This is a genomic window from Actinomadura sp. NPDC000600, assembly GCF_040492135.1.
Taxonomy (GTDB): Bacteria; Actinomycetota; Actinomycetes; order Streptosporangiales; family Streptosporangiaceae; genus Spirillospora.
Genome location: NZ_JBEUPD010000019.1, coordinates 1 through 55,210, shown reverse-complemented (window position 1 = coordinate 55,210; position 55,210 = coordinate 1). Strand labels below are relative to the sequence as shown.

General features: G+C 71.6%; 51 protein-coding genes and 1 rRNA gene (1 of these 52 cut by a window edge). 20 read left to right on the top strand and 32 right to left on the bottom strand.

Annotation, left to right across the window (positions count from 1 at the left end):
* The 3 genes from ABWI07_RS26005 to ABWI07_RS25995 all read right to left on the bottom strand — a co-directional run.
* Window positions 1-824: the 5' portion of a hypothetical protein gene (locus tag ABWI07_RS26005; RefSeq protein WP_353820090.1), read on the bottom strand. 145 nt of this gene lie to the left of the window's left edge; the window shows 824 of its 969 coding nt (coding positions 1-824); it begins with the start codon at window positions 822-824; its stop codon lies beyond the left edge, outside the window.
* Window positions 825-904: 80 nt separating this feature from the next.
* The gene (locus tag ABWI07_RS26000; RefSeq protein ID WP_353820089.1) at window positions 905-2,068 is read right to left on the bottom strand and encodes an alpha/beta hydrolase; all 1,164 of its coding nucleotides are present in this window, start codon (window positions 2,066-2,068) and stop codon (window positions 905-907) included.
* A 118-nt stretch (window positions 2,069-2,186) separates the two neighbouring features.
* Window positions 2,187-3,089 carry a LysR family transcriptional regulator gene (locus ABWI07_RS25995; protein ID WP_353820088.1) on the bottom strand — a complete coding sequence of 301 codons (903 nt, stop codon included), beginning with the start codon at window positions 3,087-3,089 and terminating at the stop codon, window positions 2,187-2,189.
* Window positions 3,090-3,239: 150 nt separating this feature from the next.
* Between ABWI07_RS25995 and ABWI07_RS25990 the strand changes: the two genes are divergently transcribed.
* Both ABWI07_RS25990 and ABWI07_RS25985 read left to right on the top strand, forming a co-directional pair.
* On the top strand, window positions 3,240-4,127 hold the full coding sequence (locus ABWI07_RS25990) for a serine hydrolase (protein WP_353820087.1): 888 nt from the start codon (window positions 3,240-3,242) through the stop codon (window positions 4,125-4,127).
* A 97-nt stretch (window positions 4,128-4,224) separates the two neighbouring features.
* Window positions 4,225-4,917 (top strand): DoxX family protein, encoded by a 693-nt coding sequence (locus ABWI07_RS25985; protein WP_353820086.1) that lies wholly within the window; start codon window positions 4,225-4,227, stop codon window positions 4,915-4,917.
* An 86-nt stretch (window positions 4,918-5,003) separates the two neighbouring features.
* Here ABWI07_RS25985 and ABWI07_RS25980 read toward each other — a convergent pair whose 3' ends face one another.
* The 6 genes from ABWI07_RS25980 to ABWI07_RS25955 form a co-directional block, all read right to left on the bottom strand.
* Window positions 5,004-5,555: a hypothetical protein gene (locus ABWI07_RS25980; protein WP_353820085.1), complete on the bottom strand. Its 552-nt coding sequence runs from the start codon at window positions 5,553-5,555 to the stop codon at window positions 5,004-5,006.
* Between the two features lie 268 nt (window positions 5,556-5,823).
* Window positions 5,824-6,759 (bottom strand): NAD-dependent epimerase/dehydratase family protein, encoded by a 936-nt coding sequence (locus ABWI07_RS25975; protein ID WP_149262110.1) that lies wholly within the window; start codon window positions 6,757-6,759, stop codon window positions 5,824-5,826.
* Window positions 6,760-6,845: 86 nt separating this feature from the next.
* Complete coding sequence (sigJ, locus tag ABWI07_RS25970) at window positions 6,846-7,787, bottom strand: RNA polymerase sigma factor SigJ (protein WP_149262109.1); 942 nt, start codon at window positions 7,785-7,787, stop codon at window positions 6,846-6,848.
* Between the two features lie 173 nt (window positions 7,788-7,960).
* Window positions 7,961-10,777: a vitamin B12-dependent ribonucleotide reductase gene (locus ABWI07_RS25965; RefSeq protein ID WP_149262104.1), complete on the bottom strand. Its 2,817-nt coding sequence runs from the start codon at window positions 10,775-10,777 to the stop codon at window positions 7,961-7,963.
* Between the two features lie 118 nt (window positions 10,778-10,895).
* Complete coding sequence (nrdR, locus tag ABWI07_RS25960; RefSeq protein ID WP_141583086.1) at window positions 10,896-11,369, bottom strand: transcriptional regulator NrdR; 474 nt, start codon at window positions 11,367-11,369, stop codon at window positions 10,896-10,898.
* 469 nt (window positions 11,370-11,838) lie between these two features.
* The gene (locus tag ABWI07_RS25955; protein WP_353820084.1) at window positions 11,839-12,174 is read right to left on the bottom strand and encodes a LysM peptidoglycan-binding domain-containing protein; all 336 of its coding nucleotides are present in this window, start codon (window positions 12,172-12,174) and stop codon (window positions 11,839-11,841) included.
* A gap of 175 nt (window positions 12,175-12,349) precedes the next feature.
* On the opposite strand from ABWI07_RS25955, the gene lexA reads away from it, so the two are divergent.
* Window positions 12,350-13,036 (top strand): transcriptional repressor LexA, encoded by a 687-nt coding sequence (gene lexA, locus ABWI07_RS25950; RefSeq protein WP_149262102.1) that lies wholly within the window; start codon window positions 12,350-12,352, stop codon window positions 13,034-13,036.
* Window positions 13,037-13,337: 301 nt separating this feature from the next.
* Here lexA and leuS read toward each other — a convergent pair whose 3' ends face one another.
* Both leuS and ABWI07_RS25940 read right to left on the bottom strand, forming a co-directional pair.
* Entirely contained in the window at window positions 13,338-15,800 is a 2,463-nt protein-coding gene (leuS, locus tag ABWI07_RS25945; RefSeq protein WP_235037162.1) for a leucine--tRNA ligase, read from the bottom strand.
* A gap of 228 nt (window positions 15,801-16,028) precedes the next feature.
* Complete coding sequence (locus tag ABWI07_RS25940; protein WP_149262100.1) at window positions 16,029-16,643, bottom strand: TerB family tellurite resistance protein; 615 nt, start codon at window positions 16,641-16,643, stop codon at window positions 16,029-16,031.
* A 254-nt stretch (window positions 16,644-16,897) separates the two neighbouring features.
* Here ABWI07_RS25940 and ABWI07_RS25935 point away from each other — a divergent pair, with 254 nt between their 5' ends.
* The gene (locus ABWI07_RS25935) at window positions 16,898-18,442 is read left to right on the top strand and encodes a long-chain-fatty-acid--CoA ligase (protein WP_149262099.1); all 1,545 of its coding nucleotides are present in this window, start codon (window positions 16,898-16,900) and stop codon (window positions 18,440-18,442) included.
* Between the two features lie 21 nt (window positions 18,443-18,463).
* Here the strand turns inward: ABWI07_RS25935 and ABWI07_RS25930 are convergent, their stop codons facing one another.
* Entirely contained in the window at window positions 18,464-19,306 is an 843-nt protein-coding gene (locus tag ABWI07_RS25930) for a helix-turn-helix transcriptional regulator (RefSeq protein ID WP_149262098.1), read from the bottom strand.
* 114 nt (window positions 19,307-19,420) lie between these two features.
* On the opposite strand from ABWI07_RS25930, the gene ABWI07_RS25925 reads away from it, so the two are divergent.
* Window positions 19,421-20,152, top strand: a complete 732-nt coding sequence (locus ABWI07_RS25925) for an SDR family oxidoreductase (protein ID WP_353820083.1) — start codon at window positions 19,421-19,423, stop codon at window positions 20,150-20,152.
* Window positions 20,153-20,159: 7 nt separating this feature from the next.
* Here ABWI07_RS25925 and ABWI07_RS25920 read toward each other — a convergent pair whose 3' ends face one another.
* Both ABWI07_RS25920 and ABWI07_RS25915 read right to left on the bottom strand, forming a co-directional pair.
* Window positions 20,160-21,407 (bottom strand): cytochrome P450, encoded by a 1,248-nt coding sequence (locus tag ABWI07_RS25920; protein WP_353820082.1) that lies wholly within the window; start codon window positions 21,405-21,407, stop codon window positions 20,160-20,162.
* A gap of 146 nt (window positions 21,408-21,553) precedes the next feature.
* Entirely contained in the window at window positions 21,554-22,945 is a 1,392-nt protein-coding gene (locus tag ABWI07_RS25915; protein WP_353820080.1) for an aspartate aminotransferase family protein, read from the bottom strand.
* Between the two features lie 162 nt (window positions 22,946-23,107).
* Between ABWI07_RS25915 and ABWI07_RS25910 the strand changes: the two genes are divergently transcribed.
* Window positions 23,108-23,989 (top strand): alpha/beta fold hydrolase, encoded by an 882-nt coding sequence (locus tag ABWI07_RS25910; RefSeq protein WP_149262094.1) that lies wholly within the window; start codon window positions 23,108-23,110, stop codon window positions 23,987-23,989.
* Here ABWI07_RS25910 and ABWI07_RS25905 read toward each other — a convergent pair.
* Window positions 23,970-25,526, bottom strand: a complete 1,557-nt coding sequence (locus ABWI07_RS25905; RefSeq protein WP_353820079.1) for a GMC family oxidoreductase — start codon at window positions 25,524-25,526, stop codon at window positions 23,970-23,972. The genes ABWI07_RS25910 and ABWI07_RS25905 overlap by 20 nt on opposite strands.
* 181 nt (window positions 25,527-25,707) lie before the next feature.
* On the opposite strand from ABWI07_RS25905, the gene ABWI07_RS25900 reads away from it, so the two are divergent.
* Window positions 25,708-27,195 (top strand): tetratricopeptide repeat protein, encoded by a 1,488-nt coding sequence (locus ABWI07_RS25900; protein WP_353820078.1) that lies wholly within the window; start codon window positions 25,708-25,710, stop codon window positions 27,193-27,195.
* Between the two features lie 31 nt (window positions 27,196-27,226).
* Here ABWI07_RS25900 and ABWI07_RS25895 read toward each other — a convergent pair whose 3' ends face one another.
* Window positions 27,227-27,799: a TetR/AcrR family transcriptional regulator gene (locus ABWI07_RS25895; RefSeq protein WP_353820077.1), complete on the bottom strand. Its 573-nt coding sequence runs from the start codon at window positions 27,797-27,799 to the stop codon at window positions 27,227-27,229.
* A gap of 89 nt (window positions 27,800-27,888) precedes the next feature.
* Here ABWI07_RS25895 and ABWI07_RS25890 point away from each other — a divergent pair, with 89 nt between their 5' ends.
* Both ABWI07_RS25890 and ABWI07_RS25885 read left to right on the top strand, forming a co-directional pair.
* The gene (locus ABWI07_RS25890) at window positions 27,889-28,260 is read left to right on the top strand and encodes a DUF4267 domain-containing protein (protein WP_149262090.1); all 372 of its coding nucleotides are present in this window, start codon (window positions 27,889-27,891) and stop codon (window positions 28,258-28,260) included.
* Between the two features lie 30 nt (window positions 28,261-28,290).
* Window positions 28,291-28,785 carry a cupin domain-containing protein gene (locus tag ABWI07_RS25885; protein WP_149262089.1) on the top strand — a complete coding sequence of 165 codons (495 nt, stop codon included), beginning with the start codon at window positions 28,291-28,293 and terminating at the stop codon, window positions 28,783-28,785.
* A gap of 75 nt (window positions 28,786-28,860) precedes the next feature.
* Here ABWI07_RS25885 and ABWI07_RS25880 read toward each other — a convergent pair whose 3' ends face one another.
* The 4 genes from ABWI07_RS25880 to ABWI07_RS25865 all read right to left on the bottom strand — a co-directional run bounded on the left by ABWI07_RS25880 (window position 28,861) and on the right by ABWI07_RS25865 (window position 33,168).
* Window positions 28,861-30,126, bottom strand: coding sequence for an SAM-dependent methyltransferase (locus tag ABWI07_RS25880; protein ID WP_149262088.1), 1,266 nt, complete (start codon window positions 30,124-30,126; stop codon window positions 28,861-28,863).
* Window positions 30,127-30,210: 84 nt separating this feature from the next.
* Window positions 30,211-31,578: an FAD-binding oxidoreductase gene (locus tag ABWI07_RS25875; protein ID WP_149262087.1), complete on the bottom strand. Its 1,368-nt coding sequence runs from the start codon at window positions 31,576-31,578 to the stop codon at window positions 30,211-30,213.
* Window positions 31,579-31,806: 228 nt separating this feature from the next.
* Window positions 31,807-32,325 (bottom strand): DUF1707 and DUF4870 domain-containing protein, encoded by a 519-nt coding sequence (locus ABWI07_RS25870; RefSeq protein ID WP_149262086.1) that lies wholly within the window; start codon window positions 32,323-32,325, stop codon window positions 31,807-31,809.
* Window positions 32,326-32,361: 36 nt separating this feature from the next.
* The gene (locus ABWI07_RS25865) at window positions 32,362-33,168 is read right to left on the bottom strand and encodes a polysaccharide deacetylase family protein (RefSeq protein ID WP_353820076.1); all 807 of its coding nucleotides are present in this window, start codon (window positions 33,166-33,168) and stop codon (window positions 32,362-32,364) included.
* Between the two features lie 172 nt (window positions 33,169-33,340).
* Between ABWI07_RS25865 and ABWI07_RS25860 the strand changes: the two genes are divergently transcribed.
* The gene (locus tag ABWI07_RS25860; protein ID WP_149262084.1) at window positions 33,341-33,712 is read left to right on the top strand and encodes a hypothetical protein; all 372 of its coding nucleotides are present in this window, start codon (window positions 33,341-33,343) and stop codon (window positions 33,710-33,712) included.
* A 27-nt stretch (window positions 33,713-33,739) separates the two neighbouring features.
* On the opposite strand, the gene ABWI07_RS25855 is transcribed toward ABWI07_RS25860, so the two are convergent.
* From ABWI07_RS25855 to ABWI07_RS25835, 5 genes are all read right to left on the bottom strand, one after another.
* Entirely contained in the window at window positions 33,740-34,141 is a 402-nt protein-coding gene (locus ABWI07_RS25855) for an arsenate reductase ArsC (protein WP_353820075.1), read from the bottom strand.
* On the bottom strand, window positions 34,141-35,286 hold the full coding sequence (gene arsB / locus ABWI07_RS25850) for an ACR3 family arsenite efflux transporter (RefSeq protein WP_502912853.1): 1,146 nt from the start codon (window positions 35,284-35,286) through the stop codon (window positions 34,141-34,143). The genes ABWI07_RS25855 and arsB overlap by 1 nt, the downstream gene beginning before the upstream one ends.
* Entirely contained in the window at window positions 35,283-35,594 is a 312-nt protein-coding gene (locus ABWI07_RS25845) for an ArsR/SmtB family transcription factor (RefSeq protein ID WP_353820074.1), read from the bottom strand. Before ABWI07_RS25845 ends, arsB begins: the two co-directional genes overlap by 4 nt.
* Complete coding sequence (locus tag ABWI07_RS25840; RefSeq protein ID WP_353820073.1) at window positions 35,581-36,921, bottom strand: MFS transporter; 1,341 nt, start codon at window positions 36,919-36,921, stop codon at window positions 35,581-35,583. Before ABWI07_RS25840 ends, ABWI07_RS25845 begins: the two co-directional genes overlap by 14 nt.
* A gap of 134 nt (window positions 36,922-37,055) precedes the next feature.
* On the bottom strand, window positions 37,056-38,711 hold the full coding sequence (locus ABWI07_RS25835; protein WP_353820072.1) for an FAD-dependent oxidoreductase: 1,656 nt from the start codon (window positions 38,709-38,711) through the stop codon (window positions 37,056-37,058).
* 78 nt (window positions 38,712-38,789) lie between these two features.
* Between ABWI07_RS25835 and ABWI07_RS25830 the strand changes: the two genes are divergently transcribed.
* Window positions 38,790-39,146, top strand: a complete 357-nt coding sequence (locus ABWI07_RS25830; protein WP_149262080.1) for an ArsR/SmtB family transcription factor — start codon at window positions 38,790-38,792, stop codon at window positions 39,144-39,146.
* Between the two features lie 82 nt (window positions 39,147-39,228).
* On the opposite strand, the gene ABWI07_RS25825 is transcribed toward ABWI07_RS25830, so the two are convergent.
* The gene (locus tag ABWI07_RS25825) at window positions 39,229-40,260 is read right to left on the bottom strand and encodes a DUF4192 domain-containing protein (RefSeq protein WP_149262079.1); all 1,032 of its coding nucleotides are present in this window, start codon (window positions 40,258-40,260) and stop codon (window positions 39,229-39,231) included.
* Window positions 40,261-40,452: 192 nt separating this feature from the next.
* On the opposite strand from ABWI07_RS25825, the gene ABWI07_RS25820 reads away from it, so the two are divergent.
* Window positions 40,453-42,504, top strand: coding sequence for an ATP-dependent DNA helicase (locus tag ABWI07_RS25820; RefSeq protein WP_353820130.1), 2,052 nt, complete (start codon window positions 40,453-40,455; stop codon window positions 42,502-42,504).
* 296 nt (window positions 42,505-42,800) lie between these two features.
* Here the strand turns inward: ABWI07_RS25820 and ABWI07_RS25815 are convergent, their stop codons facing one another.
* From ABWI07_RS25815 to ABWI07_RS25805, 3 genes are all read right to left on the bottom strand, one after another.
* On the bottom strand, window positions 42,801-44,012 hold the full coding sequence (locus tag ABWI07_RS25815; RefSeq protein WP_149262078.1) for a pyridoxal phosphate-dependent aminotransferase: 1,212 nt from the start codon (window positions 44,010-44,012) through the stop codon (window positions 42,801-42,803).
* Window positions 44,013-44,136: 124 nt separating this feature from the next.
* The gene (locus ABWI07_RS25810; RefSeq protein WP_353820071.1) at window positions 44,137-46,647 is read right to left on the bottom strand and encodes an ABC transporter permease; all 2,511 of its coding nucleotides are present in this window, start codon (window positions 46,645-46,647) and stop codon (window positions 44,137-44,139) included.
* The gene (locus tag ABWI07_RS25805; RefSeq protein WP_353820070.1) at window positions 46,644-47,387 is read right to left on the bottom strand and encodes an ABC transporter ATP-binding protein; all 744 of its coding nucleotides are present in this window, start codon (window positions 47,385-47,387) and stop codon (window positions 46,644-46,646) included. Before ABWI07_RS25805 ends, ABWI07_RS25810 begins: the two co-directional genes overlap by 4 nt.
* 232 nt (window positions 47,388-47,619) lie before the next feature.
* On the opposite strand from ABWI07_RS25805, the gene ABWI07_RS25800 reads away from it, so the two are divergent.
* The 4 genes from ABWI07_RS25800 (at window position 47,620) to ABWI07_RS25785 (ending at window position 50,944) form a co-directional block, all read left to right on the top strand.
* On the top strand, window positions 47,620-48,294 hold the full coding sequence (locus tag ABWI07_RS25800; RefSeq protein ID WP_235037120.1) for a TetR/AcrR family transcriptional regulator: 675 nt from the start codon (window positions 47,620-47,622) through the stop codon (window positions 48,292-48,294).
* 57 nt (window positions 48,295-48,351) lie between these two features.
* Complete coding sequence (locus ABWI07_RS25795) at window positions 48,352-49,353, top strand: AurF N-oxygenase family protein (protein WP_149262075.1); 1,002 nt, start codon at window positions 48,352-48,354, stop codon at window positions 49,351-49,353.
* A gap of 243 nt (window positions 49,354-49,596) precedes the next feature.
* A complete protein-coding gene (locus tag ABWI07_RS25790) occupies window positions 49,597-50,415 on the top strand; it encodes an SDR family NAD(P)-dependent oxidoreductase (RefSeq protein WP_149262074.1) in 819 nt (272 codons plus the stop codon).
* Window positions 50,416-50,452: 37 nt separating this feature from the next.
* The gene (locus tag ABWI07_RS25785) at window positions 50,453-50,944 is read left to right on the top strand and encodes a 2-thiouracil desulfurase family protein (RefSeq protein WP_353820069.1); all 492 of its coding nucleotides are present in this window, start codon (window positions 50,453-50,455) and stop codon (window positions 50,942-50,944) included.
* A gap of 102 nt (window positions 50,945-51,046) precedes the next feature.
* On the opposite strand, the gene ABWI07_RS25780 is transcribed toward ABWI07_RS25785, so the two are convergent.
* Complete coding sequence (locus ABWI07_RS25780; protein ID WP_353820068.1) at window positions 51,047-51,562, bottom strand: Lrp/AsnC family transcriptional regulator; 516 nt, start codon at window positions 51,560-51,562, stop codon at window positions 51,047-51,049.
* Between the two features lie 78 nt (window positions 51,563-51,640).
* On the opposite strand from ABWI07_RS25780, the gene ABWI07_RS25775 reads away from it, so the two are divergent.
* The 4 genes from ABWI07_RS25775 to ABWI07_RS25760 all read left to right on the top strand — a co-directional run bounded on the left by ABWI07_RS25775 (window position 51,641) and on the right by ABWI07_RS25760 (window position 54,261).
* Window positions 51,641-52,699 carry a Glu/Leu/Phe/Val dehydrogenase dimerization domain-containing protein gene (locus ABWI07_RS25775; protein ID WP_353820067.1) on the top strand — a complete coding sequence of 353 codons (1,059 nt, stop codon included), beginning with the start codon at window positions 51,641-51,643 and terminating at the stop codon, window positions 52,697-52,699.
* 134 nt (window positions 52,700-52,833) lie between these two features.
* Complete coding sequence (locus ABWI07_RS25770) at window positions 52,834-53,388, top strand: DinB family protein (protein WP_353820066.1); 555 nt, start codon at window positions 52,834-52,836, stop codon at window positions 53,386-53,388.
* A gap of 67 nt (window positions 53,389-53,455) precedes the next feature.
* Window positions 53,456-53,749, top strand: a complete 294-nt coding sequence (locus ABWI07_RS25765; RefSeq protein ID WP_353820065.1) for an ArsR/SmtB family transcription factor — start codon at window positions 53,456-53,458, stop codon at window positions 53,747-53,749.
* A gap of 350 nt (window positions 53,750-54,099) precedes the next feature.
* Window positions 54,100-54,261: a hypothetical protein gene (locus ABWI07_RS25760; RefSeq protein WP_160161061.1), complete on the top strand. Its 162-nt coding sequence runs from the start codon at window positions 54,100-54,102 to the stop codon at window positions 54,259-54,261.
* Between the two features lie 161 nt (window positions 54,262-54,422).
* Here the strand turns inward: ABWI07_RS25760 and ABWI07_RS25755 are convergent, their stop codons facing one another.
* Both ABWI07_RS25755 and rrf read right to left on the bottom strand, forming a co-directional pair.
* A complete protein-coding gene (locus tag ABWI07_RS25755) occupies window positions 54,423-54,629 on the bottom strand; it encodes a DUF397 domain-containing protein (protein ID WP_353820064.1) in 207 nt (68 codons plus the stop codon).
* A 281-nt stretch (window positions 54,630-54,910) separates the two neighbouring features.
* Window positions 54,911-55,027: ribosomal RNA gene (gene rrf / locus ABWI07_RS25750) — 5S ribosomal RNA — on the bottom strand.
* Window positions 55,028-55,210 lie beyond the last annotated feature (183 nt).

The window sequence follows — 55,210 nt, the reverse complement described above, 5'->3', positions numbered from 1 at the left end:
AGGAGCGCCACCGCGAGCTTCCAGCCGCCCCACGCGAAGAGGGAGCCCGACGCGGTGAACCCCAGGGCGGTCGGAAGCCAGGCGGGCAGGTCCGAGCGCGCGGAGGCGACGGCCAGGACGCTCCAGGCGCCGAGCACGGTCCAGAGCGCCGAATCGCCCAGCAGGAGCCGGGTGTTCAGGTCGAGGAGGTCGTGGTGTGCGGGGTCGAGGCCGAGTCCTCCACCCGCGGCCCACACGGCCCACACGGCGGTCGGCGCAGCGCTGAGGAGGGCGGCGGCGCGTGCACGGCGAACGGCGGTCCTCCTCCGGTCGGCGAGGCGTCCCAGGAAGGCGGCCGGCCACCTTTCCCTCATGTAGATGGGAAGGGCGATGGCGAGGCCGATGGCCATGCCGGTGAATCCGATGCCGATGAGAGCCATCTCCCAGGACGGTGCCACGTCGCCGCCGTCCCCGCCGGTGTCCTCCTTACCGGCGCCGAGGACGGAGCCGACCAGCGTGTAGGGCAGGAGCGGGATCAGGAAACCGCTGCTCACCCACGTGAAGAAGACCAGCGGCGCGGCCGGGATCCGCCACTTCCCGCCCCGGGCCAAGACGAGCCCCAGCACGATCCCGGTCGCGGACATGCCGACCGTCACCGCGTTGAGCACGATCCAGTCCGCGCCGCCGAAATCCGCCGGCACGTGGCCCAGCGCCGCCGCCGCTATCCACACGACCTTGACCACCAGGTACAGCGACAGCGACGCGGCTGCGCCGTACCCGCCGACCCGTCGGGCCGTGTCCCACCTCGTCCCGATCGCTCCGGACGCATCAGGCGATCCCGTCATGATCGGAGCCTGCCGTCCGCCGACCCGGCACCGGCTCCCCCGTGCGGGCCGTCCGCCTCCCCCGCTCGGCGGAGAAGGCCCTAGCGGTCGGCCGGGAGGAACTCGTCGAGCGCCGCCGCGACCAGGTCGGGACGTTCGAGGGTCTGCATGTGCGGAGTGCCGGGAAGCTCCTGGTAGGTCGAGCCCGGGATGCGCTCGGCGATGCCGGACATGATCTCCGGGGTCGTCGAGGCGTCCAGTTCGCCCGCGAGAACCAGGGTCGGGAAGTCCTTCCCGGTGATGCGGCCCTGCACGTCCACGCCCTTGAAGGCCCGCCAGGACGCGGCCCAGTCGGCGGAGTCGAAGCGCCGGATGTGCTCCCGCGCGTACCGGACGCCCCAGATGTCGGTGGCAAGCGCGGCGGGCGTGAACCAGCGCGTCAGGGTGGGGACGATCTGCGCCTCCATGCCGTCGGTCTCACCGGAGCGGGCGCGGTCCTCGAAGGCGTCGAAGGCGTGGTCGGTGGTGGCGAGCAGGGCAAGCGAGGCGACACGGTCGGGTGCGCGGACGGCGGCGGTCTGGGCGATCCCACCGCCCATCGACAGGCCGACGACGTGCGCCCGCTCCACGTCGAACGCGTCGAGGACGCCGAGCAGGTCATCGGCGAGGTCGTCCATGCCGAACGGGCGGGGCGTCCCGGCGGCCAGGCCGTGTCCGCGGAAGTCGTAGGCGAGCACCCGCCGGCCGTGCGCGAGCCGCTCCATGACGGGCTCCCACATGCGCCAGTCCACGCCCAGCGAGTGCGAAAGGATCACAGTCGGCCCGTGGTCGCCCTTCTGCGCGACGACGGTCTCGTGGCCCGCCAGCGCGACGCGGTGCATCCGCGGCGGCTTCGGCACGCCCTGCTCCTCCAAGACCTCGTTGACGACGGCGAGCGCGTCCAGTGCGCGCGGAAAGCCGGCGTAGACCGAGATGTGCTCGCAGAGCGCGAGCAGCTCGGACGGCTCGACGCCCTGCCGCAGCGCTCCCCGCACGTGGCTCGCGAGTCGCCGCTCCGCCCCTCCCGCGGACGCGATGATGGCGACGGAGGCCAGCTCCCGCATCCGGCGGCTCAGTTCGGGGCGGGCCAGCGCACCGCCGAACGCGCCGTCCACGACCGCTTCGAACATCTGCGGGGAGGTCCGGAGCACCTCACCGAGCGCCTCCTCGGGTCGGCGCCCCATCAAGCCCTCGTACTCGCGCCGCCCCCGCTCACCACGGTCCATGTCGTCCTCCAAAAGTCGTTCTGTGGAACGCCCCCATCCTCGCCGCGCCATCCGTAAGACGTCCAAGACTTGATAGAGCTGATCGTCATATCCCAGCCCTATCACCGGCTTCGATCGGTCACGGTCCGACCGAGGCGAGGTCCGGACGGCGCGCGACGAAATCGATGAACGCGGCCAGCGCGGGGCTCGGGCGGCGCCCGGCGGGCCAGGCGAGGGACGGGGCCCAGGCCGCCGGTTCGGGGTCCAGGCGGACGACGCCCACCGGCCGGCCCGGCTCCTCGGCCACGGACCGGGGGACGACGGCCGCGGCCAGGCCCACGCTCGCCATGGCGCGGGCCGTGCTGTACTCCCGTGTCTCGTACCGGATGCGCGCCGTCGCGCCGGCGGCCGCCAGGGCCGACAGGATGATCTCGCGGATCGCCGAGCCCGGCGCATAGCAGACCAGGTCGGCACCGTCGAGAGCGGCGACGGGCACCCGGTACCGGCTCGCGAGCGGCGCGGAGACCGAGGTGATGAGGACGAGCGGCTCCTCACCGAGCGGCAGGGAGTCGAGCCGCCGCCCTTCCTCCTGCGGCAGCCGGACGAGGGTCGCCGCGTCGAGATGCCCGCCGGCGAGGCCCGCGACCATCTCCTCGGTGTTCATCTCCCGCAGTTCCACGTCGACCGCCGGGAACTCCTCGGCGAACTCCACCAGCAGGCGCGCCAGCCGGGCCGTCAGGCCGCGCGCTCCGCCGAGGCGGATCCGGCCCCGCGTCCCCTCCGCCCAGCCGCGCATCTCGTCCTCGACCGCCGCGATGTCGGCCAGGATCCGCTCGGCGTGCTCCAGCAGCGCCGCCCCGGCCGGAGTCAGCTCCACCCGGTGGTTGTCGCGCTCGAACAGGGTGACGCCGAGCTGCCGCTCCAGCTTGCGGATCTGCTGGGACAGCGCGGGCTGCGCGATCCGCAGCGCCTCCGCCGCACGCGTGAAGTGCAGCTCGCGCGCCACCGCCCTGAAGTACTCCAGCTGCCGAGAAGCCATCATGCGAGCATCTTCTCACTCTGCTCTCGGTCATTAGCTGCACGTCTTACTCGCATACAAAGGCGAGCCCGCACCGCACGAACGGGGTTAACAGAGGGGTAACGGCGGGCTCACGACACTCCCGATCATGGATTCCGACGCAGGACGGCGTCGATGAGACGGGCGGTGCTCCTCGTCGGCGCGACGCTCGCCGCCGCCGCGATACTCATGGCCGGCTCCACGGCGTACGTCTACGAACCCCCTACCGTCCCAACGGTGACCGCGACGCCCCCGACTCCCAGGCGGCCCCCGACGACGCCCGCCTTCACCCGGTCCGAGCGCGAGGAACTCACCCGCGCGCTCCGCCGCCGGCTGGACGACAGGGCCGACGACCTGGCGATATCGGTGCGCGACCTGTCCACCGGCCTCGCGTACTCCTACGGCGGGAGCCTGCGGACGGCGACGGCCAGCATCGTCAAAGTCGACCTCGTCATGGCGCTGCTCCTCCAGGCGCAGCGCGAGGAGCGCTCCCTCACGTCCGCCGAGAAAGCCCTGGCCGAACGTGCGATCACGGTCAGCGACAACGACGCCGCCAGCGCGCTGTGGCGCGCCATCGGCGGCGCGCACGGCCTGGCTTCCGCCAACAGGAAGCTGGGCCTGCGCGACACAGAACCGGGCGCGGGTGGCTCCTGGGGTTCGACGACGACGAGCGCCGCCGACCAGATCCGCCTGCTGAGCGCCCTGACGTCCGCGGACAGCCCGCTCGGTTCCGCAGGCCGCCGCTACGTCCGCCGGCTCATGGGGGACGTGACGCCGGAACAGGCGTGGGGCGTCAGCGCGGCCGGAACCGGCGCCGAACTGAAGAACGGATGGCTGCCCCGCGAGAAGCACGGCGGCGCCTGGACGGTCAACAGCATTGGCATCGTCGAGGTCGGAGACCACACCTTCCTCCTCGCCGCCCTCTCCGAGCGCGGCGCGACCCTGCGCGGCGGCATCGAGGACGTCGAGCACGCCTGCAAAACCGTCGCAACGGCCCTCGCCCGCGCCTCCATCGAAACCTGAGCGGCCCGTTCACCTGCGATGTTCGCGGGATCCGCGCCAGGGCCGTCATACTCTCCGTCGAACAGGGCCCGTCCCCCGCGCTGAAGGAGTCGCCGGCATGCGCACTCGGCCGCTGTACGACGTCGTCGCCCTCCTGGCGCGGCTCGGCGTGGGCATCGTCTTCATGGCGCACGGCTGGCAGAAGATCGAGGCGGGCGTCACCGCTACGAGCCGCTCGTTCGACGCCCTCGGCGTGCCGCTCCCGACGGCCGCCGCCGTCTACTCCGCCTTCGTCGAACTCCTGGGCGGGGCGGCGCTGATCGCCGGGCTCGGCCTCCCGGTCACCGGCGTGCTCCTCTTCCTCGACATGGCGGGCGCGTTCATCTTCGTCCACGCCGACAAGGGCCTGTTCATGGTGGACGGCAAAAGCGTCCAGAACGGCTACGAGCTGGTCGTCGCGCTCGGCTTGGCCGGCCTGCTGTTCGCCGCGGGGGGCGGCGGGCGCCTGACCGTCGACCAGTGGGTCATCGCGAAGCGCCTCCGCCGTCCCGCCGAGAAGGAGGACGAGGACGACGCGGCGAGCTTCGTGGAGTCGCTCCGCCAGGCCGAACTGAAGCCCGCGAAGAAGCCCCGCCGCTCCCCCAAGCCGCCCGCGGCCCCCGCCCCCGAGTCGTCCGGCGCCCCGGACAAGCCCGCCGACACGAGCGACGACGTGCTGGTGGCCGGCCGCCGCAAGCCCTCCCAGCGCCGCCGCACCTCGACCACCCAGCCGGCCAAGCCCCCCACCGGCGACACCGACCCGCCGGCCTGACGGCGGGCCGCGAACCAGGGAACCGCTCACGAGCGCACGATCCCCCGGCTCCGGACCTCGAGGCGGCCGGCCGCTCCCGGCACCGATCACCCGTCGAGCGCACCCCGGTCGCGCTCGACGGGTCTGCCCTCACGGTCGAAGGCCACGGCCTCGAACAGCGACGGCTGCGTCTCCGTGCGCCAGGGCAGGAGATCCAGGAAGTACCCGTTGGGTTGGACGGTGGTCTCATGGCTTCGGCCGTTCGCGAAGTCGAGACGAACCGCCGCCGCTTCCGGCCTGAACACGTGTCCGGCCGCGAACCAGCGGCCGCGCCGCAGCGTCTCCTCGATCACGATGAGCATGGGAGGCACGCCGGGCGGCCGTCCCTCGGCGCTGTCCCCTTGGGTGCTCCCCATCTCGTCTCCGCCGTCGGCCGGGACCTGGCGCAGGTAGACGAACGTCCCGCCGGCCTCGTTAGGGGCTTCCCACCACTCGACGGCATCCAGCTCGGGCGTCTGGAGCCTTGCCCTCAGGGCGGCCTGGTCGGTGATGACCCGGAACATCGGCGAGATGCGATCGAACTCGTCCTGAACGAGCTCGTCGCGGAACTTGCGGATGACGCCGGGGGGAATCGGGTCTGGGGGCATTGACGTGGTCATGACGTCCAGCCTCGGACGCCCTCGCCGCCCGCGGCATCGGGAAGATCCCTGAAGTGACCCTGAAATCACCGCTCCACGACCGAGGGCCGGGGGCGGCCTGGGTACGGGCCCCGGGCCGGACGCGGCGAAGGGGAGACGGGCTGAGCCGTCTCCCCTTCGCCGACCGATCCAGGCTTCGCCGCCGTGGAACCTGGGGTCGGTCCTGGCCATGCGCCGCACGGTTTCCTCGCCGAGGACGTGCTCGTCCATGCGGACGACGCTCAGCAAGTCACGCCATAGCCCGGAAACCTTGGCGCCAGGAGGGGTGTGCCGGGTGCCAGCCCAGTTCGCGCTTGGCCTTGGCGTTGGACGCGCCGCGCAGTTCGGTCATGAGCACGACGCCGGCCTGTCCGGCGGCCAGCCGTCCGACGAACCGCGGTACCTTCATCGGCTTCTTTGCGCCCAGCATCGCCGCCAGTTCCGGCAGCCATTCGGCGACCGGAGCGGGATCGTCATCGACGATGTTGTAGACACCGCGGCCGCCCTTCTCCACCGCTGCGACCGTGGCCTCGGCGGCGTCGGCGATGTGGATGAACGACCACACCCCGCCGCCGTCGCCGACGACCGGGAACTTGCGCTTGCGGATCATCTCGACCTGCTCGGAGCCCGGTGCCATGGAGGTGCCGGGTCCGTAGAACCCGCCATAGCGCAGCACGATCCCCTCGGTCCAGGCGGCGCCCAGCACGGCCTTCTCCAGGTGCTCGATCGCGGCGATCATCGAGGCCATCTGGGGGATCGGTGAGCGGTCGAGGGGGTCTTCCTCGACCTTGACCGGCCCGCCGGTCCGGTCGTAGGTGAACGCGCCGTTGCTCTGGGCGACGAACCGTCGTACTCCGGCGGCGCGGGCGGCCGCGAGCAGGTTGTCGGTGCCCTCGGTCCGCAGCCGGCCGGTGGCGGCGAAGCTGCGTTCGAAATGGCGGGTGTCGATGTCCCCGATGGCGGTCAGCTGGTGGACGATCACCTCCGGGGCCGCCTGGCGCACGGCCGCCTCGACCTGGACGCGATCGAGCGCGTCGGCGATGACCGGCACCGCGCCCAGTTCCGCCGCCTTGGACTTGCCGGAGTCGCTGCGGACCATGGCGAACACCTCGTGTCCCGCCTCGACCAGACGAGGCACGAGTTCCGTGCCGATCGCTCCGGTCGCTCCTGCCACGAGCACTCTCATCGTCGGCTCCCTTGCTGTCCGGTTCGGGTTCGCCACTTGAACCGGATGGCCCGCCGATTGCTGACAAGAGTCGAATGTGACTTGGGTCACACCACGAGGAGGGGCTCACCATGGTCGGCCGCCGCCCACTGCTCGGTCGCGCGTGCGAGCTTGTCGGGGTTCGCCTGTGTACGGCAGGCGGCGATCCCCTCGGCCGTGACCTCCAGGCACATGATGCCGACGACCCGGCCTTCCACGACGGCCACGACGGCGGGTTCGCCATTGGCGACCCAGGCGTATATCTCAGACGAGCCACCGACGATGGCGCGCGTCGCCTCGCTGGGCTTGAGGAGTGTCCCCACGAACTTCGCGACCGCGACGGCTCCCTTGAACGCCTTGGTGCGTGCCGGGACCTTCCCTCCGCCGTCACCGATGGAGACGGCGTCCTTGGTGAGCAGGCGTACGAGCTCATCGGTGCGGCCACTGGTGGCGGCGGCGAGGAACTCCTCGACGATCCGGCGGGCGGCGGCCTCGTCGACCTCGCGACGGGCCTTGCCGTACGCGACGTGCTCCTTGGCGCGGTGAAAGATCTGCTGGCTGGCGGCCTCGGTGATGTCGAGGATCTCGGCGATCTCCCGGTGCGGGTAGTCGAAGGCCTCCCGCAGGACGTAGACGGCCCGTTCGTTGGGAGCCAGGCGCTCCATGAGGGTGAGGACCGCGTACGACACCGATTCGCGCTGCTCGGCGGTGTCGGCCGGGCCGAGCATCGGGTCCCCCGCGAACAGCGGCTCGGGGAGCCACCGGCCCACGTAGGTCTCGCGGCGTGCCCGCGCGGAGGCGAGCTGGTTGAGGCACAGGTTGGTGAGCACCTTCGTCAGCCAAGCCTCGGGAACCTGGACGCGGCCGACGTCCGCGGCCTGCCAGCGCAGGAACGTTTCCTGGACGACGTCCTGTGCCTCGTCCGCGGAGCCGAGGAGACGGTAGGCGATGGCCTGCAGACGGGGCCTCGCCAGCTCGAACCGGTCGACGTCATCCGCCCTCAAAGGCATGGCCTGATCATAGTCTTCCGCAGTGGCTTCAGCAGGTCGCGGCCCTTCTCGCGGATCGTGGCCGTCACCTCTGACACGGCGAAGGGGAACCGACCATGGCCGGTTCCCCTTCGCCGTCCGGTGGTTCAACCGGAGTCGATCAGTTCAACGTGCGGATGGAGGTTCGCTCGTCCTCAGCTGCAGCCGCTGGTGGAGCCGCAGCCCTCGCAGACATAGCAGCTGCCCGCCGGGCGCATCTTCGTGCCGCAGGTGAGGCAGAGCGGCGCGTCGGCCGTGCGGCCCTGCCGGCTCTCGATCACCTCCATGGACGAGCGCGCCTCACCCGCCGGGGCCGGGGCGGGCGCCGCGGGCCGGGCGATCTCGGCGGACTGCGCCAGGGACTCGCGGTCGACCTCGTCCTCGGCGTGCAGGGCGGCGGGGTCCTCGCCGTTGGCCTGCATCGCGCGCTCCTCGGCGGTGAAGATGCCGAGCTCGGCGCGCTCCTCGTACGGGAGGTGGTCCAGCGCCAGGCGGCGGAAGATGTAGTCCATCACCGAGGTCGCCATGCGGATGTCCGGGTCGTCGGTCATGCCCGCCGGCTCGAACCGCATGTTGGTGAACTTCTCCACCCACGTCTCCAGCGGGACGCCGTACTGGAGGCTGATGGAGATCGCCATGGAGAAGGCGTCCATCACGCCCGCGAGCGTGGAGCCCTGCTTGCCGAGCTTGAGGAAGACCTCGCCGACACCGTCGTCCGGGTAGGACGAGGCGGTCATGTAGCCCTCGGCGCCCGCCACGGAGAAGCGGGTCACGGTCGCGGGACGCTGCTTCGGCAGGCGCCGGCGGACGGGGCGCGGCACCGTCTCGGCGGGCGCCGCCGCCTTCGGCTCCTCCTTCTTGCCCGCGGCGGACAGCGGCTGGCCGACCTTGCAGTTGTCGCGGTAGATCGCCAGGGCCTTCAGGCCGAGCCGCCAGCCCTCGAAGTACACCTTCTCGATGTCCTCGATGGTGGCCTGCTCCGGCATGTTGACGGTCTTGGAGATCGCGCCGGACAGGAACGGCTGGACGGCCGCCATCATCCGGACGTGCCCCATCGGGCTGATCGCCCGCTCGCCCATCGCGCAGTCGAACACCTCGTAGTGCTCGGGGCGCAGCCCCGGCGCGTCCACGACGTGGCCGTGCTCGGAGATGTACTCGACGATCGCCTCGATCTGCTCCTGCTGGTAGCCGAGCTTCTTCAGGGCGCGCGGCACCGTGTGGTTGACGATCTGCATGGACCCGCCGCCGACGAGCTTCTTGAACTTCATCAGCGCGAGGTCCGGCTCGATGCCGGTGGTGTCGCAGTCCATCATCAGGCCGATCGTCCCGGTCGGGGCGAGCAGGCTGGCCTGCGCGTTGCGGTACCCGTTCTTCTCGCCGGCCTTCAGGCAGTCGGCCCACTGCTTGGCGGCGGCGGCGTGGATCGCCTTGTCCATCGCGTCCAGCGTGCGGATGCCGTCGTTGGCGGCGGCGTGCTTGCGCATGACGCGCTTGTGCCCCTCGGCGTTGCGCGCGTAGCCGGCGTACGGGCCGACGACGCCCGCGAGCTCGGCCGAGCGCCGGTAGGCGACGCCCGTCATCAGCGACGTGATCGCCGCGGCGAGGGACCGCCCGCCCTCGGAGTCGTAGGCGTGCCCGGTCGCCATCAGCAGGGCGCCGAGGTTGGCGTAGCCGATGCCGAGCTGCCGGTAGTCGCGGGTCGTCTCGGCGATCTTCTCCGTCGGGAAGTCGGCGAAGGTGATGGAGATGTCCATCGCCGTGATGATCAGCTCGGTGAGCTTGACGAACTTCGCGACGTCGAACGCGTTCTCGTCGGTGAGGAACTTCAGCAGGTTGATGCTGGCGAGGTTGCAGGACGAGTTGTCCAGGCTCATGTACTCCGAGCAGGGGTTGGACGCGGTGATCCGCCCGGTCTCGGGGTTGGTGTGCCAGTCGTTGATCGTGTCGTCGTACTGGATGCCGGGGTCGGCGCACTCCCACGCCGCCTTGGCCATCAGCCGGAACAGCTCCTTGGCCTTGACCGTCTCGATGACCTCGCCGGTCATCCGGGCGCGCAGCCCGAACTCGCCGTCCGACTCCACCGCGTGCATGAACTCGTCCGACACCCGGACGGAGTTGTTGGCGTTCTGGTACTGGACGCTGCCGATGTCCTTGCCGCCGAGGTCCATGTCGAACCCGGCGTCCCGCAGCGCGCGGATCTTGTCCTCCTCGCGCGCCTTGGTCTCGATGAACTCCGCGACGTCGGGGTGGTCGACGTCCAGCACGACCATCTTGGCGGCGCGGCGGGTCGCGCCGCCCGACTTGATCGTCCCGGCGGACGCGTCGGCGCCGCGCATGAACGAGACCGGGCCGCTGGCCGTCCCGCCCGAGGACAGCAGCTCACGGCTGGAGCGGATGCGGGAGAGGTTCAGGCCGGCGCCGGAGCCGCCCTTGAAGATGACGCCCTCTTCCTTGTACCAGTCCAGGATCGACTCCATCGTGTCGTCCACGGACAGGATGAAGCACGCCGAGACCTGCTGCGGGGACCTGGTGCCGACGTTGAACCAGACGGGGGAGTTGAAGCTGAACATCTGGTGGACCAGGGCGTACTTCAGCTCGTGGTCGAAGATCTCGGCGTCCTGCTCGGAGGCGAAGTAGCCCTCCTTGAGCCCCGTGTCCACGTACATGCGGACGACGCGGTCGACGAGCTGCTTCAGGCTCCATTCCCGCTGCGGCGTGCCGACCGCCCCGCGGAAGTACTTGGACGTGACGATGTTGACGGCGTTCAGCGACCAGAAGTCGGGGAACTCGACGCCGCGCTGCTCGAAGTTCACCGAGCCGTCGCGCCAGTTGGTCATGACGACGTCGCGGCGCTCCCAGCGCAGCTCGTCGTACGGGTGCACGCCGGGCGTGGTGAAGATGCGCTCGATCTTCAGCCCCTTGCGGCCCCCCTTGCCGCGCCGTGCCGCCGAGCCGCTCACCGTCTCCGTCATGGCCTTCCCCCTCTCGGGCCCTCCCGCCGGGCCCTGTTCAGGAACAACTCCGCCGCCGCACGGGCCATGCCCGGGCGGAGACGCCTTTACATGTGCTGATGTGTTTCCGGAACCGTCCCTACCGGGACGGGCCGGGCTCCCCCGAGGAACCGGCCTTCCGCAGTGCTTCGATCTCCTTGGCGAAGTCGTCCAGCGACTCGAAGCTCCGGTAGACCGAGGCGAATCGCAGATAGGCGACCTCGTCGAGTTCGCCGAGCGGCCCCAGGATCGCGAGGCCGATCTCGTGCGAGGGGATTTCCGCGGATCCGGACGACCTGATCGCCTCTTCGACCCGCTGTCCCAGCTTCGCGAGCGCATCCTCGTCGACCGGGCGGCCCTGGCAGGCCCTGCGCACCCCGGCGATGATCTTTTCCCGCGAGAACGGCTCGGTGACCCCGCTGCGCTTGGCCACCATCACGAGCACATTCTCCTGCGTGGTGAATCGCTTGCCGCATTCCGAGCACGACCGGCGACGCCGAATGGCGCCACCGTCATCGGTCGAACGGCTGTCGATCACTTTGGTGTCAGGGTTGCGGCAGAACGGGCAGTGCACGTTTGGTCCCCTCCCCTGACGTAAACGAGTTACACCGATGTTGATGCCATATATAGGGAACTACATCGATGTGACTACTAGATGTTGTGGTCAACCGTACGGCTCGCCGGAGCCGTTCGCAACCTGATCGGCGGCCCCGTGCGTCACATCCGCCACGTCCGCGCAGGTCACCTCCGACACCCCGATTTTCCCTCCGGGCGTGTCGTCACCCACCGCCTCCGCCGGACGCCGCCGGGTAACCCTTCACACCGCAAAGCCCCAGGCCAACGCCCCCGCCACACATGCGCCACCGCCCGCGACCGCTCAGGCCGTCGCACTCGGTGAACGCCTCGCCCGGCGACCTCTCCGGCGTCCGGCAAGGCCGACGCCGCTACGGCACGGGAGCGCCCGGAGTTGCCGCACGCCGGCAGTCGAGCCATGGCGGCACGCAACGCGAGGGAAGGATGGTGACTCGGCGTAGCGGCCGGGGTCAGCTCGCAGGGAGGCGGAGCTCCTGGCCGGGATGGACGGTGGGATCGCCCGCGAGTCCGTTGAGGTCGATGATGCGCTGGACGACCACGCGGGGGTCGCTGCCGGGATCGGCGGCGGAGGCGATCTCCCAAAGGGTCTCACCGGGCTCGACGACGACCGTTCGGGCGGGACGGACCGGGGCGCCGCGGCCTTCGCCGGAGCCGGCGAAGGCGCCCGGCCCCACGGTGAGCCAGAGCAATATCAGCGTCAGGGTGGCGGCGAAGGCGACCAGGACGGCGCGGCCGCGGCGGGTCAGGCAGATCGGGGGACGGTCACTGTGGGGTGAACCCGGCATCTCTCCCCTCCTCGACTTCGAATGCATTTTCGATCGAACGCCTGTACGATGTTCTACCAGGGGGCGTCCGCAAAAAGCGAGCACATCTTCGAACAATTGTTTGATCATCGGGCCTGGACGCGATAGGTTCCATGACAAGGAGTGACGGATCGAGGCGCCCGGGAGGCGACGAGCGATGAGCAAGGTCCGGGAGCTGCCCGACGGGCCGATGGACGAGACGGGCCTGACCCAGCGACAGCGCATGGTCCTGGAGGTGATCCGCGACTCGGTCCAGCGCCGCGGGTACCCGCCCTCGATGCGCGAGATCGGCGAGGCCGTCGGGCTGACCAGCACCTCCAGCGTGTCGCACCAGCTCCGGGCGCTGCAGCGCAAGGGCTTCCTGCGGCGCGACCCCAACCGGCCGCGCGCGGTCGAGGTGAGGGTGCCGGGGGCGACGCCCGTGCGCACCCATGAGGAGGGCTACGAGCCGGGCTCGGCGCAGCCCGCGCCCGCGTACGTGCCGCTCGTCGGGCGCATCGCCGCCGGTGGCCCGATCCTCGCCGAGGAGGCCGTCGAGGACGTGTTCACGCTGCCGAAGCAGCTCGTCGGCGAGGGCACCCACTTCCTGCTGAAGGTCACCGGCGACTCGATGATCGACGCCGCGATCGCGGACGGTGACTGGGTGGTCGTGCGGCAGCAGCCGGTGGCCGAGCAGGGCGACATCGTGGCCGCCATGATCGACGGCGAGGCCACGGTCAAGACGTTCAAGCGCCGCGACGACGGCCACATCTGGCTGATGCCCCAGAACCCCGCCTACGAGCCGATCCCCGGCGACGAGGCGTCGGTGCTCGGACGCGTCGTGGCGGTCCTTCGCAAGATGTGACGCCGCGCTTCAGCGGCCGCCGGAGCCCCTCCGGCGGCCGCTGAAGCCTGCCCTGACCGAGCCCCCCACACCCCGGCGCGCGCCCCGACCGCCGCACGCCCACCGCACCCGGCCACGCAGGCACACGCTTAGCCCGCCCCAGCGCGCGAGCCAGCACATCGCCGCTGCCACCGGTGCCGAGAACCCAGCACGAAGCCCCCGCCAGCACCACACGACGCCTGCGGTGGCACGCCAAGTCACGGCAGTGTCGGCGTGGGTGGGGTGGGCCGCCGCGCCGGTTGGGCGGCGCGGCGGGCCTGGGTCAGCGTTTGGGGACGATGTTGACGATCTTGGGGGCGCGGACGATGATCTTGGCGATGTCGGCACCGCCCAGGGCGTCCTGGATCTTGGCGGAGGCCAGCGCGCGGCGCTCCAGTTCCTCCGCGGTGATCCCGGGCGGGACCTCCAGGCGGTCGCGCACCTTGCCGCCGACCTGGACGACGCAGGTGACCGACTCCTCAACCAGCAGCGCGGGGTCGGCGGACGGCCAGCCCGCGCGGATCACCGGAGCCGTGCGGCCCAGCAGCTCCCACACCTCGTCGGCGGTGTAGGGGGCGAACAGCGACAGCAGCACCGCGATCGCCTCGGCGGCCTCGCGGACGGCCGGGTCGGCGGCGCCGGGGCCCGAGTCGATGGCCTTGCGGGTCGCGGTGACCAGCTCCATGATCCGCGCGATGGCGACGTTGAACCGCTGCGTCTCGACCAGCGTGGTCGCCTCGGCGACCGTGCGGGCCGTGGCGCGGCGCAGGGCCGGGTCGCCGGCGGTGACGTCCACGCCGGGCGCGGACGAGACCTCGGTGGCGATGCGGTGCACGCGGGACAGGAACTTCGACATGCCGTGCTGGGACACGTCGGCCCAGTCGATGTCGTCCTCGGGCGGGCCGGAGAACAGGATCGCCAGCCGGACGACGTCCACCCCGAACTCGGCGATCTGCTCGCCCAGGTCGACGCCGTTGCCCAGCGTCTTGGACATCGCCTTGCCCTGGTTGATCACCTGGCCCTGGTTCAGCAGCCGGGTGAACGGCTCGGTGAAGTCGACCATGCCCATGTCGTGCAGGACCTTGGTGAAGAACCGGCTGTACAGCAGGTGCAGGATGGCGTGCTCGACGCCGCCCGTGTACTGGTCGACCGGCATCCACTTGCGGACCTGCTCGACGTCGAACGGGCCGCCCTCGTAGTTCGGCGAGCAGTAGCGGAAGTAGTACCAGGACGAGTCGACGAACGTGTCCATGGTGTCGGTGTCGCGGGTGGCCGCGCCGCCGCACTTGGGGCACTCGGTGTTCACCCAGTCGGTCGCGGCCGCCAGGGGTGAGGTGCCCTTGGGCGCCAGGTCGGCGCCGCGCAGGCCCTCGGGCAGCTTCACGGGCAGCTGGTCGTCGGGGACGGGGACCTCGCCGCACGCCTCGCAGTGCACGATCGGGATCGGGCAGCCCCAGAACCGCTGCCGGGACACCAGCCAGTCGCGCAGCCGGAAGTTCACCGACGCGCGGCCGGTGCCGCGCTCCTCCAGGATCTCGGTGATACGGGCGATGCCGTCGGCCTTGGTCAGCCCGTCGATCGGGCCGGAGTTGACGATGGCGCCGTCGCCGGGGGTGGCGACGCCCGTCTCGGCGGGGTCGGCCAGTCCGGTCTCGACGACGACGCGGACGGGCAGCCCGAACTTCAGCGCGAAGTCCAGGTCGCGCTGGTCGTGCGCCGGCACGGCCATGATCGCGCCGTGCCCGTACTCGGCCAGGACGTAGTCGGACGCCCAGACGGGCAGCCGCTCGCCGTTGACCGGGTTGACGGCGTAGCGGCCCAGGAACACGCCGGTCTTCTCGCGCTCGGTGGACAGCCGCTCGATCTCGCTCTCGCGGGAGACCTCGTCGCGGTAGGCCTCGAACGCGGCGCGATGGTCGGGGTGGCAGATCTCCTCGGCCAGCGCGGCGTCGGCGGCGACGACCATGAAGGTCGCGCCGTACAGGGTGTCGGGGCGCGTGGTGTAGACGGTGACGGGCTCGTCGCGGCCCTCGATCACGAAGTCGACGTCGGCGCCGGTGGAGCGGCCGATCCAGTTGCGCTGCATCAGCAGGACGCGCTCGGGCCACTTGCCCTCCAGCTGCGCCATGTCGTCCAGCAGCCGGTCCGCGTACTCAGTGATCTTGAAGTACCACTGGGTCAGCACGCGCTTCTCGACCAGCGCGCCGCAGCGCTCGCAGTGCCCGCCGACGACCTGCTCGTTGGCCAGGACGGTCTGGTCCTTCGGGCACCAGTTGACATGGCCGCCCTTGCGGTAGGCCAGGCCCCGCTCGTAGAAGCGCAGGAACAGCCACTGCGTCCACTTGTAGTACTCGGGGTCGGAGGTGTGCAGGCGCCGCGTCCAGTCGAAGGACGGGGCGTAGCGGTGGAAGGAGGCCGCTTGCGTCTCGATGTTGGCGTACGTCCACTCGGCGGGGTGCGAGTCGCGCTTGATGGCGGCGTTCTCGGCGGGCAGGCCGAAGGAGTCCCAGCCGATCGGGTGCAGGACGTTGTGACCGCGCTGGAACCAGTAGCGCGCGACGACGTCGCCGATGCCGAACGCCTCCGCGTGGCCCATGTGCAGGTCGCCGCTGGGGTAGGGGAACATGTCGAGGGCGTAGCGGCGCTCCTCGGCGGTGCCCGTCTCGTCCGCCTTGAACGGGTCGAGCTCCTCCCAGCGGGCCTGCCACTTGTCCTGAACCGCCCGGGGGTCGTACCCCTCGTTCAGGGGGGACGCCCCCCCTGTACCCCCCGGCGTCGCACGGTAGGGAACGTCGCTGCTCACGCTTCTGACTCCGGTTCCTGCTGCTGGGTCGTGGCCGTCCGCCGACATGAAACGGCCCCTCGCACAGGAGGGGCCACCACGCTGACGTCAGTGCGTCAACGTGGTCGTTCGAGGAGCAGCCTGGCTGACATACCTCAAGAGTAGCGCAGTCGCAACCCCCGCCGCCGCGACTTAGTGCCCCGACTCCTGGCGCGCCATGGACACGACGCCGGTCACCTGGACGCGGGTCAGCTCGAGATCGGCGCCGACGGCCGACAGCGTCTCCTCCTCGGAGACGGTCAGCGGCCCGTCGACCAGCGCGATCTCGGCGGCGGCGCGCAGGATGCTCTCCCGCGCCTCGGGGGCGAGGGCCGAGGCGGCGCGTCCCATCTCGACGCGGACCTCGTCGAAGGGGCGGCCCAGGTCGGCGTTCAGGGCGGTGTCGTCGTACCCGGGCTCGCCGGCCTGCCGGACGACGGCGACGGCGCGGGAGCGGGCGGCCTCGTCGGTGTAGTCGCCGGAGCGCAGGACCTGCGCGATGGCCATGCGCAGCAGCATGGCGGGCATCTGCGCGAGCTGCGCGGTCGTCGGCACATCGAGCACGCCGGGGTTCCAGCGGCCGTGGCAGGTGTCGCACTCGACGAACTCGCCGCCGGCCTTCATCAGCGGGATGACCGGGATGAAGAACAGCGTGAAGAAGTTGCGCCCCTGCCGGCGGCGGTACTCGCGGTCGCCGCCGCAGTCGGGGCAGTGGAAGGTCCCCCTGGTCAGGGTGAAGAACACCACGCGCCAGCCGAAGATGATCAAGATCGCGCACCCTTTCTCGCCGAAGCGGCACATGGTAACGCCGCCGGACCGCCCGGATGGTAACGACGGCGGGCGGAGCCGCGTTCCCGCCCGGCCCCTTCCGGCCGCGCCGGGCGCCGTCACAACGACGAAAACGGCACGTCAAGGCCTGCGAATGATGGCGCCGGACACGTCCCGTGCAGCAGGATGTGCCAAACGGTTCATACACTCGTCGGTAACTAACCGGCAGGTCACCTTTCCGCGCGAGGAGTGCCATGCTCAACCTGTCCGTGCTGCTGGAGGACGCCGCCCGGGAGACGCCCGACCGCGACGCGGTCGTGTTCGGCGATCTCCGGCTGTCCTACTCCTTCCTCGACCAGGTCGCGAACCAGGTCGCGAACCTGCTGCGCGAGCGCGGCATCGGGCCGGGCGACAAGGTGGCGCTCTCCAGCCCGAACCTCCCGTACTTCCCGATGGTGTACTTCGGGGTGCTCAAGGCGGGCGCGGTCGTCGTCCCGCTGAACGTGCTGCTCAAGCCGCGGGAGATCGCCTACCACCTCGGCGACTCCGGGGCCAAGGCGTTCTTCTGCTTCGAGGGGACGCCGGAGCTGCCCCTCGGCGAGATGGGGCGCGCCGGGTTCGAGCAGGCGGAGGGCTGCGAGCACCTCTTCCTGCTGCCCGCCGACCCGTCCGCCGCGGAGTCCCCGGTCGAGGGGGCCGAGCTGTTCTGGGCGGCGCTCGCCGGCAAGCCGGGCACCTTCGAGACGGCGCAGACCGGGCCGGGCGACACCGCCGTGATCATCTACACCAGCGGGACGACCGGGCAGCCGAAGGGCGCCGAGCTCACGCACAGCAACCTGCTGACGAACGCCATGGTGGACGACACGCTCTTCTACCGGACGCTGCACGACACGTCGCTGGTGACGCTGCCGCTGTTCCACATCTTCGGCCAGACCTGCGTGATGAACGTCGGCCTCTACCGGCGCGCGACACTCGTGATGCAGGCGCGGTTCGACGCCCGGCAGGCCGTCGAGCTGATGGTCAAGGAGAAGGTGAACATCTTCGCGGGCGTCCCGACGATGTACTGGGGGCTGCTGACCGACGAGACCTCCGACGAGGACATCGCGGCGATCCGGGAGAACCTGCGGGTCGCGGTGTCGGGCGGGTCGGCGCTGCCCATGGAGGTCCTCAAGGGCTTCAGGACGAAGTTCGGCGTGGACGTCCTGGAGGGCTACGGCCTCTCGGAGACGTCGCCGGTGGCCTCGTTCAACCGCCCGGACCGTCCGACCAAGCCCGGCTCGATCGGCCTGCCCGTGTGGGGCGTCGAGATGAAGCTGATCGACGACGACTGGAAGGAGATCGAGGGCGAGGGGCCCGGCGAGATCGCCATCCGGGGCCACAACATCATGAAGGGCTACTACGGCCGGCCCGAGGCGACCGAGGCCGCCATCAGGGACGGCTGGTTCCGCACCGGCGACGTGGCCCGCCGCGACGAGGACGGCTACTACTACATCATCGACCGTTCCAAGGACATGATCATCCGCGGCGGGTACAACGTGTACCCGCGGGAGCTGGAAGAGGTCCTGATGACCCACCCGGAGGTGTCGCTGGCCGCGGTGGTGGGCGTCCCGCACCCCTCGCACGGCGAGGAGGTCAAGGCGTACGTGATCCGCACCCCCGGCGCGACCGTCACCGAGGACGAGCTGGTCGCGTGGGGCAAGGAGCAGTTCGCGAACTACAAGTACCCGCGGATCGTCGAGTTCCGCGACGAGCTGCCGATGACCGCCACCGGCAAGATCCTCAAGCGCGAGCTGCGCTGACCGCGCGCGGGGCCCGGGGCCTCAGCGGACGCTGAGGTCCTGGGTCCCGACGACGCGCAGCAGTCTCATCGCCTCGTGCGAGGGCGTGCCCGGCGTGGTCGTGTAGAGGACGACCCGCTGGTCGCGTTCCGGCACGTAGAGGACGTCGCAGTGCATGTCCAGCTCGCCGACGACGGGATGCGTCATGCGCTTGCGGCTGCCCCGCCTGATCCCGACCTCGCCCTCGTCCCAGAGCCGGGCGAACAGCGCGCTGCGGCCGGCGACCTCGGCGACCAGCCCGGCGATGCCGGGGTCGCCCGGATACCGGCCGAACGCCGCCCGCAGGTCGGCCACCAGCCCGCGGGCGAACCGCGTCAGGTACTCGTCGGCGCCGTACCGCTCGATGTCGGAGCCGCCGAACAGCCAGCGGACGACGTTGCGCTCATGGGGCGCCATCGCTGCGAAGTCGGTCATGAGCGCCGCCGCGAGCGGGTTCCAGGCGATGATGTCCTGCCGGGCGTTCAGCACGTAGGCGGGCGTGTCGTCCAGCCGTTCGAGCAGGTGCACGATCCCTGGCGGGACGTCCTGCGAAGGGCCGCTCGGCGGTTCCGGCGCCTCACCGGCGAGGCCGTAGAGATAGGCGCGCTCATCGTCGGTCAGCCTCAGCGCGCGCGCCAGCGCCCCGAGGATCTGCCTGGACGGACGGGGCCCGCGCCCCTGCTCAAGGCGGATGTAGTAGTCCACCGACATCCCGGCCAGCTGCGCGACCTCTTCCCGCCGCAGACCGGGGGTCCGGCGGCGCGTCCCTCCCGGGAGCCCGACGTCCGAGGGCTGGATGCGGGCCCGCCGGGAACGCAGGAACGCCGCCATCTCCTGTCTGTCCATGTCCTCCAGCATGTCCGATACGGCGGAGCGGCGGCCGGGCCGAGGGTGGTACGGCCGATCCCAGCTTCGGGCGGTCTCTCCTCAGCCCGGACGCCGCCGGGAAACCTGGACGGCATGACGACACAGATCGCACTCATCACCGGAGCCAACAAGGGCATCGGCTTCGAGACCGCCCGCGTCCTCGGCCGCGGCGGCGCCACGGTGCTGCTCGGGGCGCGCTCGGCCGAGCGCGGCGAGCCGGCCGCCGCCGCGCTCGCCGCGGAGGGGATCGACGCCCGGTTCGTCCGGCTGGACGTCACCGGCGCCGACACCGTCGAAGCCGCCGCCAAGTGGATCGACGCCGAGTTCGGGCGGCTCGACATCCTGGTCAACAACGCCGGGATCACCACGACGGGCGCCACCGGCTTCCCGCCGAGCCGCACGGCCGCGGACCTGGTCCGGACCGCGTTCGAGACCAACGTGTTCGGCGTCGTCGCGGTCACCAACGCGATGCTCCCGCTGCTGCGCCGCTCCCCCGCCGGGCGGATCGTCAACGTCTCCAGCGAACTCGGCTCGCTGACGTTGCACAGCGACCCGTCCAGCCCGGTGCACGGCGTCAACCTGCTGCCGTACAACGCGTCCAAGTCGGCGCTGAACGCCGTCACCGTCGCCTACGCCAAGGAGCTGGCCGGCACCTCGATCACGGTGAACGCCGCCACGCCCGGGTACTGCGCGACGGACCTCAACGGCCACGCCGGGCACCGGACCCCGGAGCAGGGGGCGTCCGTGATCGCCGGGGTGGCCCTCCTCGGCGACGGCGGCCCGACGGGCGCGTTCCTCGCCGAGGACGGCCCCCTGCCCTGGTAGTCCGGGCTCAGATCGAGTAGGGCAGGCGCTTGATCCCGTTGATGAAGTTGGACTCCAGCCGCTCGGGCTCGGCGGCCGCGCGGATCTCCGGCGTCCGGCGCAGCAGCTCGCGGAACATCACGGTGATCTCGCGCCTGGCCAGGTGCGCGCCGAGGCAGAAGTGCGGCCCGGGCCCGCCGAACCCGACGTGCTGCTTGTTGTCGCGCAGGATGTCGAACCGCTCCGGGTCGGTGAAGACCGACTCGTCCCGGTTGGCCGACCAGTAGTAGAGGACGAGCTTGTCGCCCTCCTTGATCTCGTGCTCGTTCAGCATGGTGTCGCGGGTGGCGGTCCGGCGCATCCAGATCACCGGCGAGACGTACCGGACGATCTCCTCGACCGCGCCGGGCATGCGGGCCTCGAAGTCCTCGACGAGCAGGGCCCGCTGGTCGGGGTGGCGGGTGAACAGGTCGAGGCCGTGCGCGATCGCGTTGCGGGTGGTCTCGTTGCCGGCGACGACCAGCAGGATGAAGAACGAGCCGAGCTCCTGGTCGGTCAGAGACTCGCCGTCGAGGTTGGCGTTCACCAGGGCGGAGGTGAGGTCGTCGGTGGGGTTCGCGCGGCGCTGCCGCCCGAGGTCCTCGACCAGGCCGCGGAGCGTCTCGCCGGCGCCGATCAGCGCCATCGCCATCTGCTCGGGGTCGTCGGACGGGATGAACTCGGCGTCGTTGCCCGCCAGGATGACGTTGGTGGCGTCGAGGACGGTCTGGTAGTGCTCCTCCTCGATGCCCATCATGTCGCAGATGATCTTCAGGGGGAGCCGGGCGGCGACGTCCGCCACGAAGTCGCCCGAGCCGCCGCGCGCCGCCACGTTCTCGACGATCTGGCCGGCGACCGCCTCGACCCGGTCCTCGAACCGCTGGATCATGCGGGGCGAGAACGCCCGGGACACGATCCGCCTGATCTTGGCGTGCCGGGGGTCGTCCATGCTGATCAGCGAGCCGAAGTACTCGTGCATGTCGCCCGGCATGTCCGGGATGCTGATGGCGCCCTTGCCGGAGCAGAAGTCCTGCGGGCGGCGGGACGCCTCCACGACGTCGGCGTGCCGGGTCAGCGGGTAGTACCCGGGGCCCTTGGGCACGATGACGACCTCGGGCTCCTCGAAGCGGATGAGGCCGGGGTGCCACCGCAGCGCCTTGAACGCCTCATGGCGGTAGTCGTGCGGCTTCCGCCAGAACTCCCAGTCCGTCAGGTTGATGTCCTCGACTTTGAGCACGCGCCCACCACCTCGTCAACGTCCGAACCCGATTCGGTTTACACGTACCCTCTCAAAGTAAAGAGGAAAGCGCACACTGATCGGCCGGGTGACGCGCCTCACATTAGCCTGCCGGGCCCGGCCCCCGCCCCGGGCCCGGCACGCGGTCACAGCCGCGTCCACGCCTCCTGGAGGACCGAGCGCAGGATCTGCTCGATCTCGTCGAAGTGCCCCTGGTCGCAGATCAGCGGCGGCGCGAGCTGGACGACCGGGTCGCCGCGGTCGTCGGCGCGGCAGTACAGGCCCGCCTCGTAGAGGGCCTTGTCGAGGAACCCGCGCAGCAGCCGCTCGGACTCCTCCTCGTCGAAGGTCTCGCGGGTGTCGCGGTCCTTCACGAGCTCGATGCCGTAGAAGTAGCCGTCGCCTCGGACGTCCCCGACGATCGGCAGGTCGCGCAGCCGCTCCAGCGTGCCCCGGAACGCGTCCCGGTTGCGCAGGACGTGCCCGTTCAGGTCCTCGCGCTCGAACAGGTCGAGGTTGGCCAGCGCCACCGCCGCCGCCACCGGATGCCCGCCGAAGGTGTAGCCGTGCGCGAACATCTCCGTCCCGCCCTTGAACGGCTCGAACAGGCGGTCGGCGACGAGCATCCCGCCGAGCGGCGCGTACCCGGAGGTCACGCCCTTGGCGAAGGTGATGATGTCGGGCGTGTAGCCGAACCGCTGCGCGCCGAACATCGTGCCGAGGCGTCCGAACGCGCAGATCACCTCGTCCGACACCAGCAGGACGTCGTGCCGGTCGCAGATCTCGCGGACGCGCTCGAAGTAGCCGGGCGGCGGCGGGAAGCAGCCGCCGGCGTTCTGCACCGGCTCCAGGAACACGGCGGCGACGGTGTCGGCGCCCTCGAACTCGATGGCCTCCTCGATCCGGTCGGCGGCCCACCGGCCGAAGGCCTCCGGGTCGTCGCGGTGCTCGGCGGCCCGGTAGATGTTGGTGTTGGGCACCCGGAAGCCGCTCGGCACCAGCGGCTCGTACGGCGCCTTCAGACCGGGCAGGCCGGTGATCGACAGCGCGCCGTGCGGGGTGCCGTGGTAGGCGACCGCGCGGCTGATCACCTTGTGCTTGGCCGGCTTGCCGGTGAGCTTGAAGTAGTGCTTGGCGAGCTTCCAGGCGCTCTCGACGGCGTCGCCGCCCCCGGTGGTGAAGAACACGCGGTCCAGCCCGGCGGGCGCGAGGCCGGCGAGCCGCTCGGCCAGCTCGACGGCCTTCGGGTGCGCGTAGGACCAGATCGGGAAGTAGGCCAGCTCGGCGGCCTGCTTGGCGGCGGCCTGCGCCAGCTCCTCGCGGCCGTGCCCGGCCTGCACGGTGAACAGCCCGGAGAGCCCGTCCAGGTAGCGGCGGCCCGCCGAGTCGTAGACGTAGGCGCCCTCGCCCCGGACGATCACCGGGATCTCGCCGCCGCCCTGGGACGCCGAGTGCCGCGAGAAGTGCATCCACAGATGGTCGCGCGCCGCCCTCTGCATCGCGTCGTGCTGCTGGCTGGTCACGTCCGGCTCCGTCATCACGTTTCCCTCGATGCGATCGATCCAGTTGCGCAGATGCTACGGGACTACGGATTCCGCTGTAAATACGTGGTGATACCTCGATATCCGAAGAGAGACACCCCCGGCGACCGTCGGTCGCGAAGCCGCGGGTACCGTTCGCCGCGAACCGAGGAGGCGGACATGGGCGACATCACGACCGGATCTGTCAGCGCGAACGGGCTCGACTTCGGCTATCTCACCGCCGGCCCCGACGACGGGCCCCTGGCGCTGCTGCTGCACGGCTTCCCCGACTCCCCGCACACCTGGCGGCACCTCATGCCGGAGCTGGCCGCCGCCGGATACCGCGCCGTGGCCCCCTTCATGCGCGGCTACGCCCCCACGTCCGTCCCCGAGGACGGCGCGTACCAGAGCGGCGCCCTCGCCGCCGACGCCGTCGCCCTGCACGAGGCGCTCGGCGGCGGCTCCGACGCGGTGCTCGTCGGCCACGACTGGGGCGCCTTCGCCGCCTACGGCGCGGCCGCCGCCGCCCCGGAGCGGTGGCGCAAGGCGGTCGCCATGTCCGTCCCGCCCCTCTCGGTGATGACGACCGCGTTCTTCGACTACGAGCAGCTCAAGCGCTCCTTCTACATCTTCGTCTTCCAGACGCCGCTGGCCGAGCTCGCCTTCGGCCGCGCGTTCGTCGAGGGGCTGTGGCGCGACTGGTCGCCGGACGACGGCCGCGACCGGTCCGGGGACGTCGACCGCGTCATGGAGTGCCTTGGCGCGCCCGCCAACGCCGCGGCGGCGATCGGGTACTACCGCGCGATGCTCGACCCGTCCCGGCACGTCGAGCGGTACGCGGCCGAGCAGGAGGCGACGACCCTCACCGGCGAGCGCCCCGTCCTCTACCTGCACGGCGCCGAGGACGGCTGCCTCGGCGCGGACGCGGTCGACCTCGACGCCGTCCTGGCGGCCCTCCCGCCGGGCTCGCGGGCGGAGCGGATCCCCGCGGCCGGCCACTTCCTCCAGCTCGACCGCCCCGCCGAGGTGAACGGGCACGTCCTCAGCTGGCTGGCGTCCTGATCAGGTCGGCCGCCTTCTCGCCGATCATGATCGCGGGGGCGTTGGTGTGGCCCCTGGTGATCCGCGGCAGGACCGACACGTCCGCGACGCGGAGCCCCTCGACGCCGCGGACGCGCAGGTCCGGGTCGACGACGGAGTCCTCGCCGGTGCCCATCCGGCACGTGCCGGTGGGGTGGTAGAGCGTCTCGGAGTGGCCCCGGACGTAGGCGGCCAGCGCCTCGTCGTCGTCCGCCCCCACGTAGGGGTCCATGACGTCGCCGACGTACGGCTTCAGCGCGTCTCCGGCCATCAGCTCCTCCGCGTGGCGGATGCCGTGCATCAGCCTGCGCAGGTCGCTCTCCCCGGACAGGTAGCCGGGGTCGATCACCGGCGGCGCGGCCGGGTCGGCGGAGGCGAGCGTGATGCGTCCGGACGACTCCGGCTGGAGCAGCACGACGCCGACCGTCACGCCGTGCTCGGTCGGCGGGGTGAGCCCGTGCGCGACGTACGGGGCCGGCGCGAAGATCAGTTCGAGGTCGGGGGCGTGCAGGGACGGGGCGCTCTTGGTGAAGACGACCGCCTCGCCCACGTTGGAGGTGAAGGGTCCGCGCCGCGCGAGCAGGTAGCGGGCGATGTTCGGCACCGACTCCGCCCCGGCGAGCGTGACCTTCCTGGGGCAGTGCCGGACGACGCCGGCCGACAGGTGGTCCTGGAGGTGGCGCCCGACCTCGGGAGACTCCACGACCGGCTCCACTCCGGCGCTCCGCAGGTGGTCGGGGTCGCCGACGCCGGACAGCATCAGCAGATGCGGCGACCCGACCGTGCCCGCGGCCAGGACGACCTCGCGGCGGGCCGTGACGCGTCCGCCGCCGTACTCCACGCCGGTCGCGCGGCCGTCCTCGATCAAGATCTTCGACACCTGCGCGCCGGTCATGACGGTCAGGTTGGGGCGCTTGCGGGCCGGGCGCAGGTAGGCGTCGGCCGCGCTGCACCGCCTGCCGCGCCGCTGGCTGACCGGCGTGAGCGCGAACCCCTCGTTGGAGGGGCCGTTCAGCTCGGGCAGCCTGGTCAGGCCGGCGGCGGCGCACGCCTCCAGGAACGCCCGCGTCGCCTCGTTCGGGCTGCGCTGCTCGGAGATCGTGACGGGACCGGACGTCCCGTACACGTCGCCCTTGTTGCTGCCGACGCGTCCCTCGACCCGCTTGAAGTACGGGACGACGTCCTCGTACGACCAGCCGGGGACGTCCCAGTCGTCGTAGTCGTCGTAGTGGCCGCGCACCCACATCATCGCGTTCAGTGAGGACGACCCGCCGAGCATCCTCCCCCGCGGCCAGTACAGCTCGCGCCCGTCCAGCCCGGGCTGCCGAGCGGTGCTGAAGTCCCAGGCGTACTCGGTCTTGAAGAGCTTCGGGAACGCCGCCGGGATGTGGATCTCGCCCTTGTCGTCCGGGCCGCCCGCCTCCAGCAGCGCGACCGTGACGGAGGCGTCCTCGGACAGCCGCGCGGCCAGAGCGCAGCCCGCGGACCCGGCGCCGACGATGACGTAGTCGTGTTCCATGAGGGCTCCCGCTCTCCACGGGCCGCGGCACCGGCCCGGTTCTTTCCCCAGGGCTTACCACCGCGCGGCCCGCCCGTCCATGCGTCGCGGAGCGGTTTCGGAAGTCGGCGCGCCGATGGAACCCGGATCGGGCGGACGGCGTCGATCCCGTGGACCTTTGATCACTCGGAGGAGGCGTGCGATGACCGGGTACCCGGCCGGATCAGTCGAACCGTACGAGCGCGGCGTGGAGGCCCGGCGCGACGGGAACCTCGCGGAGGCCGAGAAGCTGCTGAAGCAGGCGTTCGAAGCGGGGCATCCCGGCGGCGCCCACGAACTCGGCGGCATCGCGGCGCAACTCGGCGCCGACCGCGAGGCGGTGGCGTGGTGGCGGCGGGCCGCCGAGGCGGGGCTCCCCGAGAGCGCCTTCGAGCTCGGCTACGGCGCGGAGCGGGACGGCGATCTGGATGCCGCCGAGCGCTGGTACCGGCAGGCGGCCGAGGGCGGCCATCTGGGCGGCACCCTGAACCTCGGCATCCTCCTGGAGAACCGGGGCGACGTCGACGAGGCCATGGGCCTCTACCGCCGGGCCTGGGAGCTGGGGTCCGACAAGGCCGCGTTCAACCTCGGCCGGCTGTACGACGCCGACGGGAAGGGCGACCTCGAGGCGGCGGAGAGCTGGTACGCCCGCGCCGCCGAGCGCGGGAACGGCGGCGCCGCGTTCAATCTCGGTTTCGTGCGGCAGGACCGGGGCGATCCCGCCGGGCAGCTCGAGGCATGGCGCCGCGCGGCCGACCTCGGGCATCCCAAGGCCGCCTTCGGCCTCGGTGTGGAGGCCGAGAACGCGGGAGACGAGGACGCCGCCATCGGCTGGTTCCGCAGGTCGGTGCAGGAGGCCGGCGTCGAGCAGGCCGCCCGCAGGCTGGGCGACCTCTACCGGCGCCGGGGCGACGCGCGCAGTGCCCGGTTCTGGTCGGAGTTCGTGAGCGGGCTCAGCTGCTACAGCCCGGAGTTCGAGGCGTTCGCCGCCGCGGGCTCGGCCGCGGCGATCCAGCGGCAGGACGTCCTCAACGCCGCCGTCGGGGACGGCGACATCGCCTTCGACCTCGACGCGCGCACCCTCACCTCGGGCGGACGCACCTTCCACGGCGTGACGTTCCTCGGCAGCTTCTCGCACGTGAGCGACACGTGGCTGTGGGCGTGGGCCAATCCGAACTACGAGAACGACGTGGCCGCCATCGTCCCGCTGGCCGCCGTCCGCGAGTACGGCGAGCGCCATGCCGTCCCCGAGCTGTCGGCGGGACGCCTGGACCTGTGCGACTTCCCCGACCCGCACCAGGCGGCGACCACCATGGTCGTCGCCGCCGCCGCGCTGCTCGGCGGCAACGGCGTGCGGAGCTGCCGCGTGAACGACGGGCAGGGCTCGTTCTACTTCCACCTCGACGACCCGTCCCTGCCCGCGGCCGAGTTCGACCCGCTCTCGGCGACGCGCCTCCTGATGGCCGCCGCCGAGATCTTCCCCACCGAGCAGCGCCGCGTCGTCCGCGGCTTCCTCGCCCACCACGGGTGCCGGATCAGGGAGTCCGAGGAGGTCGTCGAGGGCATCGCCCCGCAGGGCGGCCAGGTGACGGTCGCCTTCACGCCCGACGGCCTCATCAAGGCCGCCAGCGCGGGCCACGCCGCCGGCTGACCGGTCCGGCCTCCGGCAGTGGCGGGCGAGGTCAGGCGGAGAAGCGGCGGAGCAGGACGGCCATGCGCTTGTCGTGGTGCTCGCGGTGCATGCGCCCGTCGCGCATCAGGGTGAGGAGGCCGTGCAGGCCGCTCCAGAAAGTCTCGGTGAGGACGTCCACGTCGTCCTCGCCCGCGAACGGCCGGACGGTCTCGCGCAGCTCGCCGAAGGCCTCCTGGAGCGGCGCCGGGGCCTCGGGGGTCGCGAACGGCAGGTCGACGGACCTGACGAACATCACGTCGTAGAGGGCGGGCCTGCGCTCCGCGAAGTCCGTGTAGGCCGCCGCGACGTTGGCCAGCGCCTCGGCGGGCTCGCGGGCCGTGGTGCGCGCCTGCCGCAGCTCGACCGCGAGCTCGGCGCAGCCCTCGACCGCGACCGCCGCCATGATGGCGCCCTTGCCCTTGAAGTGGCTGTAGAGGACGGGCTGGCTGTACTCGATCTCCGCGGCGAGCCGCCGCGTCGTCACCGCGTCCCACCCCTCGCTCTCGGCGAGCTCCCGCGCCGCCGTGATGATCAGCTTCTCGCGTTCCGCGCGCTCGCGCTCCTTGCGGCCCTGGATCGACATGACCGCGACTCTAGCACTGCTAGATATTCTGCTCATGCTCTGCTAGCGTCGATCTCGTTCCTAGCAGCGCTAGCAATGAGGAGACCTCCATGCTCACCCCCATCGCCTATGGCCTGGCCGTCGTGCTCGCCCTGTTCTGCGTCCTGATCGGCCTGCGATTCCTCACGGCCCCCGTGGCGTCGGCCGCCGGCTACGGGGTCCCCGCCAAGCCGGACGGCGACCGCGCCTACCTGGAGATCAAGGGGCTGCGCGACCTGACCTTCGGCGTCCTCGGCCTCGCCTTGATCGCTTTCGCGGGCGCGCACGCCGCGGGCTGGTACATGCTGACCGTGGCACTCGCGCCGCTCGGCGACACCCTCATCGTGCTGCGCTACGGCGGCCCGAAGGCCACCGCCTTCGGCGTCCACTTCGCCACCGCCGCGGCCGTGCTGGTGAGCGCGGCCCTCCTCTTCGCCGTCTGACCGTTCCGTTCCGGACAAGGAGCCCACCGCATGTCACTGATCTCACCGGACTTCGACGAATCTGTGATCGTCCGTGCCGCCGACGCCGAGGTCGTCGACCTCTCCCCCAGCGTCACCCGCCTGCTGGCCGACAGCAGCTCGACCGGCGGCGCCCTGTCCACCCACCGGGTGACCCTGGCCGGCGGCGCCAACGGGGCCCGACCGCACCGCCACGACGGATCCGCCGAGATGTTCTACATGCTGGACGGCGCCGCCCAGCTGCTCTCGGGCGAGCAGGTGGTCACCGCCGAACGCGGCGACCTCGTCATCGTGCCGCCCGGCCTGCCGCACGCCTTCGCCGCCGCCCCCGGGCACGACGCCGACATCCTCATCGTCATCACCCCGGGCGTCGAGCGGTTCGAGTACTTCCGCCACCTGGAGCGCATCGTCCACGGGAAGGTCCCGCCCGAGAGCCTGCTGGACGTCCAGGAGCTCTACGACACCTACTTCCTCAGCAGCGAGGCCTGGGAGAAGGCGCGCGGCTGACCGCCGGGCCCGAAACGCCGACGAGCCGACCGGAAGCGTCCGGTCGGCCCGTCGGCGGCGTCGGCTCGCGCGCCGTCACGACCCCCAGTCGGGGCGCAGCGGCATGTGGCTCGTGCCGTCGTCCTCCAGCTTCACGCCGAGCGTCTGGTGCAGCTGGATCCAGTTCTGGTTGAAGCCGAGCACGCAGCCGGCCATGTAGACGCGCCACACGCGGGCCGTGCCCTCGCCGACCTCGGCGACGGCCTCGTCCCAGTGGGCGTCGAGGTTCTCGCACCAGCCGGTGAGCGTGCGCGCGTAGTGCTCGCGCAGGTTCTCCTGGTGGCGGATCTCGAACCCGGCGTCGTTCATCTGGCACTGGACGTAGCCCGGGCCCTCCAGCTCTCCGTCCGGGAACACGTACCGGTTGATGAACCCGTTCTCCTTGCGGGACGGCAGCGTGTTGTCGGGGCGCGTGATGGTGTGGTTCAGCATCCGCCCGCCCTTCTTCAGCTTCCCGTGGAGGAAGGAGAAGTAGGCCGGCAGGTTCTTCTTCCCGATGTGCTCGGTGAGGCCGATGGAGCTGATCGCGTCGAAGCCGGTCTCGGTCACGTCGCGGTAGTCCATGTGCCGGACCTCCGCGAGGTCGGACAGGCCCCGGTCGGCGATGGCCTTCTGCGCCCACTCGGCCTGCTGCTTGGACAGCGTGACGCCGAGCGCCTTGACCCCGTACTCCTTCGCGGCGTGCATCACCATGCCGCCCCAGCCGCAGCCCACGTCCAGCAGCCGCATCCCCGGCTTCAGCCCGATCTTCTTGGCCACCAGGTCGTGCTTGTTGAACTGGGCCTCCTCCAGCGTCGCGCCCTCATGCGGATAGCACGCGCAGGTGTAGGCCATGGAGGGGCCGAGCACCCATTCGTAGAAGGTGTTGGACACGTCGTAGTGGTGGGAGATGGCCCGCGCGTCCCGCCTCTTGGAGTGCCGCAGCCACGAGGGGATGCGGCTGAACGGCGCCTCCTGCGGCGGCGGGTCCAGCCGCCGCGACGCCGCGGCCCGCAGCAGCGGATCGCGCATCACCGAACCGGCGATCTTCGCCTTGTCGCGCGGCGACACGTCGGCGAGCACCTGCTGCATCGTGGTCAGCGCCGTGATCATGTCGCCGTTCACGTCGATCATGCCGGTGACGTAGGCGCGGGCGAGGCCCAGCGCGCCCGGCGAGTGCAGCAGGTACGAGACCGCGTACGGCGAGCGGACGTCGAACCGGATGTCGGCGCCGGGCACCCCGGCACGGGAACCGTCGTAGGCCGTGAACTCCACTGGCGCCTCAGCCCCGGCGAGCTGCTCGAAGACCCTGGCCAGCGTCATCTTGCTCCTCCTGTCTCTCCGCCCCGGCCCGGACGGCGGCGGTCGGCCGCCTCCGCGCGGGGCTCCCCCGAAGCGGGCGCCTGGTCAGCGTCCGCGCACGCACTTGTCATAGAGGTCCAGCAACCTCCCGTCGGGGTCGTAGGACCCCTTGAGCCGCCGGTAGGTCTCCCCGTCGTAGTACCGCCAGAACTCGTCCCGGCCGTAGAAGGCGGTCGAGTAGAGGGACTTGTGGCCGTCGAGGGCGGCCACCTTCCGTTCGATGAGGCGGTTGTGGTACTCGGGGATCTGGCCCGGCGGGATCCGCACCGTCCCCCAGAAACCGGCGTTCACGTAGGGGCGGCCCACGTCCAGCGGGTACAGCGGCCACCGCTCCTTGGCGCGCAGCGGGCAGAGCCAGATCGGGCTCATGCCCACCTTGTCGTGGAAGAACTCCAGGAACTCCGGCAGTTTCTCGACCGGCACCTCGATGTCCTGGATGACGTCCTCGCGCGGCCGCAGCCCGCGCCACCGCTCCGCGCGCGCGACGATGTGGTAGCGGCGGTCGTAGGCGACGAGCTTGCGGTACACGTCGGAGCGCTTGTACTTGTCGGGCCACAGCCTCCGGACGGCCGGGTTCTGCACGCCGAACGCGCCCGAGCACCAGAACCAGTCGGTGTCCCAGCGCCAGATGTAGTCGCGGATCGTCAGGAAGTCGACCGACCGCTGCTGGATCGACCTGTAGTAGATCTGCTGGCCGGTGTAGTCGGAGGTGTAGGGCGCCGAGTCGGCGAAGAAGCCGAGCGTGATGTACTGCTCGTCGGCGCTGAAGACCGTCCCGTCCATGAAGTCGACGGTCTCGTCCTCGAACGTCCCCGACTCGGTGATCTCCCCCATCACGCGGGCGAGCTCCGCCGCGTCGGTGAACCGCAGGTGCCGCAGCCGGACGTACGGCCGGACGGGCCGCAGCTCGATCTTCAACCGGAGGCTGTAGCCGAGCGTCCCGTAGGAGTTCGGGAAGCCGTAGAACAGGTCCTTGTGCTCGTTGTCGCGCGTGGCCGTGACGATCTGCCCGTCGCCGGTGAGGACCTCCAGCTCCAGGACGCCCTCGTGCGGCAGCCCGTCGCGGAACGAGGTCGACTCGATGCCGAGCCCGGTCACCGCGCCGCCCAGCGTGATCGTCTTCAGCTGCGGGACGACCGTCGGCATCAGGCCGTGCGGCAGCGTCGCGTCGACCAGGTCCTCGTAGGTCGTCATGCCCTGGACCTGCGCGGTCCGCTCGTCCGGGTCGACGCTCAGCACCTTGTCGAATCCGGATACGTCCAGGCCGGGCGCCGACGAGGGGTCGCGCCACCGGAACAGGTTCGAGGTCCGCTTCGCCAGCCGCACCGGCGTGCCCGCCGGTATGGCCCGGTAGGACCTCCTGAGCGCCTCCACCGCCCGCTGGTGATCGCCCTTGATCGCAAGCTCCGTCATCTACCCCTCCCTCGCATAGTTAATCGATCATCCCATGCATGGTCCACATAACCCGGACGTCGCGGGAGTCACAGGTAGAGAGGGGAATAAAACCACGGGCGTACACATAGGCGTCGTTTCATCTCCTGGAGGCTGCCGGCCGCCGTCACGGCGGCCACGTCAACTCTCCCCGGAGGCGTACTCCGACAAACCCGAGGCGCGTTCAGCGGCGGTTCCGCGCGCCCCCGTTCACTTCACCAGGCGCAGGATCCACGGGTAGCGGAACGTCTGGCCGGTCAGCGCGAAGACGGCCGCGATCGCCGACAGCACCCACGCCACCGCGTACGCGACCCCGCCGACGCCGAACGTGACGATCGTGAGGAGCAGTAGCGTGACCTGGAAGTTCACGGCCTCCGCCGCCTGCAGCCGGACGTAGGGCGACCGCTTGCCGCTCAGCAGCATCAGCAGGAGCGGGCCGACGAACAGCGTCGGGACGGCGACGGCGTGCGCGGCGGCGGCCAGCATCCGGTCCTCGCCCGTCACCGCCGCGCCCTCCGGCACGACGGGCCGCGCGGGGGCGGGCACCAGGTCGTGGAGGACCGCGCCGAGGTCCTTGCGCGTCTTGCCCGTCATCGCCAGTTGCACGCGCAGGTCGAACTCGTCCTCGTCGAGGCGCCCTTCGGCGTAGGCGTCCTGAAGCCGCTGGATGACCGGTTCCCGCTCGGCGTCCGAGACCCGCAGATCCCCCACCGCGTAGCTGCTGTCCATACGACCAATGCTCCGCGCGGCCCCGCCTCCGGGCTATCAGGGAAGACCCTGAGGATCCCCTGAATTGCGCCGGACGTACTCCTCCCCTGGGATCAGGCGCCCGCCGAACAGCTCCGACACCGTGACGAACACGTACCCCTCGGCGGCCAGCCGGTCGATGATCTTCGGAACGGCCCGCACGCTCGTCGGGTGGATGTCGTGCATGAGGACGATGTAGCCGGGCCTCGCCGCCTTCAGCACCCGCCTCTCGACGTAGGCGGTGTCGCGGTGCTCCCAGTCGAGGGGATCGACCGTCCACAGCACCTGCGCCAGCCCCAGCCGCCGCGTGATCTCCTTCAGCCGCTTGGACGTCGACCCGTACGGCGGCCTGAGCAGCACTGGCACGACCCCCGACGCCCGCCGGATCGCGTCCTGCGTCTTCGTCAGCTCCGCCATGACCTTCTTCTGGGAGGCCCTCCCGAGGTCGGCGTGCGTGTAGCTGTGGTCGGCGATCTCATGCCCGGCCTCATGCTCGCGCCGCACCAGTTCCGGATGCCTCGCGGCGTTCTCCCCCACGATGAAGAACGTGGCCCTGACCTTGCGGGCGGCGAGGATGTCCAGCAGTTCCGCGGTGCTCGCCGCGGGCCCGTCGTCGAACGTCAGCGCCAGGCACTTGAGCCGGGCGCAGTCGGGCGGCGGCTCGGGCGGCGCCGCCGGCTTCGGCCGGGGCCTCGCCGCGGGGGGCGCGGTTTGCGCGACGGGCCTCACCTGGCCCCGGGCGGGGGTGAGCGTGCTCAGGACGCCGCACACCGAGACCGCGAGCACGGCCGCGGCCACCCGCCGAACAAGGTTCGGCCTGCTCATCGACACCCCCGCGTGATGATCCCCCGAAGGCGCCAGTCTAGGGCTCGGGTCCCCGCCCGGCCGGGCTCGCCGCCGCTGTGTCGGGAACCCGCGCGCCGCCGATCTCGTTATCGTCGTACACCGCAACCCCGCCCGGAGCCGTTCCGGGCGGGACCAGACGACGGGGTGAGGGATGAGGTTCCGGGACCGGTTCGGGATCCGCAGGCACCGCGGGTCCACGGTGACGAAGCTCGACAGGGAGGCGACGGACTCCGACATCGAGGCGCTGATCGCCTTCGCCCGCGACCGCCGCGGCGTCGAGTTCTTCGTCGAGCCGGAGACCTACGCCACCGACACCACGGCCGTCGCCGTCGCCCACGACGGCGAGTGGACGCGCCGCCGCGTCGGCTCCCCCAAGGTCATCGGCAGGGTCGCCCGCGACCTCGGCCTGCCCGTCTACGACGTCCAGATCGTCGGCTACCCGCCCCGCATGCGCGCCTGGAACGACCGCAACCGCGACCGCCGCATCGACCCCGGCACCCCCGGCCAGGCCGTCTCCTCCTGACCCCCGCCCCGTGGTCCGAGAAAGGCTCTAAGCCGTGAGTTCAGCGGCGAGCGCCTCCACGCGGGCGCGGATCTCGTCGCGGATGGGACGCACGGCGTCGACACCCTGCCCGGCGGGGTCGTCGAGCCGCCAGTCGAGGTAGCGCTTGCCGGGAAAGACCGGGCAGGTGTCCCCGCAGCCCATGGTGATGACGACGTCGGAGGCCTGGACGGCGTCGACTGTCAGGACCTTGGGGATCTCGGCCGCGATGTCGATGCCCTCTTCTGCCATGGCCTGGACGACGGCGGGGTTGACCCGGTCGGCGGGCTCGGAGCCGGCGGACCGGACCTCGACCCGGTCGTCGGCGAGATGGGTGAGGTAGGCGGCGGCCATCTGGGACCGTCCGGCGTTGTGGACGCAGACGAACAGCACACTGGGCTTCTCGGACATCAGGCACCTCGCGGATCGGAAGTCGTGGGCAGGAGGGTCTCGGCGGCCCCGGCCCCGCGCGGCCGGGCGGGGAACCGGCGGCGGAGCCCGAGCGAGACGTGGACGAGGGCGACCAGTACGGGCACCTCGATCAGCGGACCGACGACACCGGACAGCGCCTGGCCGGAAGTGACCCCGAACGTGCCGACGGCTACGGCGATGGCCAGTTCGAAGTTGTTCCCGGCCGCGGTGAAGGCCAGCGTCGCGATGCGGGAGTAGGGCAGCCGGACAGCGCGGCCCAACGCGAAGGCCCCGCCCCACATGAGCGCGAAATAAGCCAGCAGCGGCACGGCGATGCGGGCGACGTCGGCCGGCCTTGAAGTGATCGCCTTCCCCTGCAGGGCGAACAGGATCACGATCGTGAACAGCAGCCCGTAGAGCGCGACCGGTCCGATGCGGGGCAGGAACCGCTCCTCGTACCAGTCGCGCCCGCGGGTCTTCTCCCCGAGGCGACGGGTGAGGTATCCGGCCAGGAGAGGGACGCCGAGGAACACGAGGACGTTCACCACGATCGCGCCGGTGGAGAAGTGCGCGTCGTCGGTCTCCAGGCCGAGCCGGCCCGGCAGGACCCGCAGGTAGAACCAGCCGAGCGCGCCGAAGGCCACCACCTGGAAGAGCGAGTTCAGCGCGACCAGGACGGCGGCGGCCTCGCGGTCGCCGCACGCCAGGTCGTTCCAGATGACGACCATGGCGATGCAGCGGGCCAGCCCGACGATGATCAGGCCCGTCCGGTACTCGGGCAGGTCGGGCAGGAGGCTCCATGCCAGGGCGAACATCACCGCGGGCCCGACCAGCCAGTTGAGGACGAGCGAGGAGGCCATCAGCCGGCGGTCGCGGGTGACGGCGTCGAGCCGGTCGTAGCGGACCTTGGCCAGCACCGGATACATCATGACCAGCAGGCCGAGCGCGATCGGCAGCGAGATCCCGCCCGCTTCCACCTTGCTCAGCGCGTCGTCCAGACCGGGAAGAGCGCGTCCGAGACCGAGCCCGAGCCCCATCGCGATGATGATCCACAGAGGCAGGAGGCGGTCCAGGGTCGACAGCCCCGCGACGCCTTCGGGCCCGCCGGGGCCGGCACCGGGCCGCGCCGGTTCGGTCGCGGTCACGTGCAAGGCCGCTTCCGCCCGTGGAGGTCGACCTGGCGCGCGGCCTCGGCGAGACCCGTCAGCTTGGCGGCCAGATCGTCCAGCACCTCGGGGCGCAGCCGGTAGTAGGTGAAGCGCCCGCACGGCTCGGTGTCGACCAGCCCCGCCTCGCGCAGCGCCCGCAGGTGGTTGGAGACGTTGGTCTGCCTGGCCCCCGTCTCCTCGACGAGATGGCACGTGCACAGCGACTCGCTCGCGAGCAGCGAGACGATCCGGGCCCGCAGGGGGTCGGCGAGCAGGCGCAGTACATCAGTTTCAACTGACATCATCACAGACTGATACGTTAGCAGGCGATCCCGGGGCGGCGGCGTGCCGGGGGACGCTGCCCGAGGCGACCGCGGCGGCCAGCGCGGCGATCGCGGCGAGAGCGGCGAACATCGCCGGGTAGCCGCCGAGAGCGGCGGCGAGCCCGGCGCCCGCGGCGGGCGCGATCGCTCCGGCGATCGTGACGGGTGCGGCGAGGATGCCGGAGAGCGAGCCGTAGGCGGCGGTGCCCCAGCGGTCGGACACGGCGGTCGCCTGGAGCAGGGTGGCGATGCCGCGCATCGCCCCGACCAGGACGGCGACGGCGACGAGCAGCGGGACGGGGCCCGGGAGCGCCGCGAGCATGGCGATGGTGACGGCCGAACCCGCCAGGATGCAGACGGTGCGGGAGCGGACACCGGTACGGCGGGTCAGTGCGCCGTAGCCGAGGCGTCCGGCGACCTGGCCGACGCCGCCGAGACCGAGGGCCCAGGCGGCGACGGCGCTGGAGGCGCCACGAGAGGTGAGCAGCGGGATGAGGTTGGTGACCACGGCGTACATGGAGAACGACCAGAGGGTGAGGGCCGTGGTCAGCAGCAGGAACGGGGAACCCCGCACCACCGCCTTCCGCCGTCCGGGCGCGGCGTCGCGGGCCGTGCCGTCGCGGGCCGCGTTGTCGCGGGCTGCGTTGTCGGCCGGACGCCGTCCGGCGGCGGGGGGCCAGGGACGGCGCAGCGCGAAGTGGTGCAGCGGGACGGTGGCGGCGAGCAGGGCAGCGAGCACCAGGTACACGGCCCGCCACGACATGTGCGCCGCCAGGGCGCTGGTGAGCGGGGCGAACACGGTGCTGGCGAGACCGGCGACCAGGGTGAGGGTCGTGAGGGCCCGGACGTGCCGGGGCGCGTAGTAGCGGGTGAGGGCGGCGAATGCCGGCGGGTAGAGCACGGCGGCCATCGCGGCCCCGGCCAGCAGCCACGCTGCGACGAACCACGCCAGGCCGGGGGCGGCGGCCAGGCCGAGCACGCCCAGGACCGCGGCGGCCGAGCCGGCGGTCATCGGGATCCGGGGTCCATGGCGGTCGAGGACGCGCCCGAGGGGGACACCGCCGATCGCGGCGACGACCAGCCCGGCGGAGAACGCGGCGGTGATCGACCCGGTGGACCAGCCGGTGTCGCGGGTGATGGCCGGGGCCAGGACGGGGAAGGCGTAGTAGAGCACTCCCCAACTGGTGATCTCGGTGACGCAGAGCGCCAGCAGGGGAACGCGGGAGACCGCGCCCCCGGGCATCGGATCCGCGAGGACGCCGCGGCCGGTGTTCTCGTCCGGCCCCGGCCCCGCGCGCTCGGAGGTCACCGGGATGCTCCTATGAGGTCGCGATCACCCGTTCGGCTCGTGGTGACGCCAGGCGGACCGAGGGCCCCGAAGCGAACGGCCGCGGCGTCGGCCGGACGGCGGGGTCGGATCCGCGGGCGGCGTCATCGCGACCATCATCGCACTCGGTCGTCGGCTCGCTCGGCGTCGCCGGAGTGGCCGTGGGCGCGTCCGGTCGCGAAACCGAGGCCGGCCGGAGCGCCGATGGTGACCGGCTGGGGCTGCGACCCGCCGCAGCAGGAGCCGCCTCCGGTGTCGGCGGACGCGACCGGAACCGCGGCCTGCGCGGGTTCGGTGCCGCAGGAACCGCCGCAGCCGCCGTCGGCGGCGCCCGGGAGCTGGTCCTCGGTGACCAGGGTGGTGGAGCAGACGCCGGTCTCCGGCAGGTCGAGTTCGACGGCGTCGGCGGCGGCGCGGTCTCCGGCCAGTGCGGCGACGACGGAGCGGACCTGCTCGTATCCGGTGGCCATCAGGAAGGTCGGGGCCCGGCCGTAGCTCTTCATGCCGACCAGGTAGAAGCCGGGCTCGGGGTGGGCGAGGTCGCGTTCGCCGTGCGGCGGCACGGTACCGCAGGAGTGGAAGTTCGGGTCGATCATCGGGGCGAGCCGGACCGGCGCCTCGGTGGCGGGATCGAGCTCGACGCGCACCTCCCGCAGCATGTCGAGGTCGGGCCGGAAGCCGGTGGCCGCGACCACGGTGTCGGCCTCGATGACGCGCTCGCCGTCCGGCGTGGCGCCGACGACCCGGACGGGCCCGGCGGCGGCGTCGGGGACCTCGAAGCCCGTGATGGTGAAGGTCCTCACCAGCTCGATCTCCCCGGCCTCGACGGCGGCCTTGAGGCGAGTGCCCAGCGCACCGCGCGCGGGCAGGCCGTCGGCGTCGCCGCCGCCGTAGAGGCGAGCGACCGAGGAGCCGCGCACCGCCCAGGTGATGCGGGTGCCGGGTGCGGCCTTGGCGAGTTCGGCGAGGGCGAGCAGGGTGTTGGCGGCCGAGTGGCCCATGCCGACGACCAGCGCGCGGCGTCCGGCGAAGCGGTCGCGGTCGCGGCCCAGCACGTCGGGCAGCGGCCCGGCCAGGTAGGGGGCGGCCCGGTCCTCACCGGGGGCGGGCAGCCCGGAGTGGCCGAGCGGGTTGCCGTGCCCCCAGGTGCCCGAGGCGTCGATGACGGCGCGGGCATGCAGATCGGTGACGGTGCCGTCCGGGCCGGCGGTCCGAACCAGCAGCGGACGCTCCTCTCGGCCGATGGTGCGGGTGACGTCCACGCCGCTCCGGGCGACCGCGACCACCCGGGTACCGGTGCGGATCCGCCCGGCGAGTTCGGGCACTCCGGCCAGCGGGACCAGGTAGTCGCGGACGAGGTCGGTGCCGGTCGGCAGGGCGTCCGGATCGGGCAGGGTCCACCCGGTGGGCTCCAGCAGCCGGCGGGCGGCGGCGTCGGTGTCGTAGCGCCAGGGCGAGAACAGCCGGACGTGCCCCCACTCGGACACCGCCGAACCGACGCCGTCACCGGCCTCCAGGACGACGAAGTCGAGCCCGCGCTCGGCCAGGTGGGCGGCGGCCGCCAGCCCGACCGGCCCCGCACCGATGACCACCACCGGCAGCCGGTCGGCGCCCTGGGGGTCGTCCAGGCAGCCGCACCCGGCGTCGGTCTTCGCCTCGGTCACGGTGAGCGCCGGGTCCACGGACTGCTCGGCGTCGGTGCAACACCGGCTGACGCCGCAGCAACTCCCCTGAGCCGCCGCCCCAGCGGCCTCGGCCGCGTTCTCACCCATACCCCACCTCGCTGTTTCGACGTTCTTCAAATCAGAGCCAGTTTGCGTCCCTGCATAGATGGATGTCAAATTAGATGCATGTCCAAGTTGTTGGAGCTGGAGGACGTCACCGCCCCGGCGTGCTGCGCCCCGCTGAGCGAGTCGTCCCTGGGCGAGGACGAGGCCGCCGAGTTGGCCGCAGTGTTCAAGGCGTTGTCGGACCCCGTCCGGCTGCGACTGCTCAACATGATCGCCTCGGCGGGCGGCGGCGAGGCATGCGTGTGCGATCTGACCGGCTCCTTCGACCTGACCGCGCCGACCATCTCCCACCACCTGAAGGTGCTCCGCAAGGCCGGCCTGATAGACGGCGAACGCCGCGGCACCTGGGTCTACTACCGCGCAGTCCCCGACCGCCTAACCCGCCTGTCAGGCCTGTTCGCCACCCCCACCACCTGACCGCCGCCCCCGTCGCCCTCACGCCCCCGCTAACACAGCCGAGCGACCACGCCGCACGCCGACACCGGCGCGCCCGGCACGGCTAGCAGGCTTTTCGGTGGTGGGCGGATGGGGGGTCGGGGGGTGTGTGCATGCGGAGGCGGGAGGGTGGGATGCCTGCGTTGACCACTTCGCGGAGGATGACGGCCATGGAGTAGGCGGGGTCGCTGTCGAGGGCGCGTTGGAGGGCGACGTTGGCCAGGCCGCCGTCGCCGGCGGAGTAGGCGGTGAAGGCCAGCAGGGACGCGGGTGCCGGGGCGTAGGCGGGGTCGACGCGGCGGACTATGTCGCGCCAGAAGGCGATGTCGGCGGCCGGGGCGTCTTCGTCGAGGCGGGCCCAGGTCTCGTCGCGCAGGCGCAGGTCGGTGAGGAGGAGGCCGAGCCAGGCGACCTCGTCGTCGGTCGGGCGGGTGCCGGTGCGGGCGCGGGCGAGCAGGGCGAGGACGAAGGCGAGGTCGTCTTCCGCGGGCGTGGACGGGTGGGCGAGGTAGCGCTTCTCGGCGCGTTCGGTGGCGCGGGCCATGGCGGCGCGGGCGGGGCCGTCGAGCGGCTGGACGGAGGAGACGAGTTCGGCGCGGTCGGCCAGCGCCACGTGGCCCGCGAAGGTGGCCTGGGCGGCGACGGTGGTGGCGGAGATGTCGTACGGGGTGCCTTCGGGCGGGCAGCAGACGTCGACGCAGGTGAGCGACCACCAGCGGCCCTCCGCGACGCGGATGGCCTCGGCGACGGGGACGCCCGCGGACGACAGGGCCGCGCGGATCGGCCCCGCGGCCTGCCTCACCTCTTCGTCGGGGCCGTAGCCGAGGAGGAGCGAGCGGCCGAAGCCGTTGCCGGCCAGGACGGCGGCCACGCGGTCGGCTGCCGCGCGGTCGGTGGCGACACGGTCGGTGGCGACACGGTCGGTGGCGAATCGGCCGGCGGGGCCGGGGGCCGGTAAGTCGAGCCGGATGGCGCATGTGCCTCGGGACCGCCCCTCGAAGCCGATCACGACGAGGCTGCGGGACGGGTGGAAGCCCAGCAGGTAGGGGACGGCCGCGATGGCGTCCTGGGCGCTGCGGATCACCAGGGATGTCATGTGCCGAGCGTCTCAGCGGCGCCGGAGGGGCCGCCGGAGCTTCCCGAACTGTGGATAACTCCTGGCCGATCCGAGGTGCTCTGTTCGAGGCGGTCGCGCCGGACGGGACGCGGGTGTCGGCCGCGGGCGGTAGCGTTGGGCGACGTGCCCGCCCCTGATCTGCTGACCGGCAGCGAGACCCAGATTCCGGACATGGCGACCCTCCTCGCCGCGGCCGTCGCGTCCGTCGGGGGCGCCGAGCGCCCCGGGCAGGTGGCGATGGCCCAGGCGGTGGAGAAGGCGATCGACTCCGGGGAGCACGTCGCCGCGCAGGCGGGCACGGGCACCGGCAAGTCGCTCGCCTACCTGGTTCCCGCGATCCGCCACGCCGTCAAGGACAAGACCACCGTGGTCGTGTCCACGGCGACGATCGCGTTGCAGCGGCAGCTCGTCGACCGCGACCTGCCTCGGCTCGCGGAGGCGCTGGGCCCGCTCCTCGGCACGGAGTTGAAGTACGCGATCCTCAAGGGGCGCCGTAACTACCTGTGCCTGCACCGCGTGCAGACGGGCGCGCCCGAGGAGGAGGACGGCGGGCCGAGCCTGTTCGACCCGCAGCAGTTGTCCTCGCTGGGGCGGCAGGTCAAGCGGCTGAACGAGTGGGCCGAGGAGACGAAGACCGGCGACCGCGACGAGCTGGTGCCGGGGGTGAGCGAGCAGGCGTGGCGGCAGGTCGCCGTGACGGCGAAGGAGTGCCTGGGCGCGCAGCGGTGCCCGCACGGCAGCGAGTGCTTCGCCGAGCTGGCGCGGGCGGAGGCCGGCGAGGCACACATCGTCGTCACCAACCACGCGCTGCTGGCCATCGACGCCCTGGAGGAGTTCCAGGTCCTGCCCGAGCACGACGTCGTGATCGTCGACGAGGCCCACGAACTCGTCGACCGCGTCACGTCGGTCGCGACCGGGGATCTGAGCGCGGCCGGTGTGGAGATGACCGCGCGGCGCTGCGGGCGCCTCACCGAGGAGCACCTGGCCGACCGGCTCAAGGAGGCCGCCGAAGGCCTCGGCCTCCTGCTGGAGGAGATGCCCGCAGGACGCATGGACGTCCTGTCCAGCGCCCTTGGCAACACCCTCGCCTCTGTGCGGGACGCCGCGCACGCCTGCATCACCGCGCTCGGGCCGGAGAAGAAGGATTCCGACCCCGGCGACATGGCCGCGCGCAAGGCGGCCCGGTCCTCGCTGGAGGAGCTGCACGACACGGCCGTGCGGATCCTGGATGCGTTCAAGCCCGAGATGGCGCAGCGCTTCGACGTCGTGTGGTTGGAGAAGCCGTTCGTCCAGGAGGGGCGCCCGAAGCGGCCGCCGGCGCTGCACGTGGCGCCGATCGGTGTCGGCGGGCTGCTGCGCGCGACGCTGTTCGAGCAGCGCACCGCGGTCCTGACGTCCGCGACGCTCACGCTCGGCGGGTCGTTCGAGCCGCTCGCCCGCCAGTGGGGCCTGCCGCCGCTCGACGAAGGTGGCCCGAAGGACGCCAAGACCGCCGCCGAGGGCCTCGCGCGTACCGCGACGGAGAAGGGCGAGGAGACCGAGGTCGTCTGGTCGGGGCTCGACGTCGGCTCCCCGTTCGACCATCCGAAGGCGGGCATCCTCTACGTCGCGCGGCACCTGCCGCAGCCGGGGCGCGACGGCCTCGCCGACGCCTACCTGACCGAGATCACCGAGCTGATCGAGGCGGCGGGCGGGCGGACGCTCGGCCTGTTCTCCTCGATGCGCGCCGCGCGCCAGGCCGCCGACGAACTGAAGGACCACCTGTCCCACCCGCTGCTCTGCCAGGGCGAAGACTCCACCTCACTGCTGGTGAAGCAGTTCGCCGAGGACGAGCGGACCTGCCTGTTCGGCACCCTGTCCCTCTGGCAGGGCGTCGACGTCCCCGGCCCCTCACTGCAGCTCGTCATCATGGACCGCATCCCCTTCCCGCGCCCGGACGACCCGGTGTCGTCGGCACGGTCCCGGGCCGTCGCGGCGCGCGGCGGCAACGGGTTCATGGCGGTCGCGGCGACGCACGCGGCGCTGCTGCTCGCGCAGGGCGCGGGCCGGCTGCTGCGGTCGATGGACGACCGCGGCGTGGTCGCCGTCCTCGACCCGAGGCTCGCTACGGCCCGATACGGCGGCTTCCTCAAGAACTCGCTGCCGCCGTTCTGGGCGACCACCGATCCGGACGTCGTCCGCGGCGCCCTCCGCCGTCTCGACGCCGCCGCAACCGAGTCCTGACACGACGACGCGTCTGACGCCGCGACGCGATCCTGACGGCACAGCCGGAGTCGTGGCGGCGAGACGCGGTCCTAGCGGCGCCAACCCAGGCATGACGGCGCGGCCGGAGTCGTGGCGTCGCGACGCGGTCCGAGCGGCGCCGCGCGGTCCTGACGGCGCGGCCGGAGTCCTGCCGGCGCGGCCGAAGTCCTGCCGGCGCTACGGCGCCGCGCTCCCGCGGCCCTGGCACGCCACGCGGCCCTGGCGGCGCGACGTGGTCTGGCGGCGTCGCCGGAGGCGTGGTGGCGGGGGCGGGGCTAGCGGCGGTAGGTGGAGAGGAACTCGCCGATGCGGCCCACCGCGTCCTCCAGGTCGTCGGCGTACTGGAGGGTGACGACGCGGAAGTGGTCGGTCGTCGGCCAGTTGAACCCCGTCCCCTGGACGACCAGGAGCTTCTGCTGCTCCAGCAGGTCGAGGGCGAAGCGCATGTCGTCCTCGACCGGGTACATCTCCGGGTCCAGGCGCGGGAAGACGTACAGGGCGCCCTGCGGCTTGACGCAGCTGACGCCCGGCAGGTCGTTCAGCAGCTTCCAGGCGCGGTCGCGCTGCTCGCCGAGGCGCCCGGTCGGCAGGACGAGGTCGTCGATGCTCTGGTAGCCGCCGAGCGCGGCCTGGATGGCGTGCTGCCCCGGGACGTTCGGGCAGAGCCGCATGTTGGCGAGGATGTCGAGGCCCTCGATGTAGGACTCGGCGTGCTCCTTCGGTCCGGACAGCACCACCCATCCCGAGCGGAACCCGGCGACGCGGTAGTTCTTGGACAGGCCGCCGAAGGTGAGGCACAGCAGGTCGGGGGCCAGGGAAGCGATCGGGACGTGCTCGGCGTCGTCGTAGAGGATCCGGTCGTAGATCTCGTCCGCGAAGATGATCAGGTTCCGGCGGCGGGCGACCTCGACGATGCGCGACAGCACCTCGCGCGAGTAGACGGCGCCGGTCGGGTTGTTCGGGTTGATGATCACCAGCGCGCGGGTCCGGTCGCCGATCTTGGACTCGATGTCGTCCAGGCTCGGCTGCCACCCGTCGTCCTCGTCGCACAGGTAGTGGACGGGCGTGCCGCCGCACAGCGACACCGACGCCGTCCACAGCGGGTAGTCGGGCGCCGGGATGAGCACCTCGTCGCCGTCGTTGAGCAGCGCCTGCAGCGTCATGACGATGAGCTCGGAGACGCCGTTGCCGAGGTAGACGTCCTCGACGTCGACGCCGGTGACGCCGTTGTCCTCGAAGGTCTGCACGATGGCGCGGCGGGCGGGCAGGATGCCCTTGGAGTCGCTGTAGCCGTGCGCCTCCGGCAGGTTGCGGATCATGTCCTGGAGGAGTTCGGGCGGGGCCTCGAACCCGAACGGGGCCGGGTTGCCGATGTGCAGCTTGAGGATCTTGTTTCCCTCGTTCTCCAGCTGCTTGGCGCGCTTGAGGACCGGCCCGCGGATGTCGTAACAGACGTTGGTCAGCTTGCCCGACTGGTTGACCTGCATGGAGTCACCATAACGGCGGTCCGGCGGCGACACGCGGCGCACCCCGCCGCGGCGTCGCGACCGGATCCGGAAGCCCCCGCCCCCGGCCGCGAGGCCGCGAGGCCGGGAGGCGGGGACGGGCGTGTCACGGCGCGGAGATCGCCGACAGGATGGCCAGCCGCGCCGCGCGCCGGGCGGGGCGGATCGCGGCGAGGGCCCCGGCCACCGCGCCGACCACGGCGATGACCGCGACCTGCGCGGCCTGCGGCGCGAACGGGTTGCCGAGGGCGGCGCCGAGGCCCCAGCCGAGGAACACCCCGAGGCCGACGCCGCCGCCGGTGCCGAACAGCGCGACGATGACCGACTCCCAGCGCACCATAGAACGGATCTGCGGGCGCGTCGCGCCGACCGCGCGCAGCAGGCCGAGCTCGCGGGTCCGCTCGTGGACGGCGAGCGACAGCGTGTTGGCGATGCCGAGCAGCGCGATGACGATCGCCAGGATGAGCATCCCGTAGACGACGCCGATGAAGCCGGCCATGTCCTCGGTCTGCGCGGCGACGAACTCGTCCCGCGACTCCACGTCGGGCGCGCCGTACGGCTTGGCCAGGGCGGTGAGGGCCTGCCGGGCGGACGCGAGCGACGCGCCGGCCTTCAGTTCGACGAACGCCCTGGTGTCGAGCGGCTGCCTGGTGTGCGCGTTCCACACCGACCGCGGGATGAGGTAGTCCCCGGTCAAGTCGGTGTTGCCGTAGACGGCCCCCACGGTGAGCTTCTGTGAGGCGCCGTCCGCGAACGTCACGCCCACCGTGGAGCCCACGCGCCAGCCCTTGTCGTCCGCGGCCTTCTTCGAGACGGCGAACGTACCGGCGTCGTTGAGGCCGCCTTGGGTGACGTCCAGGTCGAGGACGCGCCGCAGGGCGGAGGGGTCGGCCACGCTGACGGTGGACGGCTTGCCGTTCACCCGCATGCTGCCTGTGCCCATCCCGGCGACCTCGCTCACCTGCGGCAGCTTCGCCGCCTCCTGCACGAGCGAGGTGGCGAACCCGCCGGTCTCGTTGGTGCCCGCGTCCACGACGATCGGCCCCTTGAACGACCCGGCGACGCCGTCCTCCAGAGAGGCGCGCAGCGACCCGAGGAACACCGTCATCAGCGTGACGACCCCGACACCGATCATCAGCGCGGTCGCCGCCCCGGCCGTGCGCGCCGGGCTGCGGGAGGCGTTGTCGCGCGCGAGCGTCCCGGGCACGCCGCGCAGCCGTGCCGCGGGCCCGCCGACCAGCGCCGCGACGGGACGCGCGGCGACGGGGCCGAGCACGACCATCGCCACGACGGTCACCACCGCGCCCGCGGCCGCCATCGCCATCTGCTCGGTGACCGCGCCGAACACGACGGTGCCGACCGCCACGGCCGCGAAGACGGCGCCGACGATGAGGCGGGTCTCGGTCGGCCGAGAGGCCTCGGCCGCGACCTCGCGCAGCGCGGCCAGCGGCGGCACCCGCGACGCCTTCAGCGCCGGGCCGAGCGCGGCGACCAGGGTGACCAGCAGCCCGACCGGCACCGCGATCATGACCGAGGTGGCGGCGACGGTGAGGCCCTCCATCTCGATCCCGATACGGAACTGGGCGAACAGCTCCCGGAGCAGGGCCGCGAACCCGATCCCGCCGGCGAGCCCGGCGAGGGTCGCGGCGCCGCCGACCACCAGCGCCTCGAAGCCGACGATCGTGACGACCTGCCGGCGCCCGGCGCCGAGCGCGCGCAGCAGGGCCGACTCGCGGGTCCGCTGCGCCATCGTGATCGCGAACGTGTTGTGGATGCTGAACGCGGCGACCAGCAGCGCCACCCCGCCGAAGGCGGCCAGGACGGTCCGGAACACGCGCAGGAAGCCGTTCTGGACGAGGCTCATCCCCTCCTCGACCTGCGCCTTCTTCGACAGGGCCTGCACCCCGGAGGGCAGCACGGCCCGCACCCGCGAGGCCAGCTCCCCCTGGTCGACGCCGTCCTGCGCGCGGATCGAGACGCCGCTGATGCGGTCGGTCCCCTTCGCGACGTACCGGCGCGCGCCCTCAAGGGAGAACGCCGTGAACGACGTCTCGCCGAAGGCCTCCTGGTCGCCGAACATGCTGATGCCGACGACCGTCACGGGGACCTTCTCCGGCGTGAGCACCGCCGTCCGGTCGCCGACCTTGAGGTGGCCCTCGTCGGCGAACATCTTGTCGATCACGACCTCGTCCGGCGCGCGGGGCGCCCGTCCCTCGGCGAGCCGGTAGGGGTTGAGCTTCGGGTCGGTCTTCCAGTTGCCCGCCATCCGGGGGCCGCGCGACCGGATCACCGCGCCGTCCTTGGCGAGCAGCTGCCCCGACCCCTCGATGGTCGGTTCGGCGTTGGCGACGCCCTTCACCTGGCGGACCCTGTCCAGGACGGACGCGTCGATCTGCCCGCGCGCGCCCCACGGCGCGTCGCTCACCCTGGTGGCGTTCCGGACGACCACGTCCGTGTCGCCGTAGCCGCTGGAGACGTACCCGTCGATGCTCGCCGCGAGGGTGTCGCCGAGGACGAGCGTCCCGGTCAGGAACGTCACGCCGAGGAAGACGGCCACCAGGGAGCCCGCCATGCGGCGCTTGCGTCCCCACAGCTCCTTGAACACGAGCCCGATCATCGGTGGTCCCCCAGCCCGCGCATGCGGTCCAGCACCCGGTCGGGTGTGGGCGCGTCCATGACGTCGACGACCCGGCCGTCGGCGAGGAACACCACCGCGTCGGCGTGCCCGGCGGCGACCGGGTCGTGGGTGACCATCGCCACGGTCTGGCCGAGGTGGTCCACTGCGTCGCGGAGGAGACCCAGCACCTCGGCGCCGGTGCGGGAGTCGAGGTTGCCGGTCGGCTCGTCGGCGAACACGATCTGGGGGCGCGTGACCAGGGCGCGCGCCAGCGCCACCCGCTGCTGCTGCCCGCCGGACATCTCGGACGGGCGGTGCGACAGCCGGTCCCCCAGCTTCAGCACGCGGACGACCGTGTCCAGCCACTCCTGGTCCGGACCCGCCCCCGCGAGGGTCAGGGGCAGGAGGATGTTGTCGCGGGCCGTGAGCGTGGGGAGCAGGTTGAACGCCTGGAACACGAACCCGATCCGCTCCCGCCTGAGCCGGGTGAGGCGGCGATCCGAGAGCGCCCCGAGCTCCTGGTCGCCGACGTAGACCTTGCCGGACGTCGCGTCCTCCAGCCCCGCGACGCAGTGCATGAGGGTGGACTTCCCGGCCCCGGACGGTCCCATGATCGCGGTGAAGCGCCGCTCCGGGAACTCCACGCTGACATCGTCGAGGGCCCGCACCGCCATGGCGCCGGACCCGTACACCTTGGTGAGGCCCACCGTGCGGGCGCCGCCCGCGGTGCCCTCGCTCATCGCTCGCCTTGCTTCCGCTGCGTTTCCCATGCCCGGGATCGTGGCCCGGCGGCATGGGGCCCGTCGTCGGGCCAGAAGAGGCACTGCGCCTGCTCCCAGAGGAGGCCGCGCGAGCCGCCGCCTACGTCAGGCGCGGTACGCGGCGATCAATGAGACTCGATGTCCAATTGTGATGCGGGCAACATACATGCAGGCTTGATTGCTTGTATCTCGCGCTCGTACCGTCTGAGTCGTGTCAGTAAGCAGCCGCAGACGTCACCGGCACGGCTCCTCCGGCCGCCGGACGCAGGAGGAGCGCAGGTCGCGTACGCAGGCCAGGCTCCTGGAGGCCACCACGGAGTGCCTGGTGGACCTCGGCTGGTCCGGGACGTCCACCACGGAGGTGGCCCGCCGCGCCGGCGTCTCGCGCGGGGCGCAGCAGCACCACTACCCGACGAAGATGGTCCTCGTCGCGGCCGCGCTGGAGCACCTCCTGGAGGCGCAGCGCCTGGCGTACGAGACGGCGTTCGCGGTGCTGCCGGCGGACCGGCGCAACGTCTCGGGCGCGCTCGACCTGCTCTGGGAGGTGTTCCGAGGCCGTCCGGCCAAGGCCCTCATGGAGCTGGCGGTGGCGGCCCGCACCGACGACGAGCTGCGGCCGCTGTGCCGCGACCTGAACGAGCGGATCCTCCAGGTGATCACGGAGACGTTCGAGCGGCTGTTCCCCGACAACACCCTCCCCCCCGACTTCGTCTCGACGACGCTGCGCACCCTGTTCGCCATGTTCGTCGGGCTGTCCATCCAGAACGCGCTGGACGACGACGCCGAGGGCCACCAGGCCGCGGTGCTGCGCCAGATCAAGGACGTCGCGCAGCTGATCGTCCCCGAGCAGGGCACGGCGGAGGCCGGGCCCCGCACCGGCCCCTGACCCGACCCGTCCCGCACCGGCCCCCGCCGACCGCACCACCCCGAGGGAGCGTCCCCAATGCCGAAAGCCCCCACCGAACTCGCCGACGAGGTCCGCGAGCAGGTCAAGGACAAGAAGTCGTACCTCGGCGTCATCGACCGCCTGAACAAGGCGTCGGTCGAGAAGCACTGGGAGGCCTACGCCGACATCCCGTGGGACGACCCCGAGTTCCTCGTCGACAAGAACGACCCGCGCTGGGTGCTGCCGCAGTTCGACCGGCTCGGGGAGACGGACTGGTACAGGTCGCAGCCGCCGGAGATCCAGTCGCAGATCGGCCTGTGGCGGGTCGCCACCGCGATGAAGATCGGGCTCCAGTTCGAGAACCTGCTCAAGCGCGGGCTGCTCAACTACGCCTACCGGCTGCCGAACGGCCGGCCCGAGTTCCGGTACGTCTACCACGAGACGACCGAGGAATGTCACCACGGGATGATGTTCCAGGAGTTCGTGAACCGGACGAAGATGCCGATCCGCGGCATGCCGCGCTCGCTCAGCCTCATCGCGCAGGCCGCCCCGTGGATCCCGCTGGTCAGCACCGAGATGTTCTTCGTCTTCGTGCTCGGCGGCGAGGACCCGATCGACTACGTCCAGCGCAAGTCCCTCAAGGGCGGGCACATCAAGCACCCGCTCGAGGAGACCATCATGAAGATCCACATCGCGGAGGAGGCCCGGCACATCTCGTTCGCCCGGCACTACCTCAAGCACCGGGTCCCGAACATGCACCCGGTGCGCCGCCGGATCCTCGGCCTCGCGACGCCCGTCGTCCTCGGCGTGATGGCGCGGATCATGCTGTCCCCGCCCGGCCCGATGGTGCGGCACTTCAATATCCCGAAGGACGTCGTCCGCGCCGCCTACAAGAACGACGCGGCCCAGGCGGAGATCTCCAACTCGGTCGGCAAGATCCGCGACCTGATGGCCGAGCTCGGCGTGATCAATCCGGTGAGCAAGCAGGTCTGGAAGGCCTTCGGCATCTGGGACGAGCCGAAGCAGCGCCGCGCGGTCGCGCCGATCAGGGCCGCCTGAGCACGGCGGAGCCCAGGGGCGGCGCGGCCGGCGTCCAGCTGCGGACCCGCCGCCTCGGCCCGGTCGGACTTCCAGATCGATCGGCGGGACGAGTCCGGGGCCGCGAGTTTGTCGCCGCGCTGAGTACCGGCGGCCCGCGCCGCCGCCTAGAATCCTCGCAATTGAACATAAGATCCAATTAGCCGGCGCGGTCCGGGCTCGCTTCCGAGCCCGGCCTCGCCGTTCATCGAGCGGAGCGCGCACATGAGCATCGCGATCGTGACCGGAGGAGCGTCCGGCATCGGCCGTGCGATCGCCACGTCCCTGGTGGCGCGCGGCGACACCGTCGTGGTCACCGACATCAACGCCGAGGGCGCCGAACAGGTCGCCGACAAGCTGAACACGCTCGGCAAGGGCAAGGCGGTCTCCGCCGCCCTCGACGTCACCGACGCGGCCGCCGTCGCCGACCTCTACAAGGGCGTCAAGGCCGACCACGGGCGGCTCGACCTGGTGTTCAACAACGCGGGCATCGCGGTCGGCGGGCTGGCCGAGGAGCTCACCCTCGACCACTGGAACCGCGCCATCGACATCAACCTCAAGGGCGTCGTGCACGGCGTCCACGCCGCCTACCCGATCATGCTGGAGCAGGGCGGCGGCCACATCGTCAACACCGCCTCGCTCGCCGGGCTCGTCCCGATGCCGATCGGCATCCCCTACACCGCCACCAAGCACGCCGTCGTCGGCCTGTCCCTCGGCCTGCGCGCCGAGGCCGCCGGACGCGGCGTCAAGGTCAGCGTCGTGTGCCCGAGCTTCGTGGACACCCCGCTCCTGCACAACGTCAACCCCGACCTGCCGGAGACCCAGTTGAGCGGCGACGCCACCGGCGACATCGCGAAGGCGGCCCCCCGCCTCTACACGGCCGAGAAGCTCGCCCGCGACATCATGCGCGGCGTCGCCAAGAACCAGGCCCTCATCGTCGCCCCCGCCCACGGCCGCTTCGCCTGGCGCGGCGCCCGCCTCAACCCGGGAGCCGCCGTCCGCGTCGCCCAGATCGCCGTCGACCGCATCCGCGCCGGCAAGTAGGCGGAGCCCCCGGCGCGGCGCGCATAGGCTGGGCGGCGTGGAGCGCATCCTGGTCAGCTCGTGCCTCGCCGGGCGGCCCGTCCGCTACGACGGCGCGGCCAAGCCGGTCGCGGGCGACCTCTTCGAACGCTGGCGCGCCGAGGGCCGCCTCGTCCCCTTCTGTCCCGAGGTGTCGGGCGGGCTCCCCGTCCCCCGCCCACCCGCCGAGATCGTCGGCGGTGACGGCGGCGACGTCCTCGACGGCACGGCCCGCATCCTCACCCGCACCGGCGCCGACGTCACCGGCGAGTTCCTCCGCGGCGCACGGCTGGCTCTGGAGACCGCGCAGCGCTCCGGCGCCCGCCTCGCCCTCCTCAAGGAGGGCAGCCCGTCCTGCGGCAGCCACCGGATCTACGACGGCACCTTCACCGGCGGCGCGGCCCCCGGAACCGGCGTGACGACCGCACTCCTACGCCGCTCCGGAATCCGCGTCTTCAGCGAAGACGACCTGGACGCAGTGCAGGCCCTCCTGACCGACCTGGAGAGCTGAAGCGGCCTTCACCGCCCTGGGACGGGCCCAAGTCCCTCTCCGCTGCAAGGCAGAGGGCCGCCTCCGACACCGTGTCCGGACCGGCCATGCGCTGCTTGCGGGTCATGGTCGGGGAGTTGGGGGTCCGGCGGGCGGCAGGGTCTCGCGCGCGGTGCTCTGCCGTGGGGGCAGGGGATCGAGCACCGGGTTGGTCAGGTGCTGGTAGATGATCGAGGTGCGGAAGCTGACGATCTCGCGCCGGTTGGTGAACTGGTCCAGGAGAAAGGCGTGCAGATGGTCGATGTCCTGGGCCGTGACGTGGACGAGGAAGTCGTCGCTGCCGGCCATGGTGTAGACGGAGACGACTTCCGGTAGCCGGGTCACCGAGCGTTCGAAGTCGGCGACGACGTCCCGGCGCAGTGGCCGGACCTGGGTGAACACCATCGCCTGTACCGAGCGGTTGAGTGCGTGCAGGGAGACCTGGGCCCGGTATCCCCGGATGATTCCGCGCTTGCGCAGAAGCCTGGTGCGTTCGAGGCAGGTGGACGGTGCGATGCCGAGCTTCTCGGCGAGGGCGCGGTTGGACAGCCGACCATCGGCCTGCAGATGGTGCACGATCGCCGTATCTAGTTCGTCCATGGTCGCCTCCCGGGCGTGAATCCGGATTTAGTTCGGCAGCGGGCCAACTGAACCGTACGAGACTCTAACTTCACGGGCATGGGCCAAGCATTTGCACACGAACATGTCGTCATCCGGCGCGGCGTCCGCTCCCGGCTGCCGCTGATCATCGCCGTCCACTCCCGGGCGCTGGGCCCGGCGGTCGGCGGTTGCAGGCTTCGCCGCTACGACACCTGGCAGGACGGACTGGCCGACGCGCTGCGCCTGTCCGAGGCCATGACCTACAAGGCCGCGGTGGCCGGTCTGGACTTCGGAGGCGGCAAGACCGTGATCGCCCTCGACAGGGGGACCGAACTCACCGCGGATCTGCGCGAGGCCGTGCTCGAGGACCTGGGCGAGCTGATCGCTTCCTTCGAGGGGTCCTATCGAACCGGCCCCGACATCGGCACCGGCCCGGAGGACATGGTGACCCTGCGGCGCTTCTCGCCGTACGCGTACTGCGCACCCGAGGCGCACGGCGGGACCGGCGATTCCGGCGGCCCCACCGCGACCGGCGTTCTGGCGGCCCTGCGCGCCGGAGCCCGGCATGCGTTCGGCGACGCCTCCTGCACCGGCCGCACGGTGGTCATCGCCGGATTCGGGTCGGTCGGCAGTGGCATCGCCGCCGGCCTGGCCGCCGAGGGCGCCCACGTCGTCGTGTCGGACGTGGAGCAGTCCCGCAAGGACGCCGCCCTGGCGAGCGGGTACCGGTGGGTCGAGCCCGACCAGGCCCTGCTCGCACCGGCCGACATCCTCGTCCCAGCGGCCGTCGGTGGCGTGCTCGACGAGGCAGTCGTCCCCCGGCTCACCGCGCGCCTCGTCGTCGGCCCGGCGAACAACCAGCTCACCGAGGACTCCGTCGCCGATTCCCTCGCGAAGCACGGCATCGTCTGGGTTCCCGACTACGTCGCCAGTGCCGGCGGCATCATCTACGCTCTCAGCCGGGAATCGGAGAACCACGGCCACGAGGCCGCCCAGCAGCGGGTGGAGGGTATCGGCGACACCGTCGGCCACCTTCTCGACCTGGCTCGCTCGACCGGCGTCACCCCGATGCGCGCCGCCCAGCAGATCGCCGAGCGCAGGCTCGCATCCGCCGCCTCACACGTCCTGGACGCCTGACGGCCGGGGCAGCCTCCCCCACGGCCGCGCCGGCCGATGACAATGTTGCCTCCGTGAACGGGGCACGCAGGGCAGCCTCCCCCACTTCGCCCGAATGCCTTGCCCCTGCTCGCCTAGCCTCGGAAAGGCAGGAGATGGACGAAACGACCCTCCGCCGAAGAAGCGAGATCTTCGGCGCCGAGGAAGATGGCCGATTCACCTTCCCCGCCGTCGGAGACGAGCGGACGCTGCTCGCCCACGTCCTCGCCGCGCAGCGGGCGACCCTGGAACTGAAGTGCACGGGTCTGAACGCCGAGCTGGCCCGGCGGCCGGTGGAGCCGTCCACGCTGTCGCTGCTCGGCCTGGTCAGGCATCTCGCCGACGTCGAGCGCCGCTGGTTCAGGGCGGTCCTGGCCGGCCAGGACGCGCCCGCCCGCTTCTCCTCCCCCGAGAACCCAGACGGCGACTTCGACGGTGCCGCACCGGACCCCGAGGTCATCACCGGGGCCTGGCAGGCCTGGCGGGAGGAGGTGGCCTTCGCCGACGCCTACGTCGCCCAGGCCCCCCACCTCGACGTCGCGGGTCACGACGCCTGGCGCGGGCCGGTCTCGCTGCGCTGGGTGCTCATCCACATGATCGAGGAGTACGCACGGCACAACGGGCACGCCGATCTGCTCCGCGAACGCATCGACGGGGCGCGGGGCCTCTGAGCGCGCGCCACGCCCTGCGATCCGGCACGCTTGACCTGCAAGGAGTTGCTTGCCTAGCGTCGTGTGTGTGGGAGACGTATTCAAGGCTCTGGCCGACCCCACGCGGCGCACCATCCTCGACGAGTTGACCGACCGGAACGGCCAGACGCTCTTCGAGATCTGTGCCCGCCTGACGACCAAGTACGACCTCGGCTCGTCACGGCAGGCGATCTCGCAGCACCTCGAGGTCCTCGAGGCGGCAGGACTCGTCGTCACCAAGCGCGAGGGCCGGTACAAGTTCCACTACATCAACACCGGCCCGCTGGAACCGATCATCGAGCGGTGGCTCAGAAAGCCCAAGAGGACCGTCCAGCATCGCTGACGGCGGCGCCGGCACGACGGGAGGGGGCCCGACGTGAGAGCCAACCTGGCGAACATGTTCGGCACGACCAGAAGAAGGCGCTGAGTAGCTGCGCCGAGGCGCAGCGGTCCGTGAAGAAGCACGAGTCCCCAAAATGAGGACCGATGCCTGACCGTCGCGCCCCCAAGGCTCTGACGGCCGTGTCCCCTCAGGACTCTGACCGTCGTGTCTGCACAGGACCCGGACCGTCGGGTCGTGCACAGGACCCGGACCGTCACGCCCCCCCACTGAGCCCTGACCGTCGTGTCCTCGCAGGACCCTGACGGGGCGGACCTGCGACTCCAACCGAGCGGCCGTCCAGCCGTGAGGCCGTGACGGCCCTGATCGGCAGTTGGCTCCCGTACGCCTCGTCCGCCGGCGACGACGCCAAGTCCGTGTACGAACGGCTGCGCGGCCTCGCTGTGCGCTTCACCCAGGAGTCGACCGCGGTGCCGGAATCACGGCCGTGCTCGACGACACCTGCGGCAACCTGATCGAGGCTCATCGAACCGGCTGACCCTCATCCGGACACGCTGCGGACGCGTGCGGACACGGGTGCCCGCCATTCCGGGCAAGCACGTCTATGCGGGCAGCCTTTGTCATCCAGATGACGAGGCTGCAGCCCGTAGCCGCATGCCGCCCGGCCTTTCCCAGGTCAGCTCAGGTCGTGCCCGCCTGCCTTGACCGCCTTGATGAATGCCGCCCACTGCTTCGGGGAGACAGCGAGAACAGGGCCGTTCGGTGCCTTGCTGTCCCTGATCCCTATGGCGTACCGGAACCCTGCGATCTCGACGCAGTTTCCCGACCCATTGCTCCAGGAACTCTTGCGCCATGCAACACGACCACGAACGGCACGATTCATCGGGATCCTCCTCTGCCCGCATCCTCTGTACCCCCGCCACCCGATTCATTAGCGGATGTCCGAATGCGGTCAGTCAGTCGCGCGGCCCCCGTCCGGATGACCTTTCCGGCGCCTGGGCGCCGCTTTCTCCGCCCTGGTCACCGGACAGCCGGCGGGCCGAGGCAGGGACAGCGAGCCTCGTGGGCAGGGGGCGGCGACAGGCACGGAGAGTGGCGCGGACCTCCCGCCCCTGAAAAACAAGAAAGGCCCCGCCAGTAACGGCGGGGCCTTTCCTAATATGTGTCCGGCGGCGTCCTACTCTCCCACACGGTCTCCCATGCAGTACCATCGGCGCTGAAGGGCTTAACTTCCGGGTTCGGGATGGGACCGGGTGTTTCCCCTTCGCCAAAACCACCGAACGTCTCAACGCACCACCCCCGAACAGGGGGCGGGCAAATCAACGTCCGAGCCTTCGACTCGGTATTCACTTCTCAGTGACTGCGGCAACCAGGTTGTTTTCTGGGAACCACACAGGGACGCGAACAACTCACACAGCGACTCACTTTGAACGTTCAGTGTGTTCAAGCCACTCGGCCTATTAG

What these genes read in the sequence shown, in the direction of transcription:
- ABWI07_RS26000 (WP_353820089.1), bottom strand. Translation starts at nt 2,068, where the DNA reads ATGGACCGTGGTGAGCGGGGGCGGCGCGAGTACGAGGGCTTGATGGGG.
- ABWI07_RS25995 (WP_353820088.1), bottom strand. Translation starts at nt 3,089, where the DNA reads ATGATGGCTTCTCGGCAGCTGGAGTACTTCAGGGCGGTGGCGCGCGAG.
- ABWI07_RS25990 (WP_353820087.1), top strand. Translation starts at nt 3,240, where the DNA reads ATGAGACGGGCGGTGCTCCTCGTCGGCGCGACGCTCGCCGCCGCCGCG.
- ABWI07_RS25985 (WP_353820086.1), top strand. Translation starts at nt 4,225, where the DNA reads ATGCGCACTCGGCCGCTGTACGACGTCGTCGCCCTCCTGGCGCGGCTC.
- ABWI07_RS25980 (WP_353820085.1), bottom strand. Translation starts at nt 5,555, where the DNA reads ATGACCACGTCAATGCCCCCAGACCCGATTCCCCCCGGCGTCATCCGC.
- ABWI07_RS25975 (WP_149262110.1), bottom strand. Translation starts at nt 6,759, where the DNA reads ATGAGAGTGCTCGTGGCAGGAGCGACCGGAGCGATCGGCACGGAACTC.
- sigJ (WP_149262109.1), bottom strand. Translation starts at nt 7,787, where the DNA reads ATGCCTTTGAGGGCGGATGACGTCGACCGGTTCGAGCTGGCGAGGCCC.
- ABWI07_RS25965 (WP_149262104.1), bottom strand. Translation starts at nt 10,777, where the DNA reads ATGACGGAGACGGTGAGCGGCTCGGCGGCACGGCGCGGCAAGGGGGGC.
- ABWI07_RS25955 (WP_353820084.1), bottom strand. Translation starts at nt 12,174, where the DNA reads ATGCCGGGTTCACCCCACAGTGACCGTCCCCCGATCTGCCTGACCCGC.
- lexA (WP_149262102.1), top strand. Translation starts at nt 12,350, where the DNA reads ATGAGCAAGGTCCGGGAGCTGCCCGACGGGCCGATGGACGAGACGGGC.
- ABWI07_RS25935 (WP_149262099.1), top strand. Translation starts at nt 16,898, where the DNA reads ATGCTCAACCTGTCCGTGCTGCTGGAGGACGCCGCCCGGGAGACGCCC.
- ABWI07_RS25930 (WP_149262098.1), bottom strand. Translation starts at nt 19,306, where the DNA reads ATGGACAGACAGGAGATGGCGGCGTTCCTGCGTTCCCGGCGGGCCCGC.
- ABWI07_RS25925 (WP_353820083.1), top strand. Translation starts at nt 19,421, where the DNA reads ATGACGACACAGATCGCACTCATCACCGGAGCCAACAAGGGCATCGGC.
- ABWI07_RS25915 (WP_353820080.1), bottom strand. Translation starts at nt 22,945, where the DNA reads ATGACGGAGCCGGACGTGACCAGCCAGCAGCACGACGCGATGCAGAGG.
- ABWI07_RS25910 (WP_149262094.1), top strand. Translation starts at nt 23,108, where the DNA reads ATGGGCGACATCACGACCGGATCTGTCAGCGCGAACGGGCTCGACTTC.
- ABWI07_RS25905 (WP_353820079.1), bottom strand. Translation starts at nt 25,526, where the DNA reads ATGGAACACGACTACGTCATCGTCGGCGCCGGGTCCGCGGGCTGCGCT.
- ABWI07_RS25900 (WP_353820078.1), top strand. Translation starts at nt 25,708, where the DNA reads ATGACCGGGTACCCGGCCGGATCAGTCGAACCGTACGAGCGCGGCGTG.
- ABWI07_RS25895 (WP_353820077.1), bottom strand. Translation starts at nt 27,799, where the DNA reads ATGTCGATCCAGGGCCGCAAGGAGCGCGAGCGCGCGGAACGCGAGAAG.
- ABWI07_RS25890 (WP_149262090.1), top strand. Translation starts at nt 27,889, where the DNA reads ATGCTCACCCCCATCGCCTATGGCCTGGCCGTCGTGCTCGCCCTGTTC.
- ABWI07_RS25885 (WP_149262089.1), top strand. Translation starts at nt 28,291, where the DNA reads ATGTCACTGATCTCACCGGACTTCGACGAATCTGTGATCGTCCGTGCC.
- ABWI07_RS25880 (WP_149262088.1), bottom strand. Translation starts at nt 30,126, where the DNA reads ATGACGCTGGCCAGGGTCTTCGAGCAGCTCGCCGGGGCTGAGGCGCCA.
- ABWI07_RS25875 (WP_149262087.1), bottom strand. Translation starts at nt 31,578, where the DNA reads ATGACGGAGCTTGCGATCAAGGGCGATCACCAGCGGGCGGTGGAGGCG.
- ABWI07_RS25870 (WP_149262086.1), bottom strand. Translation starts at nt 32,325, where the DNA reads ATGGACAGCAGCTACGCGGTGGGGGATCTGCGGGTCTCGGACGCCGAG.
- ABWI07_RS25865 (WP_353820076.1), bottom strand. Translation starts at nt 33,168, where the DNA reads ATGAGCAGGCCGAACCTTGTTCGGCGGGTGGCCGCGGCCGTGCTCGCG.
- ABWI07_RS25860 (WP_149262084.1), top strand. Translation starts at nt 33,341, where the DNA reads ATGAGGTTCCGGGACCGGTTCGGGATCCGCAGGCACCGCGGGTCCACG.
- ABWI07_RS25855 (WP_353820075.1), bottom strand. Translation starts at nt 34,141, where the DNA reads ATGTCCGAGAAGCCCAGTGTGCTGTTCGTCTGCGTCCACAACGCCGGA.
- ABWI07_RS25845 (WP_353820074.1), bottom strand. Translation starts at nt 35,594, where the DNA reads ATGATGTCAGTTGAAACTGATGTACTGCGCCTGCTCGCCGACCCCCTG.
- ABWI07_RS25835 (WP_353820072.1), bottom strand. Translation starts at nt 38,711, where the DNA reads ATGGGTGAGAACGCGGCCGAGGCCGCTGGGGCGGCGGCTCAGGGGAGT.
- ABWI07_RS25830 (WP_149262080.1), top strand. Translation starts at nt 38,790, where the DNA reads ATGTCCAAGTTGTTGGAGCTGGAGGACGTCACCGCCCCGGCGTGCTGC.
- ABWI07_RS25825 (WP_149262079.1), bottom strand. Translation starts at nt 40,260, where the DNA reads ATGACATCCCTGGTGATCCGCAGCGCCCAGGACGCCATCGCGGCCGTC.
- ABWI07_RS25820 (WP_353820130.1), top strand. Translation starts at nt 40,453, where the DNA reads ATGGCGACCCTCCTCGCCGCGGCCGTCGCGTCCGTCGGGGGCGCCGAG.
- ABWI07_RS25815 (WP_149262078.1), bottom strand. Translation starts at nt 44,012, where the DNA reads ATGCAGGTCAACCAGTCGGGCAAGCTGACCAACGTCTGTTACGACATC.
- ABWI07_RS25810 (WP_353820071.1), bottom strand. Translation starts at nt 46,647, where the DNA reads ATGATCGGGCTCGTGTTCAAGGAGCTGTGGGGACGCAAGCGCCGCATG.
- ABWI07_RS25805 (WP_353820070.1), bottom strand. Translation starts at nt 47,387, where the DNA reads ATGAGCGAGGGCACCGCGGGCGGCGCCCGCACGGTGGGCCTCACCAAG.
- ABWI07_RS25795 (WP_149262075.1), top strand. Translation starts at nt 48,352, where the DNA reads ATGCCGAAAGCCCCCACCGAACTCGCCGACGAGGTCCGCGAGCAGGTC.
- ABWI07_RS25790 (WP_149262074.1), top strand. Translation starts at nt 49,597, where the DNA reads ATGAGCATCGCGATCGTGACCGGAGGAGCGTCCGGCATCGGCCGTGCG.
- ABWI07_RS25780 (WP_353820068.1), bottom strand. Translation starts at nt 51,562, where the DNA reads ATGGACGAACTAGATACGGCGATCGTGCACCATCTGCAGGCCGATGGT.
- ABWI07_RS25775 (WP_353820067.1), top strand. Translation starts at nt 51,641, where the DNA reads ATGGGCCAAGCATTTGCACACGAACATGTCGTCATCCGGCGCGGCGTC.
- ABWI07_RS25770 (WP_353820066.1), top strand. Translation starts at nt 52,834, where the DNA reads ATGGACGAAACGACCCTCCGCCGAAGAAGCGAGATCTTCGGCGCCGAG.
- ABWI07_RS25755 (WP_353820064.1), bottom strand. Translation starts at nt 54,629, where the DNA reads ATGAATCGTGCCGTTCGTGGTCGTGTTGCATGGCGCAAGAGTTCCTGG.